At 67.3% G+C, this 57072-nt stretch carries 52 protein-coding genes and 2 tRNA genes (2 of these 54 cut by a window edge); 30 read left to right on the top strand and 24 right to left on the bottom strand.

Going from position 1 to position 57072, the window contains the following annotated elements; all coding sequences use genetic code 11:
- On the top strand, positions 1-260 hold the final stretch of the coding sequence (locus PQI23_RS08400; protein WP_339973473.1) for a nucleobase:cation symporter-2 family protein. It extends 1114 nt beyond the left edge of the window; the window shows 260 of its 1374 coding nt (coding positions 1115-1374); its start codon lies beyond the left edge, outside the window; the stop codon is at positions 258-260.
- A 3-nt stretch (positions 261-263) separates the two neighbouring features.
- Here PQI23_RS08400 and PQI23_RS08395 read toward each other — a convergent pair whose 3' ends face one another.
- Positions 264-1280, bottom strand: a complete 1017-nt coding sequence (locus tag PQI23_RS08395; RefSeq protein ID WP_339973455.1) for an SIS domain-containing protein — start codon at positions 1278-1280, stop codon at positions 264-266.
- A 162-nt stretch (positions 1281-1442) separates the two neighbouring features.
- On the opposite strand from PQI23_RS08395, the gene PQI23_RS08390 reads away from it, so the two are divergent.
- Positions 1443-2192, top strand: coding sequence for a GntR family transcriptional regulator (locus PQI23_RS08390; protein ID WP_339973453.1), 750 nt, complete (start codon positions 1443-1445; stop codon positions 2190-2192).
- Positions 2193-2242: 50 nt separating this feature from the next.
- Here the strand turns inward: PQI23_RS08390 and PQI23_RS08385 are convergent, their stop codons facing one another.
- The 3 genes from PQI23_RS08385 to PQI23_RS08375 form a co-directional block, all read right to left on the bottom strand.
- Complete coding sequence (locus tag PQI23_RS08385) at positions 2243-3343, bottom strand: LacI family DNA-binding transcriptional regulator (protein ID WP_339973451.1); 1101 nt, start codon at positions 3341-3343, stop codon at positions 2243-2245.
- A 31-nt stretch (positions 3344-3374) separates the two neighbouring features.
- Entirely contained in the window at positions 3375-4295 is a 921-nt protein-coding gene (locus PQI23_RS08380; RefSeq protein WP_339973449.1) for a PfkB family carbohydrate kinase, read from the bottom strand.
- Between the two features lie 113 nt (positions 4296-4408).
- Entirely contained in the window at positions 4409-5404 is a 996-nt protein-coding gene (locus PQI23_RS08375; RefSeq protein ID WP_339973446.1) for an SIS domain-containing protein, read from the bottom strand.
- Positions 5405-5704: 300 nt separating this feature from the next.
- On the opposite strand from PQI23_RS08375, the gene PQI23_RS08370 reads away from it, so the two are divergent.
- The 4 genes from PQI23_RS08370 to PQI23_RS08355 all read left to right on the top strand — a co-directional run bounded on the left by PQI23_RS08370 (position 5705) and on the right by PQI23_RS08355 (position 9720).
- On the top strand, positions 5705-7024 hold the full coding sequence (locus PQI23_RS08370; RefSeq protein ID WP_339973444.1) for an ABC transporter substrate-binding protein: 1320 nt from the start codon (positions 5705-5707) through the stop codon (positions 7022-7024).
- A 71-nt stretch (positions 7025-7095) separates the two neighbouring features.
- A complete protein-coding gene (locus PQI23_RS08365) occupies positions 7096-7983 on the top strand; it encodes a carbohydrate ABC transporter permease (RefSeq protein WP_339973441.1) in 888 nt (295 codons plus the stop codon).
- Complete coding sequence (locus tag PQI23_RS08360; RefSeq protein ID WP_339973439.1) at positions 7980-8864, top strand: carbohydrate ABC transporter permease; 885 nt, start codon at positions 7980-7982, stop codon at positions 8862-8864. The genes PQI23_RS08365 and PQI23_RS08360 overlap by 4 nt, the downstream gene beginning before the upstream one ends.
- A gap of 10 nt (positions 8865-8874) precedes the next feature.
- Complete coding sequence (locus PQI23_RS08355) at positions 8875-9720, top strand: sugar phosphate isomerase/epimerase family protein (protein ID WP_339973437.1); 846 nt, start codon at positions 8875-8877, stop codon at positions 9718-9720.
- On the opposite strand, the gene PQI23_RS08350 is transcribed toward PQI23_RS08355, so the two are convergent.
- A complete protein-coding gene (locus tag PQI23_RS08350) occupies positions 9642-10190 on the bottom strand; it encodes a hypothetical protein (RefSeq protein ID WP_339973435.1) in 549 nt (182 codons plus the stop codon). The two genes, PQI23_RS08355 and PQI23_RS08350, sit on opposite strands and share 79 nt — an antisense overlap.
- Positions 10191-10320: 130 nt before the next feature.
- Between PQI23_RS08350 and PQI23_RS08345 the strand changes: the two genes are divergently transcribed.
- A tRNA-Thr gene (locus PQI23_RS08345) sits at positions 10321-10392 on the top strand.
- Positions 10393-10421: 29 nt separating this feature from the next.
- Positions 10422-10498 (top strand) — tRNA-Met (locus PQI23_RS08340).
- A 42-nt stretch (positions 10499-10540) separates the two neighbouring features.
- Here the strand turns inward: PQI23_RS08340 and PQI23_RS08335 are convergent.
- The 6 genes from PQI23_RS08335 to PQI23_RS08315 all read right to left on the bottom strand — a co-directional run bounded on the left by PQI23_RS08335 (position 10541) and on the right by PQI23_RS08315 (position 16344).
- Positions 10541-11080, bottom strand: coding sequence for a hypothetical protein (locus PQI23_RS08335; RefSeq protein ID WP_339973432.1), 540 nt, complete (start codon positions 11078-11080; stop codon positions 10541-10543).
- A gap of 206 nt (positions 11081-11286) precedes the next feature.
- A complete protein-coding gene (locus PQI23_RS13975; RefSeq protein ID WP_445238416.1) occupies positions 11287-11583 on the bottom strand; it encodes a DUF7882 family protein in 297 nt (98 codons plus the stop codon).
- An 81-nt stretch (positions 11584-11664) separates the two neighbouring features.
- Positions 11665-11838 carry a hypothetical protein gene (locus PQI23_RS08330; protein ID WP_339973430.1) on the bottom strand — a complete coding sequence of 58 codons (174 nt, stop codon included), beginning with the start codon at positions 11836-11838 and terminating at the stop codon, positions 11665-11667.
- On the bottom strand, positions 11835-12683 hold the full coding sequence (locus PQI23_RS08325) for a class C sortase (RefSeq protein WP_339973429.1): 849 nt from the start codon (positions 12681-12683) through the stop codon (positions 11835-11837). Before PQI23_RS08325 ends, PQI23_RS08330 begins: the two co-directional genes overlap by 4 nt.
- A 170-nt stretch (positions 12684-12853) precedes the next feature.
- Entirely contained in the window at positions 12854-14302 is a 1449-nt protein-coding gene (locus tag PQI23_RS08320; protein ID WP_339973427.1) for a SpaH/EbpB family LPXTG-anchored major pilin, read from the bottom strand.
- Positions 14303-14355: 53 nt separating this feature from the next.
- A complete protein-coding gene (locus PQI23_RS08315; protein ID WP_339973424.1) occupies positions 14356-16344 on the bottom strand; it encodes a DUF7507 domain-containing protein in 1989 nt (662 codons plus the stop codon).
- Positions 16345-17034: 690 nt separating this feature from the next.
- Here PQI23_RS08315 and PQI23_RS08310 point away from each other — a divergent pair.
- The 5 genes from PQI23_RS08310 (at position 17035) to PQI23_RS08290 (ending at position 25436) form a co-directional block, all read left to right on the top strand.
- Entirely contained in the window at positions 17035-22374 is a 5340-nt protein-coding gene (locus PQI23_RS08310) for a DUF7927 domain-containing protein (protein ID WP_339973421.1), read from the top strand.
- A gap of 238 nt (positions 22375-22612) precedes the next feature.
- Complete coding sequence (locus PQI23_RS08305; RefSeq protein ID WP_339973419.1) at positions 22613-23470, top strand: hypothetical protein; 858 nt, start codon at positions 22613-22615, stop codon at positions 23468-23470.
- Positions 23467-24096, top strand: coding sequence for a DUF4190 domain-containing protein (locus PQI23_RS08300; protein WP_339973417.1), 630 nt, complete (start codon positions 23467-23469; stop codon positions 24094-24096). The genes PQI23_RS08305 and PQI23_RS08300 overlap by 4 nt, the downstream gene beginning before the upstream one ends.
- Positions 24097-24144: 48 nt before the next feature.
- The gene (locus tag PQI23_RS08295) at positions 24145-24885 is read left to right on the top strand and encodes a hypothetical protein (protein WP_339973415.1); all 741 of its coding nucleotides are present in this window, start codon (positions 24145-24147) and stop codon (positions 24883-24885) included.
- 26 nt (positions 24886-24911) lie between these two features.
- A complete protein-coding gene (locus tag PQI23_RS08290; protein WP_339973413.1) occupies positions 24912-25436 on the top strand; it encodes a DUF4190 domain-containing protein in 525 nt (174 codons plus the stop codon).
- Between the two features lie 12 nt (positions 25437-25448).
- Here the strand turns inward: PQI23_RS08290 and PQI23_RS08285 are convergent, their stop codons facing one another.
- The 3 genes from PQI23_RS08285 to PQI23_RS08275 all read right to left on the bottom strand — a co-directional run bounded on the left by PQI23_RS08285 (position 25449) and on the right by PQI23_RS08275 (position 26853).
- Complete coding sequence (locus PQI23_RS08285; RefSeq protein WP_339973411.1) at positions 25449-25913, bottom strand: SRPBCC family protein; 465 nt, start codon at positions 25911-25913, stop codon at positions 25449-25451.
- A 70-nt stretch (positions 25914-25983) separates the two neighbouring features.
- Positions 25984-26649: a DUF6766 family protein gene (locus PQI23_RS08280; RefSeq protein WP_339973409.1), complete on the bottom strand. Its 666-nt coding sequence runs from the start codon at positions 26647-26649 to the stop codon at positions 25984-25986.
- Positions 26650-26667: 18 nt separating this feature from the next.
- Positions 26668-26853 carry a hypothetical protein gene (locus PQI23_RS08275; protein WP_339973407.1) on the bottom strand — a complete coding sequence of 62 codons (186 nt, stop codon included), beginning with the start codon at positions 26851-26853 and terminating at the stop codon, positions 26668-26670.
- 161 nt (positions 26854-27014) lie between these two features.
- On the opposite strand from PQI23_RS08275, the gene PQI23_RS08270 reads away from it, so the two are divergent.
- On the top strand, positions 27015-27971 hold the full coding sequence (locus tag PQI23_RS08270) for a TIGR03885 family FMN-dependent LLM class oxidoreductase (RefSeq protein ID WP_339973471.1): 957 nt from the start codon (positions 27015-27017) through the stop codon (positions 27969-27971).
- Positions 27968-30346, top strand: coding sequence for a glycoside hydrolase family 65 protein (locus tag PQI23_RS08265; protein WP_339973405.1), 2379 nt, complete (start codon positions 27968-27970; stop codon positions 30344-30346). The genes PQI23_RS08270 and PQI23_RS08265 overlap by 4 nt, the downstream gene beginning before the upstream one ends.
- Before the next feature lie 43 nt (positions 30347-30389).
- On the opposite strand, the gene PQI23_RS08260 is transcribed toward PQI23_RS08265, so the two are convergent.
- Positions 30390-30584, bottom strand: coding sequence for a hypothetical protein (locus PQI23_RS08260; RefSeq protein ID WP_339973403.1), 195 nt, complete (start codon positions 30582-30584; stop codon positions 30390-30392).
- A gap of 175 nt (positions 30585-30759) precedes the next feature.
- Between PQI23_RS08260 and PQI23_RS08255 the strand changes: the two genes are divergently transcribed.
- The 3 genes from PQI23_RS08255 (at position 30760) to PQI23_RS08245 (ending at position 35263) form a co-directional block, all read left to right on the top strand.
- On the top strand, positions 30760-31893 hold the full coding sequence (locus PQI23_RS08255) for a baeRF2 domain-containing protein (RefSeq protein ID WP_339973401.1): 1134 nt from the start codon (positions 30760-30762) through the stop codon (positions 31891-31893).
- 48 nt (positions 31894-31941) lie between these two features.
- Positions 31942-33744: a thiamine pyrophosphate-requiring protein gene (locus tag PQI23_RS08250; protein WP_339973400.1), complete on the top strand. Its 1803-nt coding sequence runs from the start codon at positions 31942-31944 to the stop codon at positions 33742-33744.
- Positions 33745-33874: 130 nt separating this feature from the next.
- A complete protein-coding gene (locus PQI23_RS08245; protein ID WP_339973398.1) occupies positions 33875-35263 on the top strand; it encodes an aldehyde dehydrogenase family protein in 1389 nt (462 codons plus the stop codon).
- A 106-nt stretch (positions 35264-35369) separates the two neighbouring features.
- On the opposite strand, the gene PQI23_RS08240 is transcribed toward PQI23_RS08245, so the two are convergent.
- Entirely contained in the window at positions 35370-35540 is a 171-nt protein-coding gene (locus PQI23_RS08240) for a CsbD family protein (protein WP_339973396.1), read from the bottom strand.
- Between the two features lie 222 nt (positions 35541-35762).
- Between PQI23_RS08240 and PQI23_RS08235 the strand changes: the two genes are divergently transcribed.
- Both PQI23_RS08235 and PQI23_RS08230 read left to right on the top strand, forming a co-directional pair.
- On the top strand, positions 35763-37022 hold the full coding sequence (locus PQI23_RS08235) for a ferrochelatase (RefSeq protein WP_339973393.1): 1260 nt from the start codon (positions 35763-35765) through the stop codon (positions 37020-37022).
- Between the two features lie 286 nt (positions 37023-37308).
- Positions 37309-37527 carry a hypothetical protein gene (locus PQI23_RS08230; protein WP_029608055.1) on the top strand — a complete coding sequence of 73 codons (219 nt, stop codon included), beginning with the start codon at positions 37309-37311 and terminating at the stop codon, positions 37525-37527.
- A gap of 36 nt (positions 37528-37563) precedes the next feature.
- Here the strand turns inward: PQI23_RS08230 and PQI23_RS08225 are convergent, their stop codons facing one another.
- The 3 genes from PQI23_RS08225 to PQI23_RS08215 form a co-directional block, all read right to left on the bottom strand.
- Positions 37564-38058 (bottom strand): MarR family winged helix-turn-helix transcriptional regulator, encoded by a 495-nt coding sequence (locus PQI23_RS08225; RefSeq protein ID WP_339973389.1) that lies wholly within the window; start codon positions 38056-38058, stop codon positions 37564-37566.
- A 128-nt stretch (positions 38059-38186) separates the two neighbouring features.
- Positions 38187-38663 carry a BLUF domain-containing protein gene (locus tag PQI23_RS08220; protein WP_339973387.1) on the bottom strand — a complete coding sequence of 159 codons (477 nt, stop codon included), beginning with the start codon at positions 38661-38663 and terminating at the stop codon, positions 38187-38189.
- A gap of 1 nt (position 38664) precedes the next feature.
- Positions 38665-38904 carry a hypothetical protein gene (locus PQI23_RS08215; protein WP_339973385.1) on the bottom strand — a complete coding sequence of 80 codons (240 nt, stop codon included), beginning with the start codon at positions 38902-38904 and terminating at the stop codon, positions 38665-38667.
- Between the two features lie 1030 nt (positions 38905-39934).
- Here PQI23_RS08215 and PQI23_RS08210 point away from each other — a divergent pair.
- From PQI23_RS08210 to PQI23_RS08190, 5 genes are all read left to right on the top strand, one after another.
- Positions 39935-41539 carry an SDR family oxidoreductase gene (locus tag PQI23_RS08210; protein WP_339973469.1) on the top strand — a complete coding sequence of 535 codons (1605 nt, stop codon included), beginning with the start codon at positions 39935-39937 and terminating at the stop codon, positions 41537-41539.
- Between the two features lie 60 nt (positions 41540-41599).
- Positions 41600-42106, top strand: coding sequence for a MarR family winged helix-turn-helix transcriptional regulator (locus PQI23_RS08205; RefSeq protein WP_339973383.1), 507 nt, complete (start codon positions 41600-41602; stop codon positions 42104-42106).
- A 100-nt stretch (positions 42107-42206) separates the two neighbouring features.
- Positions 42207-43772 carry an MFS transporter gene (locus PQI23_RS08200; RefSeq protein ID WP_339973381.1) on the top strand — a complete coding sequence of 522 codons (1566 nt, stop codon included), beginning with the start codon at positions 42207-42209 and terminating at the stop codon, positions 43770-43772.
- On the top strand, positions 43772-44074 hold the full coding sequence (locus PQI23_RS08195) for a biopolymer transporter Tol (protein WP_339973379.1): 303 nt from the start codon (positions 43772-43774) through the stop codon (positions 44072-44074). The genes PQI23_RS08200 and PQI23_RS08195 overlap by 1 nt, the downstream gene beginning before the upstream one ends.
- A 122-nt stretch (positions 44075-44196) precedes the next feature.
- Positions 44197-45279, top strand: coding sequence for an aromatic acid exporter family protein (locus PQI23_RS08190; RefSeq protein ID WP_339973377.1), 1083 nt, complete (start codon positions 44197-44199; stop codon positions 45277-45279).
- Between the two features lie 265 nt (positions 45280-45544).
- On the opposite strand, the gene PQI23_RS08185 is transcribed toward PQI23_RS08190, so the two are convergent.
- On the bottom strand, positions 45545-46531 hold the full coding sequence (locus tag PQI23_RS08185; protein WP_339973375.1) for an LLM class flavin-dependent oxidoreductase: 987 nt from the start codon (positions 46529-46531) through the stop codon (positions 45545-45547).
- A 70-nt stretch (positions 46532-46601) separates the two neighbouring features.
- On the bottom strand, positions 46602-48368 hold the full coding sequence (locus tag PQI23_RS08180; RefSeq protein ID WP_339973373.1) for an acetyl/propionyl/methylcrotonyl-CoA carboxylase subunit alpha: 1767 nt from the start codon (positions 48366-48368) through the stop codon (positions 46602-46604).
- A gap of 121 nt (positions 48369-48489) precedes the next feature.
- Between PQI23_RS08180 and PQI23_RS08175 the strand changes: the two genes are divergently transcribed.
- The 5 genes from PQI23_RS08175 to panB are packed head-to-tail and all read left to right on the top strand — an operon-like array spanning position 48490 to position 52337.
- Positions 48490-48945, top strand: a complete 456-nt coding sequence (locus PQI23_RS08175; protein ID WP_339973371.1) for an FAS1-like dehydratase domain-containing protein — start codon at positions 48490-48492, stop codon at positions 48943-48945.
- The gene (locus PQI23_RS08170; protein ID WP_339973369.1) at positions 48942-49367 is read left to right on the top strand and encodes a MaoC/PaaZ C-terminal domain-containing protein; all 426 of its coding nucleotides are present in this window, start codon (positions 48942-48944) and stop codon (positions 49365-49367) included. The genes PQI23_RS08175 and PQI23_RS08170 overlap by 4 nt, the downstream gene beginning before the upstream one ends.
- The gene (locus PQI23_RS08165) at positions 49367-50557 is read left to right on the top strand and encodes a UDP-N-acetylmuramate dehydrogenase (protein WP_339973366.1); all 1191 of its coding nucleotides are present in this window, start codon (positions 49367-49369) and stop codon (positions 50555-50557) included. Before PQI23_RS08170 ends, PQI23_RS08165 begins: the two co-directional genes overlap by 1 nt.
- 30 nt (positions 50558-50587) lie before the next feature.
- Entirely contained in the window at positions 50588-51460 is an 873-nt protein-coding gene (gene panC, locus PQI23_RS08160) for a pantoate--beta-alanine ligase (protein ID WP_339973363.1), read from the top strand.
- Between the two features lies 1 nt (position 51461).
- Positions 51462-52337 carry a 3-methyl-2-oxobutanoate hydroxymethyltransferase gene (gene panB, locus PQI23_RS08155; protein ID WP_339973361.1) on the top strand — a complete coding sequence of 292 codons (876 nt, stop codon included), beginning with the start codon at positions 51462-51464 and terminating at the stop codon, positions 52335-52337.
- Between the two features lie 27 nt (positions 52338-52364).
- Here panB and PQI23_RS08150 read toward each other — a convergent pair whose 3' ends face one another.
- The 3 genes from PQI23_RS08150 to PQI23_RS08140 form a co-directional block, all read right to left on the bottom strand.
- The gene (locus PQI23_RS08150) at positions 52365-53756 is read right to left on the bottom strand and encodes an O-acetylhomoserine aminocarboxypropyltransferase/cysteine synthase family protein (protein WP_339973359.1); all 1392 of its coding nucleotides are present in this window, start codon (positions 53754-53756) and stop codon (positions 52365-52367) included.
- On the bottom strand, positions 53753-55042 hold the full coding sequence (locus tag PQI23_RS08145; protein WP_339973357.1) for a MalY/PatB family protein: 1290 nt from the start codon (positions 55040-55042) through the stop codon (positions 53753-53755). Before PQI23_RS08145 ends, PQI23_RS08150 begins: the two co-directional genes overlap by 4 nt.
- 272 nt (positions 55043-55314) lie before the next feature.
- Positions 55315-57072, bottom strand: the 3' portion of a protein-coding gene (locus tag PQI23_RS08140) for a trypsin-like serine protease (RefSeq protein WP_339973355.1). It continues 393 nt past the right edge of the window; the window shows 1758 of its 2151 coding nt (coding positions 394-2151); its start codon lies off the right edge, out of view — the gene reads right to left on this strand; its stop codon occupies positions 55315-55317.

The raw sequence follows: 57072 nt of genomic DNA, 5'->3' as shown, positions 1-57072 counted from the left end.
TTCGCACGCTGAGCAAGGTGCACTACGAGAACAACTTCAACCTCCTGATCGTCGCCGCATCGCTCGCCGTCGGGTGCATTCCCGTCGTCGCGCCCGACTTCTTCGATCAGTTCCCCACGTGGTTCAGCACCATCTTCCACTCGGGCATCAGCTCGGCGGCGATCACCGCTGTCGTGCTCAACCTGCTCTTCAACGAGATCGGGCGACGGCGTCGGCACGCCGATACGGGCACCGGTGACTCGCACCTCCGCCGAGGCTGAGGGTCAGAAGTCGCCCTTCTTGTAGTACCTGCGGAGGGTGAGGTCGTGGCCGCGCACCCGCTCGAGGTGCGTGCTGAGCCGCTCGAGCACCGCGGCCAGCACGATCGGCGAGATGAGGGCGCGCACGCGGGCGCTCAGCCCGGCGAGTGCGAAGTCGCGGGTGTCGATGATCCTGACCTTGCGAGTCACTGTTCGAGCGAAGCGCTCGACTCGGTCGGTGAGCGGTCGCTGCTCATCCTCGCCCGCGAAGATGAAGACGCTCGTGTCGGCTTCGAGCAGTTCGAGGGTGCCGTGGAAGAAGTCGGAGGCGTGCACGGGGCGCGTCCAGATCCACTGCATCTCTTCGAGAATGCACATGCCGTAGTACATCGCCTCGTACCAGGAGCCGCCCGCGCTCGTGATGATGTGGTGCTGCTCATCGGCGATTTCGGCGGCGAGCTCTTCGGCGCGCGGTTCGAACGTGCGCTTCGCGTCGACCAGCAGCTCGGGCAGTGCGTGCAACTCGGCGATGACGGCCTCGTAGTCGTCGATCTCGCCTCGCGCGTCCATGAGGGCGAGCGCGAGCAGGAGCGATTGCAGGGAGAAGTTCTCGCTTGACGTCGGGTCGGCGCACGGATTGGTGAGCGAGATATCGGCGAGCTCGGCGATGGGGGTCGCGGCATCCGCGGTGAGGCTCAGTACGGTCGCGCCTCGCGACTTCGCGAAACGAAGCGCCTCGACAGCTTCTTTCGTCGTGCCGGATACCGAGGGGAAGACAGCGAGCGACCCCGGCCCGAGGTGCTCGCTCCCGGAGTGCACGATCTCGGCGCTCATCTCGATGTGCACCGGAAGGGAGGATCGGGTCTGCAGCAGGCGCGCCGCGGGAAGCATGAGGAAGTTCACTCCGCCTGCGCCCATGAAGAAGACGTTCGTACCTCCGTCGTCGAGCCAGCGCCGTGCAGCCTCGCGGATCGGGCGCGCGAGAGCTACCGCTCCGCGCTGCACGGTGAGGTAGGCATCCGGATCGAATTTCAGCATCATTGCTCCTGTCTGTGTGCAGACCTATTTGTCTGACAACTATCGTAAAGGGTGAACAAGCGGTAGCGCAATGCTCCTCCGGCGCGGACGCGCACCGACCTCGCTAAGCTGAGCGGCGGAAGGACGGCGCGCGCGGGCGCGCCGTCCGCATCAGTCGAAGGAGGCGTGGCCCTGTCTGACACATCGGGGAAGGCCGGATCGCGGGAGAGTGCGGTGGACCGGACGCGCGCGCAGATCACGGCGCTCATCGACGAACTCGGCGTGCGCCCCGGCGACCGCCTGCCGACGGAGGCAGCGCTCACCGAGCGGCTGCGCACGTCGCGCTCAACGGTTCGCGAGGCCTTCCGGCAGCTCGAGCAGAGCGGTCTCGTCGTCGCCGTGCAGGGCCAGGGGCGCTTCCTCTCAGTTTCGGGCGGGCTGCGCGTTGAGCGTCCCGTGACGAAGTACGAGAGCATCACCGAGGTGCTGACCGCACGCGGGTACCGGGTGTCGAGCGCAGTGCTCAGCGTCACCGAGACAGGGGCGGATGCCGAGGTCGCCGCCGCGCTCGAGATCGAGGTCGGCGCGCCCGTGATCCGACTCGTGAGGATCCGCTTCGGCGACGACCGCCCGCTCGTGGTGAGCGAGAACACGGTGCCGCGCCACCTGCTTCCCGGCCCGATCGAGCATCGGGACTGGGGCGGATCGTTGACCGCGGCGCTGACCGCTCATGGTGAGCACGTGCAGACCGCGCTCGCCACGGTGTCAGCGGTGGATCTGCCCTCCGACTGGGAGCAGCAGTACAACCTCGCCGGGATGGGGCCGTGGTTGCTGGTCACGGAGGTGGGTCTCAGCATCTCCGGCCGCCGCGTGCTGCACGCGAAGGACTACCACCGCGGCAGTGAGATCTCGTTCACCGTACTGCGTCAGCGGTGACTGTGCTGCGTCAGCGGTGACCGTGCTGCGTCAGCGGTGACCGTGCTGCGTCAGCGGTGATCGTGCGCGGGAGCGACCGATGCGCGCTCGATGAACTCCGCCCCGAGTTCGCGCTGCATCGGCGGTGTGGCGTCATCCGCCGCGGCGTCGATCCGGCTGAGGAGCAGTTCGGCCGCCTGGCGGCCGAGTTCCAGCATCGGCTGACGCACCATCGTGAGCGGCGGGTTCATCACGGCCGCCCATGAGCTGTCGTCGAAGCCGATGATGGAGACCTGATCCGGAATCGAGCGCCCCGCATCGCGCAGAGCGTGCAGTGTTCCGGTCAGCGCGTCGGTCTCGGTGCAGAAGAACGCCGTCGGTGCGGAATCGAGCGCGATCATGCGTGTGACCGCCTCGTAGGCGCGCTCTTCGGTCTTCGCACCGAGCATGATGTGGTCGAGGTCGAGGGGAAGTGCGGCATCGTCCAGCGCATCCAAGTAGCCGGTGAGGCGCTCGCCGTCCGTCCAGAGATTTCGCCCCGCGGCCTCGACGAGCTCGCGACGGTACTCGATCCGGCCCGCCACCGGCGGCCCCCAGATGAACCCGATGCGCGAGTGGCCGGCCTTGATGAGCTCGGTCGTCGCGCGTCGGGCCGCCGCGCGGTTGTCGATCACGACGGCGTCCAGGTCGAGACCCGGGATCAAGCGGTCGAGGAGCACGAGCGGAATGCCCTGCTCATTCGGGAGCTGCAGGTGGGCGGTCGAGTTGGCAGCGCACGCCGCGGAGGAGAGGATGATGCCATCGACGCGCTTGTCGACGAGCACGTTGACCGCATTGATCTCCTCGTCGAGGTGCTCCGCGGTGCTCAGCACCAGGGCGTCGAATCCGCGCGCGCTCGCGACCTCCGAGATGCCGAGCGCCACTCCGCCGAAGAACGGGTTCGAGATATCGGCGACGACCACGCCGATGGTGTGGCTGACTCCGGTCGACACGCTTCGCGCGAGCTGATTCGTGCGGTACCCGAGCTCGTCGGCAGCGGCGAGCACGCGATCCCGCATCTCAGCGCTGACGTAGCCGTACCCTCCGAGCGTTCGCGCGGCAGTGGCTCGCCCGACGCCGGCGGCCGCGGCGACCTCCGAGATGGTCGGGGCGGAAGGGCGAGGCTTGCCCACGGTCTACCTCCTCGATGCCGGAGCCTCCAGTTTAGGGCCCGCGGTGCACCGCGGGCTCGGGCGACGTGTAGCGCTGCAACTCCTCGTCGGGAATCGCTCGGCCGCCGCCGAAGGCGGATTCGACGAAGCACTGATCGCGTGATGACGCGTTGCCGGCAGCGAGCCCTGCGAGCAGGTCGTCTCGCGAGGGAACCTGCTGCCGGGTCCACCCGCGGCGCAGCAGTTCGACGGCGAATCCGGCGACGAAGGCGTCGCCGCAGCCCATCGTGTCGACGATCGAGGCGGGGTCGTCGATGACGAGCGTCTCCGCCGATACTCGGTTCGTTCCATCGGTGACGATCGCGCCGTCGGTGCCGCGCGTCGCGAGCGCGATGCCGGCTCCGGCCGCGATCAGCGCGTCGAGCAGTCGGTGCGTCTCGTCGACGCTCTGATCCGAGCACGAGATGAGTGCGAGGTCGATGTGCGGCGCGACGCGGTTCAGGTAGGCGTCGGTGCGAAACTCGGGTTCCGACGAGAAGTCGAAGCTCACGAGGGCGTCCGTCTTGCGCAGGAGCGGCAGTTCGGGCTCGGTATGCGAGTACACGCTCGAATGCACCAGGTCGAAGCTCGACGCGTAGGTCAAGCGCCCGTCGCGCAGGTCGATGGGTGCTCGAACGGTGATGCCGCCGTCGTTCCAGCCGAGGAAGACGCGTTCGCCGTCGACGACGTTCAGCGTCGAGATGCCGGTCTCGCCGTGGCGTACGACGGAGTGCGCGTGGTCCACTCCGGCCGCGGTCAGCGCTGCGCGGAGGAACTGCGCGAGGCGATCGTCGCCGAAGACCCCGAGGTACTCCGCGGTCGCGCCGAGGCGCCGAGCATAGACGGCGACGTTGACCGCGTTCCCGCCGGGGTAGTCGAGACGACGGTCGAGAAAGCGGTCGACGATGTTGTCGCCGAATCCGAGGATCTTCACGGGGCGCTCCTCTCAAGCGCGAAGTGCGTGCGCGACGGGCGTCGCGCACGGAGGGGTGGAGGCGGTCGGGTCTTCGCGGGGCTGCGCTCCGCGAAGACCCGACCGAACCGGAATCAGTAATCCATCACCCGGTAGTAGCGGCGGAGATCGAGCGAGTGGTTGCGCACGCGCTCGAGGTGCTTGCTGAACCGCCCGACCGCGATGTCGAGCACGATGGGCGCGATGAGCGCACGGTTCTCGGGGCTGAAGCCCGCGAGCTCGTAATCGCGATTGTCGAGTACCGTGACGTCCTTCGAGATCCGCTTCGCGAAGGCCTCCGCGCGGTCGGTGAGCGGTCGGGTCTCGTCCTCGCCCTGGAAGATGAGTACCGGGGTGTCCTCCTCGAGCAGCTCGAGCGAGCCGTGGAAGAACTCGGCCGCGTTGACGCGCGTCGTGCGAAGCCACTGCATCTCTTCGAGCACGCACATCGAGTAGAGGTAGGTGAGGCCCCACAGTGGCCCGCCGCCGATGAGGAAGTAGTAGTCGGAATCCTTGTGCGCCTCGGCGAACGCGCTGGCCTTGTCCTCAGTCGCCTTCGCCGCCTCGATCACGGCGTCGGGCAGATGCACCAGTTCGTCGGCGAGCGATGCGTATCCGTCGAACTCGCCGCGAACGTTCATGATGCGCCCGACCAGCAGCAGCAGCTGAGGGTCGAATGGCCAGGTCTTGGGTGCGCACACGAGCGCGTGGTCGACGTTCTGGGCGATGGGGGAGTCGCCGATGCCGGTGAAGGCGACGGTGGTGGCTCCCTTGCTCTTGACGTAGTCGATCGCCATGAGCACGTCCTCCGTGGTGCCGGAGGCCGAGGCGAAGACCGCAAGCGTGCCGGTTCCGAGCCAGGCATCACCCGATTCGATGAGCTCGCGGGAGATCGCAGCGCGCACGGGGAGCTTCGAATGGCGTCGAGCGAGGTACTCGTAGGGCCACATCTGCGCGTAGGTGCCCCCTGAGCCGATGAGCAGCACGTTGTCGATGTTCTGGAGCTGATCGACGAGAGATTCGATCTGCGGGCGCAGCGCGACCGCACTGCTGAGCTGCTCGCGGAGTTCTTCCTCGTTGAAACCGAGCATGGTGACATTCCTTTCGTGGCGGTCGAGTGAACCGAGTCTGATACCGGTATCACGTTTGAGTATCGTGCCACGGCCGTCGGAGCGGCGTCAACCAGAAAAACCGTGAAGCCCGTGCCGAAGCACGTCAACACTGTGAACATGCGGTCCGGGTCTTGCGGTGGTGGCAGCGTTCGGTCACAATACTTGGCAGGCAGGTGGGACCGGTATCAGATATCCCGGAATCACGACCTGCCGGCGCCATTATCACGACCTGGCGGACCGTCGCGCACCTGCGGCGCTCTCGAAGAGGAGGGCATGAATATGCATCGGAAGACAAGATCGGTCATCGTGCTGGCCGCTGCGGCGACTATTGCGCTGAGCGGATGCGCGGGCGGGGGCGGTGGCGGTGAGGCCGTCGACGTCACCGCGGAGCCCGAGTACTCGGGCACGCTCAGCGTGCTCACCAAGTTCGCCGGCGAACCGCTCGAACCCTACTTCCTCAACGTCGCGGAGGAGTACCAGAAGCTCCACCCCGAGGTCGAGATCGAGTTCATCCAAGAGACGGACCAGTCGGTGAAGGACAAGACGAAGACGCTGACCGCCTCGGGTGCGCTGCCCGACGTCTATTTCACCTGGGCCGGCACGTGGGCGCAGAACTTCGTCGAGGGCGGCCTCGCCGCCGATCTCACCGAGGTGATCGCCCCCGACACCGAGTGGGGCGGAACCTTCGGCGAGGCCTCGCTCGACGCCTTCAAGTTCGACGACAAGTACTACGGCGTTCCGCTCTACAACAACGGCAAGTTCATGGGGTACAACACCGCGGCGTTCGCGGAGGCCGGCGTCGAGGTGCCGACCACGTTCGAGGAGCTCATCGCCACCTGCGGCCCGCTGCGCGACGCCGGGTACGAGCCGATCGCGTTCGGAAACAAGGACGGCTGGCCCGCCCTCCATTACCTGCAGCAGCTGTTCGGGTACAACGTGCCCTCCGACACGCTGCACGCCGACTTCGACCCGGCGACCGCTGAGTGGAGCGACCCCGGGTACATCGAGTCCCTCGAGCAGTTCGGCGAACTGGTGACGGAGTGCACCGACACCGGCCGGGGCACCAATGGCGTGCTCTACACGACCGCGCAGGAGGCCCTCTCGGGCGGGCGCGCAGCGATGTACTACCAGGAGATCCTCGAGTTCGACACGGTGACCGCGGAAGGAGCGGAGCTCACTCCCGAGAACTTCGGCATCTTCAAGCTGCCGGTGCCCGAGGGCGCGAAGGGCGACGCCGACGCGATCCAGGGCTCGCCCGAGGGGTACCTCATCAACGCGAAGTCGCCGCGCGCCCCGCTCGCCGTGGACTTCATGAAGTTCGTCACCGAGCAGGCCAACGCGACCACCCTCTCCTCGCCGCCCTACGGGCAGCCGAGCACGGTGGTCGGCGCGGTGACCGAGGATACGTCGAGCGCAGCGGTCTTCAGCGGCATCGAGCAGGTCAACGATGCGTCGCAGCTCGTCGTGTGGCTCGACACCGTCACGGTCCCCGAAGTGGCGGACGCCTGGCTCGCGGGCGGTGAGGCGCTCATCAGCGGCGACTCGACTCCCGAGGAGATCCTCGAGAGCGTGCAGAGCGCGAACTCGATGGCGCAGTGATCCGATCCCGGGGTGGCCGCACGTCTGCGCGAGCGGCCACCCCGCCGGATCCCGAACGAACAGGACCTGATATGCATTCGCGCATCGCCTCGCTCAAGGGGCTGCTGTGGTTGGCCCCGGCGATCCTCATTCTGATCGCATTCGTCTATCTCCCGCTCGTGCAGAACTTCGGGTTCGCGACGAGCGAGTGGGATATCTATTCGGGCACGCAGGAGTTCGTCGGAGCGAAGAACTTCGAGAAGCTGCTGCACGACCCGATCTTCTGGCGCTCGCTCGGCAACAATCTGCTCTACGCGGTCATGTCGATCGTCTTCCAGGTCGGCGCCGCACTCGTCATCGCCGCGATGGTGGAGAGCGTCAGAAACGCCCGCGTGCGGAACTCGCTGCGCGTGATCTACTTCATTCCCTCCGCGATCTCGATCACCGTCTCGGGTCTGCTCTTCTACTTCATCTACGAACCGAACATCGGCATGCTCAACAGTGCGCTCGACTTCTTCGGCCTCGGCGCCCTCGCGCAGCCCTGGCTCGGGCAGGAGAGCACCGCGATGCTGGGGATCATCGCGATGAGCCAGTGGCAGGGATTCGGCTATTCCGCCTTGCTCTTCACGGTCGCCATCCAGCGCATCCCATCGGAGCTCTACGAGGCGGCGCAGATCGACGGCGTCGGCCCCTTCCGCAGGTTCTTCACGATCACGCTTCCCCTCGTTCGCGAGATGTCGGGCCTCATGATGATCGTCACGATCTCGGGGGCGTTCCAGGTCTTCAACGAGGTGATGGTGATGACGAGCGGCGGGCCGAACAATTCGACGCAGGTGCTCGGCACCTGGCTCTACCGCAACGGGTTCGTGCGAAACGACTTCGGGTACGCCGCGGCCATCGCCGTCGTCATCTTCGTGCTCTCGCTCGGCATCGGTCTTGCGCAGTTGTGGTACACACGGAAACGGAGGGTCGAGGTATGAGTACCGAGACGGCAGTACTGCTGACGGTGCGCCCGCAGCGACCGCGCATCGGCAAGGCGGGGTTTCTCGGGATCATCGGCCGTATATTCGCCTGGTCGTTCTTGATCGGGCTCGCCGTGATCGTCATCTACCCGCTGCTGTGGATGATCTTCAACGGATTCAAGACGAACACCGAGCTGTTCGGCAATCCGTTCGCGCTGCCCCAGCAGTGGAGCTGGGAGAACTACGCGAACGCGTGGAACCGCGGGGTGAGCGACTTCCTCACGACGAGCCTGCTCGTCACGGTCGTGTCGACGATCACCACCGTGCTCGTGAGCGCGTGGGCCGCCTACGGGCTGACCCGCGTGAAGATCCCCTTCAGCGCCTTCTGGTCGGGCATCATCCTCGGCGGACTCATGCTCGCCCCCGCGGTCGCGCTGGTGCCGCTGGTCAAGATGTTCCAGGCGCTGGGGCTCTACAACACCTTCTGGGCGCTCATGGTGCTGTACACCGCTTTCCGCATTCCGTTCACCACGTTCCTAATCCGTTCGTACATGATCGACTTGCCGATGGAGGTCGACGAGGCTGCCCAGATCGATGGAGCGAGTCGCTGGAAGACCTTCTGGCGGATCATCCTGCCCATGTGCAAGCCGATCCTCGTCTCGACCGTGCTGCTGCATGTGCTCTTCGCGTGGAACGAGTACCTCTTCGCAATGGTGTTCACCAGCAGCGTCGGCGCGCAAACCCTCCCGGTGGGGCTGACGAGTCTGATGAGCAAGCACGGCACCGACTACCCCGTCGTGTTCGCGGGGATGGTGATCGCGGCGGTGCCGGTCGTCGTGCTGTTCCTCGTCTGCCAGAGGTACTTCGTCAAAGGCCTCGCCGACGGCGTCGGAAAGTAAGGAGGAGCCCGTGGCGCTCGCGCTCGCCCAGATCAGCGGATCCAATTTCTCGTATCAGCACCACTCGCTCGAGCAGTGCTTCGACGATCTCGCGGGTTCAGGCCGCACCGCCGTCGAGCTCTGGGGCATCGCGCCGCAGCTGCACGTCCCCTGGATGAGCGATGACGACGCCCGGCGGGTGCGCCGCGCAGCGGCGGCTCGCGGACTCGATGTCATCTGCTTCACGCCCGAGCAGGTGATGTACCCGGTCAACATCGCGTCGCCCGACCGGCGGCTGCGCGCGGAGAGCGTTGCGATGTTCCGCCGCGCGGCCGAGCTCGCCGTGGAACTCGGGGCTCCGAAACTGTTCGTGACGCCCGGCCGCGGGTTCGAGAGCGAGTCTCGCGAGGCGGCGTGGAATCGGTCGGTCGACGCGATCGGCGAGATCACCGCCTACGCGGATGCTCTCGGGCTCGAGTGCCTGCTCGAGCCGCTGCAGCGGGTGGAGTCGAATCTCGTCAACACGGCGGACGACGCGCGTCGGGCGCTCGGGGACATCGGCGCATCGAACCTCGGCGTGGCACTCGACACTGTTGCGATGTCGGTGGCCGGGGAGAGCGTCGACGACTACTTCGCTCTCCTCGGCGACCGCGTGCGTCACGTGCACCTCATCGACGGAACGCCGGCCGGGCACCTTGCGTGGGGCGACGGATCCCTCGCACTCGATGGCATCCTCGCCGCGCTCGATCGCCATGAGTACTCGGGATGGATGACCGTCGAACTCTTCGGCGACGGGAGCTACGCGCTCGATCCCCGCCCCGCACTCGCGCGGTCGCTTGCAGCGATCGAGGCGGCGCTGCCGTCGCTCGCGCGCTGAGGGCCTCGCGGCCCGTCTGTGTGCTCGGCGAGGAGCTCGTCCTCCTCGGGCTTCGGATCGCGCGCGTCGGCATAGGTGAATGCGAGCGATGCGATCGCGAGGGCGAACGCCAGAATGCCGAGGGGATTGCAGAGCGCGAGCGACATCTCGACGGAGAAGTCGGAACCCGACGCGAGGCTCAGAATGGAGATGAGGTCGTCGCCCACGCGATCCGGAACCGTCAACCCGAAGCCGACCGCGCAGAGCCAGGCGAGGATCAGCGAGACCGTCGTGCTGCGACTGGTGCGACGCCCGCGAGACGCCGTCACCCCGAGCCTGTGCGCCTGCCACACCTGCAGCCCGATGAAGACGAGCCCGATGGTCGGCAGGTACCACCATGTGAGGTCGCCGCCGATGCCGAACAGCCAGCGGCCGGCCGCCATCCACAGCGCCAGCACCACTCCGACGACGACTACGATCGGACTCCGCACACCTGCTCCTCATCTGCCTCAGGCGCGCCCGGCGGAAGACCCGCCCGAGCGCACGGTACCAGCCAACCAGATTTCACTTTCGGCTGCGAACAGTGCTATTCTCTAACGGTTGTCATCGCAAGGTGGCCGCGCCCCGATAGCTCAGTGGTAGAGCACTTCCATGGTAAGGAAGGGGTCGCCAGTTCAATCCTGGCTCGGGGCTCTGACTCTGCTGGTCTTCCGATCAGGTTTGGCTGAGTAGCTCAGCTGGTTAGAGCGCACGACTCATAATCGTGAGGTCGCGGGATCGAGCCCCGCCTCAGCTACCAGAGTCTCTGAGAAACCCCCTCCCGCCGAGGGGGTTTCTCAGTTCAGCGAGGGCGTTTCCTGCGGTAGGTGCGTTTCGCCGGGGCTTGCTGTACGAAGTGGTCGAAGCCGGTCGCCGCGATGCACTCGGGGCGCGATGTGGCGACGCCCAGCTTGGGGAGGTCGGGGACGCGTGCGTGCAGCAGACGATGGAGTGCGAGGTCGAACTCGGTGCAGAGCGGCAGCATCACCGGCTCGAGGTCGATGAAGACGAAACGGTTGCCGAGATCGGAGCTTCGACCGTCGGCGAGTGAGTCGAGCAACTCCATCGCGGCCGAGCCGTACACCGTTTCGTGCTGGCTCTCGTAGTGGTCGAGTTGGATGTCGTCGGGCAGGAGGACCAGGGGCTCATAGCCGAGCTGATTGACGACGTCTTCGAGGATCGACAGGCATCGCTGTTCCCAGAGTTGATCGAAGGCGCCCTGGAAGAGAATGCGCGAGCCGGTCACCCAGTCGGGTGCATCTCGGTCGCTGAAGGAAGCGCAGTCGGTCTCGATCTCGCCTGCGGCCCCCTGGCTGCGGGGGTGGTCTAGCAGCATGTGCATGCGCGCTCTCCCGCAGGCATCGCTGAATGCAGCGAGTGCGGCGAAGAGTGTCGAGCGGTCTTTCTCATGCGGAACGTTCCTTTGCGAACGAAGGCCCGGCGCATCGTCTCCGAAGTTCGCAGCGGCGAGAACGACGGCGGGCAGCGGGTCATAGTCGAAGAGAAGTTCAGCACCTACTGATGTTGAGGTGAGGCGACCGCGAGAATTTACGGGTCGCTGAGGTGAGAATCCGTAGTGGGCCGCGAGTCTTTAGGTGCAATTCGGGGACGATTCCGCGTCCGCGCGTGACGGACGGCCCTCCGAGGAGTGCGCCACCTCTGGCATCGGAGGCCCTCGGAGGGGAGCCACACCGAGACCAGCGTGGGGCCGGATGCACGCTGCACTTCCCAGCTGAGGAAGAAGCACTCCTGCTTCTTGAACTTCTGACCGATGACGAATTTCAAGAGGAAGAGCAAGCGGTCTTCGAAATCGTACTCGTTGCCTGCGAGTAGCAGTTTTCCCATTGGTATGGAGTCCTTTCGGCGATATCTCCACCCCCGTTGAGAGGATACAAGTCTGCGGGGCCTGCGTCAGCCGACGTTCCGTCACCGTTTGGAGCGGCGGATGAGCCACCACAGCACGACCGAGCCCACGAGAACGAGCGTGCCGAGTGCGGTGAACACGTACGCGGGAAGCCCCGCGCCGGCACCGCGCTCGACGAGGTCGGGGGTGTCTTGCAGGTGCGCTACGAGCGTCAGCCATACGGGATAAGAGTTCATGCGAGTGTCTCCTGTGCGTCGGGTACGAGTGCTTCTGCGAGTTCACGCCGTCGTGCTTTCACGCCGAGTGCGATGTACGTGCCGCTCGCCAGCGTGGTCGCGCCGACGATGGCGGCCCACCATGGGAATCCGGGGAGCTCGGGGCTCTTCGCGGGATCTGCCGCGGGAGGGGCAGGGGAGAGCCGTTCGGCGTGCACGAGAAGCCGGTGCGAGTTGATGCCGACAGGTGTGCACGTGACGAGGGTGACGAGGTCTTTGCCCTGCTCGAGTGCCAGTGAATCGGTTTCGGTGGGGAGCACCGACTCAGTGCTCGTGACCTGATAGGCCAGAGTTTCGCCGTACACGTCGATGTAGAACTGGTCACCCGCATCGAGCTTGTGGAGGTCGGTGAAGAGTGCGGCGTTCGCGAGGCCGGAGTGGCCGGTGAGCACGCTGTGCGTGCTCGGCCCGCCGACGGGAAGTGCAGTGCCGAAGAGGTGACCGACGCCGTGCAGCAGTACGGCATCGGTCGTGCCGTGGAGCACGGGCAGGTCGATGCCGGCTTCGGGGATTCGGATCCGAGCCATCACGTCGGAGGGGGAGCCTCCGAGTTGCTCGAGGTATTCCCGATAGGCCTCGGATTCGATGTCATCGACCGACATGGTGAAGGGATCGTATCCGCCGCCGTACCCCAGATGCTCGTTGTACTCTCGCGCCGATCGGAGGGCGTCTGATCTGAGCTGCTCGGGCAAGCCTGCGACGGTGTGGGAGTAGTCGCTGCCGACAGCGGACTGGTTTCCCTGCGCGAACCAGTCGGCGATCTGCGGATACAGCAGCAGGAGGAGCCCCAGGTGAACGAGAACCACCAGGATGACACGCGATCGGGTCGGCACTGGAGAGGGTCGCCGTTTCGGGAGGTTGTGGGTGGAGGTGTGCGGCTGGCGCATTGCGGTGCTCCGTGATTCGTGAGGTGCGCACACGTCAGTGGGCGACCGAAAGCCTGGCTTCCGATCGCCCACTGACGAGAGGCGCGTGGTTACGCGGTCGCGCGGCGCTTCATGCGCGTGGCCATGAAGACTGCGCCGCCCAGTACGAGCAGGCCGGCGACGGTGAGCATCGCGGTTCCGACTCCACCGGTGATGGGCAGGTTGGGAAGGATCGTCTTCTGGTTCTCCACCACCTGAACGGTCGGGGTCGCGGTGCCCGCCGTTTTCACGGTCACCTTGACGGGATCCGCGAGCAGCACGTAGCCCGCAGGCGCTTCGATCTCAGCGATCCAGTAGTCGCGCTGATGGGTGGCCGAATCGGTGGCGAGGCTCGGGATGAGCGTCGATCCGTTGTCGTCGGTGACGAAGACGGTCTCGCCGGCATCGTTCGCGAGGGCGTTCGTCTTCGCGCGTGCATCGGCCTCGCTCGCGTAGACGCTGAACTTGGCACCGGCGAGCGCCTTCTGATTCGAGCCGTCGGCCTTGTCGATGCGGATGCTGCCGAATTCGCTGACTGCGGGGTCGGAGTCGATCTGGTTCTCGATGTCGTTCAAATTGGTGAAGTACTGCACATCGTTCGAGATGACGCCGTCGTCTCCGAGATCGTTGACCTTGGTGTGAATGACGTAGGAGAGCTGCCGACCCGAGTCGCCGGCGACCCGTGCGATTCCGGTAGCGGTGAGCGAGAGCGCGACCGTCTGACCCTGCACCTCGACGGTGTAGTCGGTGCCTTCGACGAGGGCGGCGCCGGCGTATGTTACGTCGGCGATCGATTCGAACGTCAGTCGCGAGTCCAGTGTGTCGGAGAGCCGCAGCGCCTTGAGCGTATCGCCCGCGCCGAGCTTCGGTGCAGTCGCGGTGATGCTCCACGCCCGGTGCGTCTTGCTGTAGTCAGGGGTGCCGGGCTCGACGACCTGCTTCTCGACGGCGTTGACCGAGTTCTTCGGGTAGGTGTGCACGTCGTACACCCATTCGTCGTCGATCACCGTCGGGATGGTGACCAGATAGGGGGCTCCGGGCGCGGTGATGTTGGCGGGCTCGCCGTTGATCATTCCGTTCGCGATGTTCGTCTCTTCGACGATGTAGAGGCCGACGGGGAGGCCGGAGAATGCGGCGGACCCGTCGGTTGCGGTGGTGGCCGTGGTCGCGGTTCCCGTGCCGAGGGCGCGAGCGGCGTCGACCGTCATCGAGCCGAGCCCGTCCCAGTACGCAGGCGTGCTGAGATCGAGACCGGTGACCGGGGTCACCGTGAACTCGACGCCCGCAATGGGCTTCGCGCCCGCCGGAAGCGTGTCGAGCTTGCTTCCGTCGCCCGGCACGGAGCCGGGGTTATCGGGCTGGGTGAACTTGTTCACCGTGATCGAGCCGGTGCGATCGGGGTCGACGTTGCCCGGGGCAGCGTTCGCCGTAGCGGCGCCGAGGCCCAGGGTGGAGACTGCGACCAGCGCAGCAGCGACGCCGAGCAGGCTTCGCTTGAGGTGTGATCCTCGAGTGGTCATGGGTACCTTTCCTTCTTCGTTGGGCATATGGAGGGGGTCTGGGATCGGCGGGTTCACTCGCCGCGTCGCCTGGTGCGAGTCATCCACCAGGCGGCGGTGAGCAGGCCGACCACCGCGGTCGCGCCGATGATGAGCACGGCGGTCTCTGCGCTCGCTCCGGTCATCGGAAGCTCCGGCTGGAATGAGGAGGTGTTCGGCGGAACCTCGAATTCGGCCGAGTCTTCAGGCGACGTCACCTCTGGCGGCCCGGAGGGACTCGTCGACGCGTCGGCGATCGCCGTGTTGGTCACGCGGCCGTTGAACGCATCCTCCATAGTGACCGTGTAGGTCGCGGTGCAGCGCACCGATTCCCCCGGCCAGAAGCCGCCGGGCGGACAGTTGACTGCGCTCATCTCGCCGCTCCCGGTGAAGTCCGTTTCAGTGATCTGGGTTCGCCACAGCGGGACGTTGCCGGTGTTCGTCACGGTGAACGTGTAGTTCACGGTGTCGCCGACTGCAGCGACTGACTGATCGACCTCTTTCGTGAGTTCGATCGCCGGTTGAGGGGCAGTCAGTGGGGTATTGGTGCTGTCCTCGTTCGACTCGATAGTCTCCGGAACGCCGTCAGGCGTGGCCGTCGCAATTGCTTTGTTGATGACTTGCCCTGCGGCCTGGTCACTAGCGGTGACCGTGTATCCCGTCGTGGCATTGCAGGAGGTCTCCTGGCCGGGGACGAGGACGGTTGCATTGCACCTGACCGTGATGCCGTTCTTCGTGAGCAGCGGATCATCGACGCTGACTTTGCTGACCGGAATCTGACCGGTGTTCTTGACCTTGAACCTGTAGAAGATCAGGTCACCTGCATCGTGAATTCCGTTCTCATTCACATCGGTCACATTGCTGACGGACTTCTCGAGCGCAATGCTGGCGGGCTTGACCGTGTTCGTGATCGTGCACGACACCAGGTCCCCGAGGCCGACGTGGATCGTCTGCCCGTACCCGGCGGAGGTGCCGGTGGGCAGGGTGGCATCTTCCATTCCGTTCCGCGTGCACGCCCACGAAGCGGTGTAGTTCTCCAGGCGACCGGTGCTGCCTTCGAGGAACACGGCGGGCGAACCTTCGAGCTTCACCGGGATGTTCTGGCGCCCGGTCGTCGCGAAGGTTCCCGTCGGCCCCGTTTCGGCGGAGGCAGGAATGGCGCTGCCCTCCGCGTTACTGACGTTGATCGTGAAGTTGTCCTCGCCATAGCGGGAGTCGACCTGCTTGCTCAGTTCGACCTGTGAGATCAGGAACCCGAAGGCGCCGGCCTCAACGCCGCGCTCCGCGTAGAAGGTCTGCGTCATCCGCTCGGAGGCGGCAGAGGCGACGATCGCGGCGCCGGTGCGCAGCTCGACCTCCGTGTCTCCGCCATCGCAGACCACCTTGTACGCGTCATACCAGTCGAGTGCGCCGCCGCACGCATTCCCCAGCGCGTCGCCGTCGCCCGAGATCGCGTAGATGGGATCACTCGACTCCCAGGTGATCGTCTCCTTCTTGCCCGTGTCAGGTTGCTGGTCGGTGGTCTCCGCATCCGCACTCACCAGCGAATAGCCCTGCACTGGCGTGCCCGAGGCGTCGTTCACCACCACGTTCTCGATCGCGATGGTGGACTCGATGGTTCTCAGCGGCACGGGATCGTCCTGCAGCAGCGCCGCTGCGCCGGCGACTCCGGTGTAGTTCTCATTTCCGAAGTAGGCGTTGATGTCGGTCGGGAACGGGGTCGCGTGCAGAGGATGCCCCGTCGTCTTCAGAACGAAGGACGCGCTCCATCCGCCGGGCAGGGGGAGGCTCATCTTCTGCCCCTCGGAGCTCGTCGCCTGGTAGTGGTCGTACTTCGCGAAGTCGATCCAGCACAACGTCTGGGCGTACTTGCCGGAGCCGGGGTCCGCGGTCGAGCACGTGGTCGTGGTCTCCGCAGCGTTGGCGGGAGTCGGTGTCGACGAGAACGGGAGGGTGACGGCGGCCAGCAGCACGACCATCGTGAACTGCAGCAGGCGTCTCCCGCGTGAGCGGATCCCGAGCATCGACGGCTTCCGCCTGGAAACAGCAGACTGTCTGAGTACGTCGTCGGAGATCATCGTATGCACAGCTCTCAATAGTGCTGTGACGGATCGTCCACATCAGACGTTTGCGCTCGATCCGGGTCGGGTTCAGTGGTGGGCCGTGAATGCATGCGGTAGAACTCGACACTTTTGGGTACGGTTCCGACCCATCTGGCTCAGTTCAGTCCGCTCCTGCTTCTCTCGAAGAAAGAGACTGCCATCGCCCATACCTGCACACAGTGCGCGGATCAATACTTCAAGTGACACCGGTAGATACTGAAAAACGCCTTGCCCGCGATTCGCCTGCTTATGGTGGCTCCGTGAAATTCGCCCTGGTAACGGGTGAGATCGAAATCTACACTGGGCGCTACACGGTGTCGGGAAGCCCGAATCGCACGACGCGCCGGTAAGCGCCTCGGGCCCCGACGGCTCGGCACCCCCAGTCGAGATTGGGCGGTACTCCATGGTCGGAACTTCTGAACCCGGAGGGCTGCGCTCGAAGTCAGACGAGATCTCACACCCGCCACGGACGATCTCCTCACGAGCGCGTATCGACGGTGACCGACGACGTCTCACACGCTTCGTGCGAGCGGGGCGTCGCCCTGCAGATGTCTCTGCGTCGTCAACGCGCGTCCCCTTTCACGAACACCCTATGAAACGGAGTACCGCGACATGTCGGAGCGGCGAACCCCACCTACCCATGCCCGCCCAGCTGCACTGACCGCGGCGATCGCGGCAATCGCGCTCGCCCTGATCGGCATCGGCACCGCACCGGCGACCGCGCTCGGGAGCCCGGGCGACGAGCCCGTCACAGAAGCACCGACTACGGAAACGCCGGCGGACGAAGCATCCGAATCGAACGCCGAGGAGCCGCGGGAGCCGGAGGATCCGCACAAGCCCGAGGCCCTTACACCTCTGGACGACGTCGCACCGCTCGTCGGGGAGACCCTCGAGATCGGGCTGGAGAGCAAAACGGGCGTCGACGACGCGGTGAACGATCCTCTCGACGGGAGCACCACGAACGACCTCATCCGCACGAACGACATCTGGACGCTGACCGTCAATGCCGGGCAGCGCGGTACCGAAGCGCAGACCAACGTCGTCGTCGAGATCGACGCGCCGCAGGGCGCGGAGTTCGTCTCCCTGCCGCAGTACTGCGATGCTTCGGGCAGCTCGCTCGACCCTCAGGCGCTCCCCGAGCCGGCGGCGCCCATCACCGATTCGTCGTGGGAATCCCTGCCCACCCAGACGCTCACCTGCAAGCTCACCGCCGAGTACGTCGGTCCAGAATTGGTCTTCGACTTCCCGTTCGAGCTTCGGGTGCGACCCGAAGTGCCCGCCGGCACCTCACTCACGGCCGTCGCCGCGATCCGCTCCGACCAGGTCGCCGCGGTTACGGCGCAAGCGACGGCCAGTGTTGTCGCCGCGCCTCGCTACGACGTCTCGAAGAACGCCTATCGCGCCGAGCCCAACACGAGCACCGTATCGGCCGGGCCGGCAGCATGCTCCTGGGACGAGACCATCGGGTGCCGGCTGTTCGCATTCCCGGTCAATGTGTCTCTTCCGTTCGCAGGCATGGGTTCGAGCCCCGTGACGCAGATCTCGCTGATCGACGACGTCTCCCCGGAAAGCCTCTACGGCGTCGCCGTCGACGACCTCGAGAAGTACGGCGCGCGCCTGCGCGACTGCTACACGACGACCATCGGCTACACCGATACGCCCTGGTCGAAGATCGGACCGGGTTCACGCGAAGGGGAGCCCTACAATTCGGTGCGCGACAGCGGAGCGATGAGATGCGCGCAACCTGACGGGCCCGGAACCGATATCGCGGTCGTCTTCGACAACCCGGACACGACCGCGTGGACCTATCCATCCGAAGGTGTCGGGGGGATCGCCATTCCCGCAGACCGAGCCGCCGTCGCCTCCGGCGTGCTCCGCTTCGAGGTGCCGAACTCGGTGATCACCGACTTCGGCGAACAGTACGCGGCGAGCGCGTGGCGCATGAACGTCAGCAACACGTTCACCGATCTCACCGTTCAAGACATCATCGGCAATGGAAACGATCCCGCATGGGACGACGCGACGAACGATACGCGCGACGTGCAGGTCACCATCACCGCCGGCGTCGGGCAGGAGAAGTATTTCGTCGGCATCCCGGGTGCCGAAGGCAATATGCCCGCTTTCGACTTCCGCCCCTACTTCTTCCAGGGTCCGCCCGGAACCACGGGTCGCGGCAATGGAGACGGCCAGCTCTTCCCCGGTGGCGACGCGATCAGCATCAACCTGTACTCACCGGCGCAGATCGCGGGGGGCGAGACCCAACGGCTCATGGCCGGGTGCGATTACTGGGACGGAACGAAGCTCCATCTCAAAGCCCGCGACTGGCCCGGGAGCCAGATGACCACCGCGGGCGGATACGCTCAAACCACTCCCTCGAACGGCGAGGCAGTATGGGTCAGCGGCGCGAACGTCGGCGACGCGTGGCTCCTGCCGGGAGACACCGCGATTCCAGAGCTCACCGCGCAGTACTCCAACGGCTCGACCGGCACGGCGGGAGGAAACTGCGGTGCGGGGGAGTGGTTCGACGACCCCGCTGACGTGCCGGGTAACGACCCCGAGAAAGCCGCCGATGGCGTGTACACCGCCGTTGATCAGGTGCGCTGGATGGCGGTCATGCCGCTCGACCGCACGGTCACCACTCGGTACGCCGTCTCCATCGGGCTCACCGCCGCCGACGAGATCGAACCCGGCGAAGTCGTCCCGAACTTCATCGACTGGTACACGACGCTCACCGTTACCGGCGACGAGACCCTCGATCAGATCTCGCAGCGTTCGTGGACAACGAGTACCTACGATCCTGCGACGAATACCGGCTTGCGCGGCGACCGGCTCATCGTCTCGAGCCTGAACTCGTCGATCAACAAGGAGATTCTCGGCAACGACGGTGATTGGACCTCGGGCAACACGGAGACGACGGCGGGGCAGGAACGGCGATTCCGGATCCAGCCGTACATTCTCGCGGGCGAGACCACCGGGAGCACGAGCAACCTCCGCATCGAGGACTGCATGCCGGACTCCCAGATTCTGCTCGACTCCAATTACTCCTACACCACCACGCCCGCCGACGGGGCCCTGGAGTGCGCCCCCGAGGAGAACTACGTGCGCTGGGATCTCGGCCCCCGCAGCACCGACGAGACGATCGAGCCCGTCGAGTACACGGTGCGCATCAGCAGTCTCTCCGTACCCGGGGAGTACGTGAACCGAGCACGAGTCTCCGCCGTTGGAGACAATTCCGATGAGAGCCTCCGCACCGACAGCCAGACCATTCGCATCGTCAACCCGGCGGGCGTGAAGATCGAGAAGACCCCCGCGACTCCGCAGGTGCAGGTCAACGATTCCGGAGCGACGAATACCGAGGACATCTCGTGGACCGTCGGCGGAGCCAACATCGGGCCCGAGGCCAATGTGCACAATCTCGATCTCGTCGACATCCTGCCCGCCAACGGCGTCGACACCGATCCCGAGGACGGTCAGCCCGCGTCCGACTTCGCCGGCACGCTCGACCTCAGGTCCGTCGAGATCCCCTCGGGGGTGGCGGTCTACTACTCGACCACCCCGGCGAATGAACTCTCCATCGACCCGGAACACGCGAGCAACTCGGTCGGCGGCACGAACCCCGACGGCACCCCGCACGTCGTGAACCCCGAGAACTGGACGGCGTGGGGTGACAGTGGACCCGCCGATCTGAGCGCCGTCACCGCACTCAGGTGGAAGGTCGACGGCGTCTTCACCGGTGCATCGAACTTCTCCTCGACCGTCGTCATGACCCCGATCGGCAACGCTCCGGGCGACCGCTACATCAATGTGCTGCGCGGCGAGGCCGTGCTCAAGACCGACGACGGGGCGGTCGGGTCGGTGCGCGAGCTCGGCCCGATCTACGCGACGACCAACGTCATCGGATCCAGCATCGGCGACTCCTTCTGGTTCGATGCGAATGCAAACGGAATCCAGGACGAAGGCGAGGCCGGTGTTCCCGGAGCGGAGGTCTCGCTGAGCGGAACCGATGATCTTGGCAATCCCGTCAGCACGACGACCACGACTGACGCCGACGGGTGGTACGAGTTCGACGGTCTCCGCGCATCAGACGTCGACGGGTACGCGTTGAGCTTCGACATTCCCGAGGCTCTCGAAGAGACCGGGTACGAGTTCACGATCACCGAAGCGGGCGACGACCCCGCGCTCGACTCGAACGCGAACGGCGACGGCGTGACGGCGCCCGTGGTCATCAGCCCGGGTCTGTCCGATACGACCATCGATGCGGGAATCTCCCGCTCCGATATCGAACTGGTGAAGACCGCGGACCCGCAGAACGGTGTCGACGCCGACGAGATCGTCACATACACGTTCACAGCGACGAACACCGGGGAGACCACGCTCGACGGAATCGCGCTGCAGGAGAACTCCTTCACAAACCCGCAGGGCGACGACATCGAACTCGACGAACCTCCGGTCATCGATGAGGATCAGTCCACCGGCACCGTCGACGCCCTCGAGCCCGGCCAGCGCGTGGTGTGGACCGCACCGTACACCGTCACCGCTGCAGATCTCAGCGATGACGGCGGACTCATCGCGAACACGGCGAGCGTCAGCGGCGAGAGCCCGCGGGGCAGCGTCGTCACCGACGATGACTCGGAGAACGTGGCACCCGTGGGCGTCGGCGCCTTCTCGTATTCGAAGACCTCGGACCCCGCGTCGGGCTCGGATGTTCGGGTCGGCGACACCGTCACCTATACGCTCACGGTTCGACACAACGGAGCCGGTGATGTGCGGAACGCCACGATCACCGACGACCTCTCCGACGTGCTCGACGATGCCGAGTACAACGAGGACGTGCTCCCTTCGCAGGGCAGTGCGACTTACGAAGACGGGGTACTCACCTGGGTCGGCACCATCAGAGACGGGGCGGAGGTCACGATCACCTATTCGGTGACGATCACGGGCGAGGGCGATCTCTCCGTGCGCAATGCGGCGACCTCGGACGACGAGCGAGGTCAGTGCTATGACAGTGTCGGGTGCGAGACCGAGCTCGACATCCGTCCCGGCGCGTACACGTTCTCGAAGACCAGCGACCCCGGCTCGGGAGCCGAGGTCGCGGTGGGCGACCGCATCGCCTACACGCTGACGCTGCAGCACAACGGCGGCGGAGTGGTCGAGAGCGCCGGCATCGTCGACGACCTTGCGGCTGTGCTCGACGATGCGGAGTACAACGGTGATGCCGTCGCAACCGCTGGAGACGTGAGCGTCGACGATGGTGTGCTCAGGTGGGACGGCGATCTCGCGAACGGTGAACGGGTGGACATCACGTATTCCGTCACCGTTACCGGCGGCGGTGATGACGTCGTGCGGAACGCCGTTACCGCCACCGACGAACGGGGCGCATGCGCAACGGACGTCGGCTGCCAGACGGTGCTCACACTGGGGCCCGGAATGTTCGTCTACTCCAAAGCGTCGGACCCCGCATCCGGCACAGAGATCCAACCGGGAGCGCCCGTCACGTACACGCTCACCATCGAACATCGAGGTGAGGGGCGCGTGCGAGACGCTGCTGTGAGCGATGATCTTGCGGATGTGCTCGACGACGCGGTGTACAACGACGACGCAACCGCGAGCAGCGGAACCGTCGTCGTCAGGGACGGCGTGCTGCACTGGAACGGTGACCTTGCAGCTGAGGATCGCGTCACCGTGACCTACAGTGTCACCGCTCACGGGCGGGGTGACGGCACGCTGGTCAACGCGGTGACGAGTGTCGATGCCCGAGCGGCCTGCGATGCTGATCGCACATGCTCGACCGCGCACCCCGTCGCAGCCGCCGGTGAGGAACCGGGGGACGATCCCTGGCTCTCGATCACGGGCGGGTCGCTGCCGTGGATCGGTCTTGCACTCGCGGCGGCGTTCGTCATCGGCGGCGGCGTGACGCTCGCCGTTCGTCGGAAGCTCCAGCGCGCGGAATGAGCGTTGATTCGAGGCCCGGTGCGATACCACGTCGTGCCGGGCCTCGAGTGCTGTATTCGGCGCCCGCCATCGCGTGAAGAGGTGCACCGACTACTGCACTCGCGCCTGCGCCTGCGCATTCTTCGCTGAACGGCGCGGGCGGGCAATGGGGTCGAGTTAGCGTAATGCGGTCGCGAACGGGGGTTTTCCGCACGCTCGCGTGACGAATGATTCCCGAACGACGAACAGGGCGTGTCGAATGACAGAGTCTTCTCTGCCGCAACCCGAAACCGAAACCGCGCACGCGAGTGCCGCTCCGAAACCGACCGGTCGAGTTCTGCCGTATGTGGTGCTGATCGCGCTTCTCGCATGCGCGATCTACTCCGTTGTGGCAATCCTCATCGACGGGGAGCCGGGGTTCGGGCGAGCGCTCGACTCGGTGCTCGCGGTTGCCGTGTTCACCGGATTGATCTGGATCGATACGCTCATCGCAAGACGCCGCCCGAAGTGGTTCGCGGCCGTGTCGTACTGCGGCAGCGTCTATCTGCTCGCCTTCTGGGTCTCGAATATCTGGGCTGAGGACATCGGCGGTCACCTCATCCTCGGCTTCGCGCACCCCGCGACCCTGATCATCGTCAGGCTCACGCTGCTGCACGTCGATCTGATTCGTGTGATGGTCCGGAAAGGGAGCGGCCCACTATCCGTCTTCATCGGTGCTCTGACCGGTGTCGCTGCAAGCGCGACGGCGATCCTTCTGACGCTTTCCCTGCACGTCTGGGGTGCCCCGCTGCTCGAGCTCGAACCGTACTCGCGGGTCTGGGCAGCCACCGCAATGCTGGCCGCGTTCGGCACGATCGCGCTGCTCATCACCGGCGTTCTCACCGGTGCTCGAGTGACGCGAACGGCCGCGCCGGAACCTGCGACGCTCATGTGGCCGCGGCTGCACGATGGAACGCCCGTGCCCGCGACGCCGAGCGGAGCGCCCGACTTCTCTGCTCTCCCCCCAAACGCGGTGCTCGCCTGGCCGAGGTACCTCGATGGCACGCCGGTTCCCGCTCGCGCAACCGGTGGCCGGCACCTCTCACCTCCCACGACATCCGAAAGAGATTCCGAATGAGCAGCACGTCAACCGAGGCAGAACCAACCCCGCAGGCCTACGACCGGTCGTTCAACCCTCTGGCGATCGTCGCATTCGTCGGCTCGTTCTTCATCGGGCTGGTCGGCATCGTCTGCGGACACATCGCGCTTCGGCAGCTGAAGCGCCAGCCCGGGCGCGGTCGAGGATTCGCCCTCGCCGGGACGATCATCGGCTACGTCAATGTGGCCTGCATCATCACTTCGACCATTGTGCTGACTACCCTGGTGCTCAACGGCGGGTTCGAGAAGAGCTACGACATTCAGCGCGATTTCGATCCGCTGCCCGGTGAGACTGTGGAGATCGACCCGCCCGACGAATTCGAGACCGATTCCGCGGCGGCGAACTTCGAGAACGTCTGCGACGCGGTCGATGACCTCCTCGAGATCGACGTCGTTGCCGCTGGCGCCGATCGGGAAGCACTCGCGGCGCTCCACTATCTCAGCGAGTCCGAGAGCTCGAATGCTGCAACGTACGCCGACGCAGCGCGTCTTCTCGAATCAGGAGCCGCAGGTGCTGACATCGACGATCAGCTCGCCGATGACCTCACCCTCGCGTTGACGGACGAGTACGTCATGTGCACCGCCTACGGCGACGACGTGCTGTAGCAAGCGCACTCCTCACCCCTTCCGCGCTCTCGCAACAAAGGAACCAGAATGATCAGTCGCAGTATCAGCTCACTCACCCTCGTGCTCGCCGCGTGCGGTCTCAGCCTCGCGTGCGCGCTCACCGGATGCGCGCCCGGCCCGGCACAGGACGCCGCGGCGGAGAAGGACACGGCCACGCAGTCGAAGGAGGCCGAGCAGAAGCAGGCCGAGCCGAAGGCTCCCGAACCCGTCGAGACCGAGGAGACCGACTCCGACGTCACTCCGGCGGGATGGTCGAAGCCCATCAACACTGACGGCGACATCGTCGCAACGTACGAGAACGACAGCGTGCGCGTCGACGTGCACGCGACCGCCTTCGGCGAGGCTCCCGAGGACGAAGGCATCGAGCATCCCGACACCGGCGAGTCGCTGGTGCCCGCAGGCTCTCCGGTCGTCGTGCTCAATGCGGTCATCACGAACATCACGGACGAGACCCTCCCAATCGGCGAATCGGCGCTCCGCCTGTCGATCGGCAACGAAGGCTGGCCGTTCATGAGCTTGCACGAGGTCGAGAGCGCCGTCGATTGGCGCGACAGCCTCGGAGCCTTCTACAGCTCCATCGATTGGAACTCCGACTCCGACATCACGACGCTGGAGGCGGGTCACTCCTTCTCCAACGCGCGCGTGGTGCCCTACCTCGAAACGTCCTACGAGGTGGAGGTCACTCTGACGCCGGAAACGGATGACGGACTCGATCACGACAACCCCGTTCTCGCCGAATCGCAGACCTTCACCATCACGCGCCCGTGAGCGATTCCGCCCGATCAGGAGAGTCCATGACCCATCCAGTCTCACCACCGAGCACGAACGCATACGAGCACGAGCTGCGGTACGCTCCGCCTCCGGTGCACGCATACCCACCGCCGCGGACGAACACCCTCTCGATCATCGCCTTCATCGGTTCGTTCCTGCTGTCGTTCACTGGGATCATTCTCGGCGCGATCTCCCTCAGCCAGATCAAACGAACACGCGAGAGCGGGCGCGGGCTCGCTATCGCCGCGATCATCATCGGGTCGGTCGGCACTGCGATCGCGCTGCTGTGGGGCGCGTTCATCGTGTTCGCGATGTACTTCGCCTCACTGTACCCAACTGGGTATGCGACTCCGTACGATCCAGAACCGCGGAGCAGCAGCCACGCGCACACCTATGGTGACGACGCGCATCTCGACCGGCTCTGGGATGCGTGCGATGCCGGAGATGACGACGCGTGCTCGGATCTCTACTGGGAGTCGCCCCTGGGGTCGGAGTACGAGGAGTTCGGGCAGAACGACGGGCGCCTCGACTCCGGCCTCACATCCTGAACAGCGGCCGGTCTACTGCTCGATGATGCGCTTGAGCGCGGCGAGCGTCGCGGGGATGTCCTCGCGCGCCGCCGCGCTCCGCACCGTCACCTGATCTGCGGCATGCTCGCCGAAGCGCTCCACGAAGTAGGCCTGCCCCTCGGATGTGAACTCCCACGATTCAGTGAGGCGCGTGCCGCTCCCCGACGGCTCCATGCGGTAGGTCCACACGACGCGGCCCGGTCCGACGCTCCAGCCGAACGCGACTCCCGGTTCGGCGACGACGACCTGGCTGCGGGTCTTCCACTCCCGATCAGGCGTGGCGTTGAGCCCGGTGAACCAGGCGCCCGGGCGCGGGCCGTGATCCTCATCCCACCAGCACTCCCGGCAGGTCGGCGACCACTCGCCGGTGCGCGTCACGTCGGAGACGACCGCGTACACAGCGGAAGGCTCTGCCTCGACGTGAATGGAATCCTCGAACGTCAGTGAAGCAGGCATGCCCGTCAGTATAGAAGCGACTGCATGCCCGGCGGGGTCGGACCCCAGCCCGCGCCCGGGCGGCCGCCCTCTACTGGGACTCCTCGCTGCTGGTGCGGTGCGGCATGCCGACCGGCTTCGACTCACTCGACCCTCGTTGGCGGAGATAGATGGAGAACGCCACCATCGCACCGACCGCGAGAAACTCGGACTGCCAGTTCTGCAGCGTGCGATTCCAGAACTCCGCCGAAATCACGTACGAGCACCAAGTCTCAGCGGGCAGGCCGTGCTGCGCATTCTCGTCATTGCTCACGATGCGGCCCGCTAGGGACTGCGCGAACCAGGAGAGCACGAAGATCGCACCCATCGTGATGAGCAGCGAGTTCGAGTAGATCCACAGTCTCACGCCGCGTACCTTCGCCCAGCGCGGGGAGTCGGGGCGCGCGTATCTGCCTACGAACTGGTCTGCGTCAGAGCCGACGCCCTCGTCTCCGGGTTTCTTCGACTCGGGAGACCCTTTCTGCACGAACCAGATCGTCGCCAGGATGAAGAGGAAGAACTGCAGGAACTCCGACTGCCAGTTCTCGGCGACGTCCACGATGAAGGCGGACGTCGTCACGAAGTCGAGGTAGCCGATGCCGGGTTGCCCGTGCTGTGCGAGTTCTTCGTTGTTGTAGAGGAATCCGACGATCGATTGACCCACGAGGGTCGCGAGGAAGATGACGATGAAGACGAGGCTGAGTCGCGTGCTGCGCATGAACTCTCTCACGCCGCGTCACCGCCCCATGAGCGGCAGGGCGATCATCAGGACGAGCCCCACCGCAACGATCGTCATCCACGCCCAGAACGGCACCGCCTGAGTGCTCCTCCTGCTCTGCTTCTTCTCCACACCGCCTCCGATCCTGTCCTTCAGAGCTTGGCGCTGCTGCCCCTCCGCGGCACGGGGATTGACGCGACGCACGTCTCCTGGCAGGGCTCACCCGCCTCGCATACGAAACGGGGGCCGTCGAGCGCAAGCCAGTGGTTCTGCGCAGCAGGCGTCAGTACCCTCGTCTCCAGGCACTGCACGCGCGCGACTCTCGCGGCGCGTGTTCGGCGAATGAGAGGAGTGAACCGTTGGCGGTGATCGGGTACCACGCGTCTCATGAGCAGCACGCTCCGAGCGAGCTGCTGGAGGCGGTTCAGCTCGCCGAGCAGGCCGGTTTCGAAGCCGCGATGTGCTCGGATCATCTTGCGCCCTGGACGAGGCAGCAGGGTGAATCCGGTTTCGCGTGGAGCTGGTTGGGTGCAGCGCTGGCGACGACGAGCATGAGCTTCGGCGTGGTGAACGCGCCCGGCCAGCGCTACCATCCCGTCATCATCGCGCAGGCGATCGCGACTCTGGCCGAGATGTTCCCGAACCGGTTCTGGGCGGCGCTGGGCAGCGGCGAGGCGCTCAATGAGCACGTCACCGGCGACCCGTGGCCCGAGAAGCCCGTGCGCCAGGAGCGGCTGCACGAGAGCTTCGACGTGATCCGCCGACTGCTCGACGGGGAGCAGGTGAGTGTGCGAAACGACCTGACGCACGTGCACAACGCGCGCGTGTGGAGTCTCCCGGCCGAGCACGTGCCGCTGCTCGGTGCCGCCGCGAGCGAGGAGACCGCAGAATGGGTCGCAGGCTGGGCCGACGGTCTGATCACGGTCGCTTCGACACCCGATGCGACGCAGCGGATCCTCGAGCGATATCGGGCCGGCAGCGGCAGAGGGAGCGCGCGATTGCAGGTGCACCTCAGCCTCGGCGCGTCGCGGGAAGAGGCGGTTCGAGAGGCAGAGGATCAGTGGGCGCACAGCACCGTGCCCGAAGAGCTCTTGTGGGAACTCGAGGGTCCCGAGGACTACGAAGCGCTGGCGCGGCTGTCAGACGGCGCGATCGAGGAGTCGGTGGTGGTGTCTGATTCGGCCATCGACATGGCGGAGCGCATCGCCGAGCTCGCTGCGGGATTCGACCACGTGTACCTGCATCACGTGGGACCCGACCAGAAGACGTTTCTGCGGCGGTGCGAGACCGAACTGCTGCCCGAACTGCGGAGGATTCTATGACGGCGCCGAAGTTCGACGTGGACCCGTGGGGTCTCAGCACGGGCAGCTTGGACGCCGAGTGCCTCGCGCACGAAGAATCGGTGTTCGGGCTCTCCAACGGTCACGTCGGGTGGCGCGGCAACCTCGATGAGGGGGATCCGCGCGGCCTGGCGGGCAGCTACCTCAACGGCGTCTTCGAAGAGCATCCGATGCCGTACGCCGAAGACGGCTACGGATACCCGGAGACGGGTCAGAGCGTCATCAATGTGCCGAACGGGCAGATCATCCGGCTCGCCGTGAACGACGAACCCTTCACCGTTCGGCACGGAACCGTCGAGGATCACGCGCGTCGACTCGATTTCCGTGACGGAACGCTGAGCCGCGCGCTCACCTGGACCACGCCGGCCGGAGACGCGGTCGAGATCCGCTCCACCCGACTGGTGTCGTTCGAGCACCGCGCGGTCGCGGCGGTGCGCTACTCCGTTCGCGCCCTGACATCGCCCGTGGAGATCACCATCGAGTCGGAGGTGCTCGCGAATGAGCCGCTCCCCACGGAGCACGGCGACCCGCGAGTGAAAGATCTTCTCGCGCAGCCGCTCGTCGGTCTCGCCAGCACCGTCTCCGGATCCTCCGCCACGGTCGTGCACCGCACCAGGGAGAGCGGCTTGACGGTCGCGACCGGCATGGAGCACGTGATCGCGGACCGCTCGGAGGCCGGAGAACCGAGCGCGGTCGTGCAGACGCATGCCGAGGGCGATGTCGCGCGCACGACGATACGAGCATCGCTGCGAGCCGGGGAGTCGCTCGACTTCGTGAAGTTCGTGGGGCACGAGTGGTCGGCGCGCACATCCGTCGCTGCGCTGCAGGAGCAGGTCGGGACAGCCGTGTCAGAGGCCGTGCGCGAGGGGTGGGACGGCATGCTCGACGCGCAGCGACGCCACCTCGACGCGTTCTGGAGCGGAGCTGACATCCGCATCGACGGCGAGCCCCGCCTGCAGCAGGCCGTGCGGTTCGCACTCTTCCAGATGCATCAGGCATCTGCGCGGTTGGAGATGCGCTCGATACCGGGGAAGGGGCTGACCGGCTCCGGGTACGAGGGGCACACGTTCTGGGACTTCGAGGCATTCGTGCTGCCCGTGCTCATCTCGACGACGCCGCGCGCCGCAGAGCAGGCGCTGCGCTGGCGACACGCGACGCTGGGGCACGCCCGCGATCGGGCGAAGCTGCTGCATCTCGAGGGTGCCGCCTTCGCCTGGCGCACGATCGACGGGCGCGAGAGCTCGGGGTATTGGCCGGCGAGCACAGCGGCGTTCCATATCAACGCCGATATCGCGGTCGCCGTTGTGCAGTACGTGCGCGCCACCGGAGATGTCGCCTTCGAGCGCGAGTGCGGCGTCGAGATGCTCATGGAGACCGCGCGCCTTTGGCTCTCCCTCGGGCGGCGAGACGATGAGGGCGCTTTCCACATCGACGGGGTCACCGGGCCCGACGAGTACTCCGCCATCATGAACGACAACGTGTACACGAATGTCATGGTGCAGCTGAATCTGCGGGGTGCGGCCGCGGCCGCCCGGGCTCACGCCGATGTCGCCCGCGATCTCGGCATCAGCGACGAGGAGATCTCTGCGTGGGAGACCACCGCCGACGCCGTGCACATCCCATTCGACGCGAAACGCGACGTGCACCCTCAGGCGGCCGGCTTCACCGAGCTCGCACGGTGGGACTTCGATTCGACGCACCCGGAGCAGTACCTGCTGCACGATCACTTCCCCTACTTCGACCTGTACCGCAAGCAGGTCGTCAAGCAGGCGGACCTCGTGCTCGCGCTCCTGTTCGCACACGAGGCGTTCTCGTACGAGGCGAAGGATCGCGCCTTCTCCTACTACGAGGGCATCACCGTCCGCGATTCCTCGCTCTCGGCCGCGGCGCAGGCGGTGATCGCCGCTGAGCTCGGTCATCTCGATCTCGCCTACGACTATCTCGCGGAGGTCGCCACGCTCGACCTCGATGATCTGCACGGCAACACGGAAGAGGGGTTGCACATCGCGGCTCTCGGGGGAGTGTGGATGGCGATCGTCTGCGGATTCGGGGGCCTCCGCGACGGCGCTTCAGGGCCGACGTTCTCTCCGCGGTTGCCCCCGCGCGTGAGCCGCCTGGAGTTCGGAGTGCGCCTGCACGGGTCGGTGATCGATCTCGACGTCACTCCGAGTCACACGACGTATCGCATTCGCGAGGGCTCGGCTCTTCGCATCCAGCACTGCGGCGAGGAGATCCTGGTGGGGCCGGATGGCGAAGTCCGCATGCCGAACTCGCCTCTTCAGTCGGCGGGTTCACCCCCGGCGCAGCCCCGCGGGCGCTCGCCTCGACCGGCGGGTCGAGCGTTCTCCGAGCGGTGAGGGGAGGGTCTCGCCCTTCGACCTCAACGGCCGGTTCGAGCAGTCACGCGAGGTCGGTCTCCGGAAGCACCTGCTCGCCGCCGGAGCCTTCCGCCCCTTCCGAGCTGGATGTTTCGGCCTCCGAGGCCGCTGAATCGTCGGCATCGGAGTCGGAGTCGCGACCCTGCTCGACGTTCTCGACGTCGTCCTGAGCATCCTCAGCGCTCTCGCGAACGACTTCCGGGTTCTGGTCTTCCATGACAGCACCTTTCTCTCTGACATCATTCGTTGGCGACGAGTGTAGGTGGCCGTACGACTTGCTTCAAGGCCGTCGCGAAGTCGATCGAAACCTCGCAGATTGGAGGTGCAGCTCCGTTTCAGGAGCTCGGCTTCACTGCAGGAGCTTTCGGACGACCGAGGGGAGAGCACACGCGATGACCATAGGAAAAGACCTCCGGAACGCAGTACAGACTCCTGGTTCTTGGACCACGGCGTACACCGATGGGACCAGCGACGAGCCTCAGACCGTCGAGGAAGCGCGGGAGGGACGCACGCTGCGCCAGCTCGCCGACAGGGGTGCTCCGGAGGGAGACGTCGACGCGATCCGCGACGTCCTGCAGGAGCGCACTGGAGGAGCGAACCCGACCACACTCTTCCTCCTGGCGCACAACGGAGAAATCGTCGTTCGCGAGGAGTTCGTCGGGCCGCGCCACGGCCCGGAAGTGTTCGAGCACGGGCCGCTACCCGTGCTCGTGCCGCTGCTCCGGCACCGGGGAAAGATGCTTCGCTATCTCGTGGTGGAGACCTCTCGTGACGGAGCCGACGTCTGCCTCGAGATCGCCGGCCAGCGCGACGGCACCACCTCCGAGCGCGTGGAAGGACGCACCGATTCGCTGCCGAAAGTGCAGGCGGGCGGATGGTCGCAGCCGCGCTGGCAGCGACACTCCGAGGAGATCTGGAAGCACACGCAGTCAGAGGTCGCAGAAGTGGTCGAGCGCCTGACCCGAGAAGCGTCGCCGGCCTTCATCGCGCTGGCCGGCGACGTGCGTGCGCGACAGCTGCTCCGCGATCAGCTCTCGCCCGAGAGCGCGAAGCTCGTGGTCGAGGTCGACGCGAACACTCGGGCCGACGGATCCGATGACTCCGCCCTGCGAGAGGCCATCGAGCACGCGCTCGACGACGTGTTCGCGCGCGAAATGTCGGGAGCGATCGATGCGACCCAGGCCGAGGGCGGTCGGCTGCGGGCCGAGGGCGTCGATGCGGTCGTCGCCGCGCTGCAGCAGGCCCAGGTGTCTCAGCTCTTCCTCGACGCGCGCATGATCGCGGCGCCCTCCGACGACGACGTCGCGACGCTCGGAGCGCTCGACGCGGAGCCCTGGGTCGCTGCCGACGGCGCCGCATTCGAAGCCGCCACCGAGATCGCGCGGCAGCCGGTCGCCGAGGCGCTGGCTCGCGCCGCGGTGCTGACCGACGCGCATGTGCGCATCTGCGAAGACGAGCCCGAAGCGGATGATGCGGTGCGCGAGGAGCGCGACGCGCGCCCGCCGTTCGCGCTCCTGCGCTGGTAGCAGTGCGAGTTCGCGGACGTGCACGGAGAACGGACGAGGGGGAGATCAGTGGGAGATTCGAACGAGCAGGGCACCGTCGCGGACGCGATCGTCAGGCGGCTCTCGGCGTGGGGCGTCGATCGGTTGTACGGGTACTCGGGTGACGGGAACAACCCGCTGCTCGGGGCGGTGCGCCGCGGCGGGGGAGCCCCGAGGTTCATTCAGGCGCGGCACGAGGAGAGTGCGGCGTTCATGGCCGTCGGAGACGCGAAGTACTCCGGTGGTGTCGGCGTCGTCACCTCGACGCAGGGCCCCGGTGCCATCCACCTGCTCAACGGGCTCTACGACGCGAAGCTCGACAGCGTTCCGGTCGTCGCGCTCGTCGCGCAGCAGCACCGCAGTGTGCTCGGCTCCGACTACCAGCAGGAGGTCGACCTGCAGACGCTCTTCCACGACGTCGCGGCCCCCTTCGTGCAGCTCGTCAGCGCACCCGAGCAGATCTATCTGGCGATCGACCGCGCCTTCCGCTCCGCTTTAGCACGAAAGCAGCCGACCGTGGTGATCCTGCCGCACGACGTGCAGGAGGCGCCGGCGCCCGACCTCGGGCAGGAGCACGGCCACGTGGTCACGGCGCCGCTCTCAGCGCGGGGCGTGCCCCGTCCGCTCGCGGAGGATCTCGACGCCGCCGTGGACGTGCTCGCGGCCGGAGAGCGCATCACGATCCTCGCCGGTCGCGGCGTCGCGCACGCGCAATCCGAGGTCCACCGCCTCGCCGATCACCTGGGAGCCGCCCTGACGACCAGTCTGCTCGGCAAACCCTATATCGACGAGCGACTGCCGCTCTCGGCCGGGACGATGGGCCATCTCGGCACCGACGCCGCCGAGTTCGCGCTGCAGGAGTGCGACACCCTGCTGATCGTCGGGTCGAACGACCCGTGGACGGAGTTCTACCCCGCGCCCGGCCAGGCCCGTGCGGTGCAGATCGACATCGATGCCGCGGTGATCGCGAACCGGTACCCCGTGGAGGTGGGGCTGGTCGGCGACGCTCGCGACACGCTCGAAGCGCTCCTCGCTCGCCTGGAGCCGCGCGGGGCGACGCCGTGGCGCGAGAGCGTCGAGCGCGCCGTGCAGGAGTGGCATGACACGGCGCGGTTGCGTTCCGAGGTGTCGGCGCCGCCGCTCAACCCGGAACTCGCCGTGCGAGAGTTCGGCGCGAAGCTCACGCACGATACGCGCCTCGCGAGCGATGTCGGGAGCTGCGTCTACCACTACGCACGCCAGATCCGCCTGCCCGGTTCGATGCAGGCGCACCTGTCGAGCACGCTGGCGAGCATGGGGTGCGGCGTCCCGTACGGACTCGCCGCGAAGGAGTCGGACTCGGCTCGTCCCGTCGCCGTGCTGGCCGGCGATGGCGCGATGCAGATGCTCGGAAACGCCGAGCTCATCACCGTCGCGCAGCGGTGGAGCACGTGGGAGAACCCGCAGTTCGTCGTGCTGGTGCTGCAGAATCACGATCTCGCCGAGGTGAGTTGGGAGCAGCGCGAGATGGGAGCGCAGCCGCGGTTCGTTCCCTCGCAGGAACTGCCCGAGTTCGCCTACGCCGAGTATGCGAAGATGCTCGGCTTGCACGGGATCCGGGTGGACGCCGCCGAGCAGCTGCCCGCGGCGCTGACGGAGGCCTTCGCGGCGGAGCGCCCCGTCGTCATCGACGCGATCGTGTCGCAGCATGTGCCGCTCATGCCGCCGTTCCCCGGTGCGCGGGAGAAGCTGCGCCCCATGCGCGAGGGCCTGCATGCCGAGGGCGAGCGGGGGAAGGAAGCGCTTCGGCTGCTCGAGGCGTACGAGCGGATCGCGGACCAGCCTCGCGCGTAGTGCGGACTGGCCGCGAGGGCCGGGAGGGGTGACGCGGCCCATTGCATCGAACGTGTTCGGGCGCAACCCTCCTGCGCCGAGGGCGCGCGCACCGATAGACAAGCAGCATCGGACGACGGAAGGGACCTGCGTGCACCAGAGCGAAATCACCGCGACCACCGAGAGCGAGCTGCACATCACCAACCCCGGCGACGGGACGACCGTCGGACGCATCACCGTATCGAGCGAGTCCGAGATCCGACAGGCGATTCGGAGTGCGCGTGAGGCGCTCCCCGCCTGGCGGCGGACTCCTCCGGCGCAGCGGGGGCACGCGCTGCGGGCGGCGGCACATGCCCTGGCCGAGCGCGAAGCGGAGGTCGCCGACCTCCATCACCGCGAGACCGGTCGGGACGTGGAGGGGGCACTCGGAGGGGTGCGAGCCGCAGTCGATACGCTGCTGCAGTACTCCGAGCTGGCGCCGGTGCACCGGGGGCGCAGTCTGCTGGGCGCGGGTACGGCGCTCGACGTCATGCGACCGGAGCCGCGAGGCGTCGCGGCGATCGTGACGCCGTGGAACGATCCCGTCGCCGTGAGCGCGGGTCTGATCGGCGCCGCGCTGGGCATGGGCAACGCGGTCGTGCACAAGCCGAGCGAGCGCTGCCCGCACCTGGGAGTGCTGCTGGGAGATATTCTGAGCGAGCACCTGCCGGCCGGCGTGCTGGCGACGGTGACGGGAGGCGCTCGAGAGGGCGAGATGCTCGTCGGCACTTCGGAGGTCGACCTCGTCGCACACGTCGGTTCCACGCACGCCGGAGAGCGGATCGCCCGCAGCGTCGCGCTGACAGGAGCGCACCTCGTGCGCGAGAACGGCGGCAACGACGCACTGATCGTGGATTCGGATGTGCCCGTGCAGTGGGCCGCGGAGCAGGCGGCGATCGGGGCCTTCACCAACAGCGGCCAGATCTGCACCGCGGTCGAACGGATCTTCGTGCACCGCGACATCGCCGAGCAGTTCATCGACGCGCTCGCCGCGGAGGCGGAGCGCTGGACCGCGGAGGGGCGCATCGTGCCGCTCGTGGATGAGCGCATGCGGCAGTCCGTTCACGAGCAGGTGCAGGCCGCGGTGGATCGCGGTGCCGGGGTGCGCTTCGGGGGCGTCGTGCCCGAGGGGGCGGGCAGCGCATACCCCGCGACCGTGCTCGAAGCCTGCACACCCGACATGACGGTGATGCGCGAGGAGACGTTCGGTCCGGTCGCTCCGGTCATGGTGGTAGCCGACTTTTCGGAGGGGCTGGAGCGCGCTGCGGCCGACGAGTACGGGCTCTCCGCATCGGTGCTCACGCGGAGTCTGAGTCATGCGCACGAGGCGATCGACCGCCTCGCCGTGGGCACCGTCAAGATCAATAACGTATTCGGGGGTGCGCCTGGAGGCGCCGCGCAGCCGCGCGGTCGCAGTGGTGCGGGGTTCGGGTACGGTCCGGAGCTGCTCGACGAGATGTCGACCATGAAAGTCGTGCACCTCGAAGAGATTCCCGGGTAGGACCCGTCTACGTGCCCCGCCCGCACGCCGAGCCCCTGCCGACGCCGCCTCCGCATGGGAGGCCGCGCTGGCAGGGGCTCGGCAGGTGATGGCGCCGCGGAAGCGACTACTTCAGCGCGTCCTTCCCCTTCTCTGCAGCCTGCTTGAGGTCCGCCTTCGCCTGATCGGCACGGCCCTCGGCCTCGAGCTTCTCGTTATCCGTCGCCTTGCCAACGGTCTCCTTCGCCTTGCCGGCGAGGTTTTCGGCTGCATTCTTGATCTTGTCGTCGAGTCCCATGACGTTCACCTTTCGTCGGTTGGATCGGGCGCCCGCCCGAGGGTGATGGGGTCATCACGTTCCAACACTCAATTTGTAACACAATATCTTTGTAATTCACAGAGTGTGTCGACGGGCGGTCGTGAGTCGACGAATGGGTGGATAGTGGCACGGGTGCCTGACAAGCGCGTTCATAGATCAGATCTATGCTGAATGGAGCAGGTTTGACGGGAGGACACCCATATGGAACGTAGCGACGCATCGCCGAGCGGAACCGCCTCGGCCGCACCCGGGTACCGGCTCACGGGCCGTCGGGAGGCGAAGCCGCCCGCGGCGACGTCGGTGCACTTCGCCCCGGGGGCGCGCGTGCCCAGTGCCACCACGGCGACGATGGACGGGCCCGAGCACGCCTCCGAGCCCTTCGCATACGACGCGATCCTGCTCTCGGGGTTCGGTGGGCCGGAAGGCCAGGAGGATGTGCTGCCGTTCCTGCGCAACGTCACCCGCGGGCGCGGCATTCCCGACGAGCGGCTGGAGGAGGTCGCTCATCACTACCGCCACTTCGGCGGCGTGAGTCCGATCAACGATCACAATCGCGAGCTGCTCTCGGCCCTCCGCGACGCGCTGCAGTCGGCCGGCGTCGAGATTCCGGTCTACTGGGGCAATCGCAACTGGGCGCCGTACCTCGACGAAGCCCTCGAGCGGGCGGCGGCGGACGGGGTGCGCACCATGCTCGCGATCCCGACGAGCGCGTACTCGTCGTACTCCTCATGCCGTCAGTACCGGGAGGATTGGGCCGACGCGCTCGAGAGCGCCGGCCTGCAGCAAACCCTCAGCATCGACAAAGTGCGACAGTTCTTCTCCCACCCCGGGTTCTTGCAGCCGTTCATCGAGGGCGTGCGCGCGGGCGTCGAGCAGGCGCTCGCGGCGGGCAACAGCGCTGATCAGATCGAGATCATGTTCGCCACCCACAGCATCCCGACCGCGGATGCCGAGTTGTCGGGTGCCGGGCTCTTCACCGACACCGACGGCGGCGGCTACGCCGCGCAGCACCTGGCCGCAGCTGCCGAGATCATCGCGCAGGCGGCCCCCGAGATCTCGTGGCAGTTGGTCTACCAGTCGCGGTCGGGCCCGCCCTCGCAGCCCTGGCTCGAACCCGACATCAATGATGCGATCACCGAACTCGACGGGCGCACCGCCGTCGTGATCGTGCCGCTCGGGTTCGTCAGCGATCACATGGAGGTCATGTGGGACCTCGATGAGGAGGCGACGGAAACGGCGACGGATCGCGGACTCTGGGTGACGCGAGTGCCGACTCCCGGCGTGCATCCCGCCTTCGTGGGGGCGCTCGTGGATCTGGTGCAGGAGCGTCTCGAGGGCCGCCCGGTCGGGGAGCGAGCGAACCTCACGACGATCGGTCCCTGGTTCGACGTGTGCAGGCCGGGGTGCTGCGAGAATCCGAGGCTGGGCTTCAAGCCCGCGATCGCGGGCCTGCAGCCCTGATCCGACCGCCGCTCAGCGCCGCCGTGCTCGTGCTCACGAGTGCGGCGGCGCTGCTGCGTTCACGAGAACATTGGACTTGGTTTAAGAAAGAATTAAAGTCAACTTCTTACATTTACCGGCGCGCCGCTCGACGTGCGGCGCGACACCTGGCACGCTACGGGGGGAGTCGGTGACGGCGACTTTGATCCGCGGACCCGAAAAGCGGGCCGCGGCGACCAATCAATGGCGCACCGGCAGACCCTCAGCGAGCCGTGCGCCCGAGGGGAGACCAGCGTTGCAGTACCCGATGAGTCCCAGCGAGCTCGCCGAAGAACTCGGCCACAACCCCGGCGTGCACCCGGGGCATCGGGTGCGCAAGTTCCTGCGACTGCGCTACCCGGATCACCCGAGCCATCAGCCGTGGTTGCTCGACAAGGAGATGGCCGATGCTGTGCGCGCCCACTTCGAGGTTCGCAATCACTTCGACCGCCGAGCGGGCAGGCGGCCGCGCCTGCTCGATCGGTAGCGCAAGCTCACCTCGCCCGGCCCCTGCGGGGCGGAGTCACGCCACCTCGTTGAGCGCCGCGGTCAGGTTGCCGAGCACGCGAATCGTGGTCTCCGCGTCCTGCTTCGGGATGCCATTGGCGGCCGCGATCAGCGCGGCGTGATGCTCTTCGAACGCCGCGTCGACCTCATTGATCGCGACGCCGGTGGGCTTCAGAAAGCGCGCGCGGCGATCGGTCGGATGGGGATCCCGCGTCACCAACGACTTCTTCACGAGGCGATCGATCACGTTCGTCACGTTCGCGCTCGACGTGTTGAGCATGGTGATGAGATCTTTGGGGCTGATCGGCTGGTCGTTGCGGTCGGCCTGCACGATGTAACGCAGGGCGCGCAGATCCTGACTGTGCAATCCCGAGTGATCGAGCGAGCGGGCCTCCTGCCGCTGCTGGGCGCCTCGCAACTGCTGCATCGCAGTGATGAGCGAGCGCGCGGAGTCCGTGATGGGCTCAGTGGAGTACAGGTGCTCCTCTTCGCTGCTGATGATGCTCTTCACGACACTTCCTTACCGCGCGTAATCTTGGTCCCCTGACCATTTTAGGACAGATTTTAATACAGATCGCGACTAGTACAGGACGCGCACGCGTTCGTTCGTGCACTGCGCACGGGGCACGGTGCCGGCCGTCAGCTCGTGGATCGCACCTTGAACCAGAGGGCGAGTTCGCGCGCGGCGCGAGCCGTCGTCGCATCGTCGGCACCCTGCTCGAGGTCGGTGAAGGTATCGCGGAACCCGATCGGCACCGGCTTCCCGCTGGTGCGCATGCGCTGATACCCCATGGTCCAACTGGAGAACTGCCGCTCCGCGATCGGCTCATCGATGAGCACGCGCACGTCGGTGTGACGCGAGTCGGCGGAGATGTCGGTCATCAGCTCGGCGAGGTGCTCCTCCGAGCCCTCGAGAAACTGCACGAAGCTGCCATTGCGGTACGACAGCATGCCCGTGACCTGCAGTGCGGCGTTGCGAGATCTGGCCTGTTCGAGCAGCGCGTCGAGTTCCGCGTCGCTGAAGGGTCGGGTGGCGACGCTCGTGTAGACGAGCGATCTCACCATCTCGGAAGACGTTCGGATACCCGCCTCGGGCGACGTGACGTTGCGCTCCATCTCACGCGACTCCGCTCTCATCGAATGCGGCGTTCGACGCGTCTCTCAGTGCGGCCATAGCGCCGTCGAGTTCGGAGTACTGCCCGATCGGGCGCGAGAACTGGTCGCACACGACGTACAGGCCCGACTCCTCGACATCGATGAATCCGAGAAACTCGCCGTCGCGGCTCCCGACGAAGAAGTCATCCTCGATCCTCGCCCAGGTGATCGCACCCGCGAGACGGTTCGTACTGACACTCATTGCATACCTTCCATAAATGCCATCGACAAGAAGTCGCACAGAACACGATGGGCAGTGAGGAGACGACGGAGCGCGTCCGCCGCAATCCTATCGGCGAGCACGCGTGGAGCCGAGGGTGTGCAACGGCTTGTGACGCGGCGGGGAGCGCGATACCGTCGCTGACGAGCACGACAACGCTGCCGCCGAAAGCCGCGGAGCAGCGCAGGACATGTCACGGCACCGCGTGACTGAGAGGTCGGGGGATACGACGAACGGGAACGCCACATCCGCAGGGAAGCTCCCGACATCGTCGAGGGACGCAGCGCGAGACGGCACGGGCATGGCGCGCCGACTGGCGTGGTGGGCCGCCGACTACGTCTACGCACTCCGGTGGCAGGCCCGCGCGATCTGGGATCGCTCCGGGCCCCGCGACTTCCTGAGCGGCTCCGGATCGCCCATCGTGGTGCTCCCCGGCGTGTACGAGCCGTGGAGGTTCATGCTGCCGCTGATCCGCCGACTGCATCGGGACGGCCACCCCGTGCACGTGCTGGACCCGCTTCGCAACAACCGGGTGCCGGTGGCCGAGGGTGCACGGATCGTCGACGAATATCTCGCAGTGGCCGGGCTCGCCGATGTGGTGCTCGTCGCCCACAGCAAGGGCGGACTCATCGGGAAGCACGTCATGGCATTCGGCCGGCACGCCGATCGCGTGCGCTCGATGGTGGCCATCGCGTCACCCTTCGGCGGATCGCGATACGCGCGCTACCTGCTCGGCCGCACGCTGCGCGCCTTCTCGCCGGTCGACCCCACGATCGTGCTCCTCGCCGAGGCGCCTCAGGTCAACGCCCGCATCGTCTCCGTCTACGCGCGCTTCGACCCGCACATTCCCGAGGGCAGCGAGCTCGACGGAGCGCGGAACGTGCCGGTCGACACCGGCGGTCACTTCCGCATTCTCGATGCTGTCAAGACCGTCGCGACCGTGCGAGAAACGGCGAATGATGGTGACGAGCAGCGGAGGCGCAGCGCCTCCGCGGAGGAGACGGGGGTGCGAATGAATCGTAGCGCAGAACATCAGGCTGACAGCACCGAGGGGCTCAGTGCGCCGACGGGGGAGGAGGCAGCGCTTCGCGCGATCCCTCGCGAAGACGGCGAGGCGCCGCGCGTGCTCGTGCTGGGCGCCACCGGGTACCTCGGGGGCCGGCTCGTGCCGCGACTGCTGAACGCCGGGTACCGGGTGCGCACGCTCTCGCGTTCCGAAGAGCGGATTCGCGCGTATCCGTGGTCGGACGAGATCGAGATCCAGGTGGGCGACGCCGGGGATCGCGACGCCATGTCGCGGGCCGTTCGCGATGTCGACATCATCGTGTACCTCGTGCATTCGATGTCGAGCGGTGCGAAATTCGCCGAGAAGGATCGCGAGATCGCCGAGAACGTCGCCGCTCGAGCGCACGATGCCGGTGTGTCGCGCATCGTCTACCTCGGCGGCCTGCACCCGAACGGGGTGAAGCTCTCTCCGCACCTCGCCTCGCGCAAGGAGGTGGGGGAGATCCTGCTCGCATCCGGAGTGCCGACACTCGACTTGCAGGCGGGGGTCGTGATCGGATCGGGCTCCGCCTCCTTCGAGATGGTGCGGCACCTCACCGAGGTGCTACCCTACATGCCCGCGCCGAAATGGGTGCGCAACTTCATCCAGCCGATCGCCGTGCGCGACGTGCTGCACTATCTGCTCGCGGCGGCGCGCGTCGATCACGACGTCAATCGAGCGCTCGACATCGGCGGCCCCGACGTGCTGCGGTACGGGCAGATGATGAACGGGTACGCGGTCGAGGCCGGTCTGCCGCAACGGGGCATCGCTTCCCTGCCGGTGCTGACGCCCCGCCTGGCGTCGCACTGGGTCGGCCTGGTGACCCCCGTGCCGACCTCGATCGCGCGCCCGCTCGTCGAATCGCTCCAGCACCGATGCGTGATGCAGAATCACGATGTCGACGCGATCCTGCCGCAGCCGGAGCACGGTCTGACGCCGTATCGCGAAGCCGTGCGACTCGCGCTCGGGCGCATCGAGCTCGATCGCGTCGAGACGAGCTGGGTCGACGCCCGGGTGACCGCCCCGAGCGAGCCCCTGCCCAGCGACCCCGAGTGGGCCGGCCGCACCGTCTTCACCGATCGGCGCGAGCGCGAATCGACGGCGTCGCCAGAGGCCGTGTGGGCGGTGATCACGCAGATCGGGGGCGAAACCGGCTGGTACTCGTCACCGCGACTCTGGGCCCTGCGCGGTTGGTACGACCGCATCACCGGCGGCGTGGGATTGCAGCGCGGGCGGCGCTCGCGAACCCGGCTCGTCGTCGGCGATGCGGTGGACGTGTGGCGCGTCGAGTCGATCGAGCCGGGTCGCATGCTCCGATTCCGAGCGGAGATGCGCGTGCCCGGACTCGCCTGGCTCGAACTGTCGGTCGACCCGACGGCCCACGGGTCCATCTACCGGCAGCGCGCCGTGTTCTTCCCCCGCGGGCTCAAGGGGCGACTGTACTGGCTCGCGATGCTGCCCTTCCACGGCCTCATCTTCAGTGGAATGGTCGCGCGCATCGTCGGTCTCGCCGAAGGGGAGCGGCGCGGTGATGTCACGAGCGAGCGGGTGGGTGAATCGTCAAGCGAATAGATTGCACACGACTTGTGTAAAATATCGTGTAGTGCGTCGCCGGGACCGGAGGGGGGAGCCATGCCGCAGAGGATCATCGCGAACGAGTCGGAGCATCTGTATGCGCCGGGGCCCGCCACCGAGGCCGGGCAGGCCCTTTCCGCCGCGCTGCTGCGCATGCGTCGCGCCGAGCAGCGGCAGGAGGCGCGGTCGCTCGGCCGCTCCGGGCTCTCCGGGCTCGATCTGCGCGCCCTGCGCTACCTGGTTCAGGCGGAGCGCGACGGCCGCAACCTCGGGCCGAAAGATCTGGTCGGCATGCTCGGCACCTCGAGCGCCAATGTGACCAATGTCGTCGATCGTCTCGTGAAGCGGCAGCTGGTCACGCGCACCGAGCATCCCACCGATCGTCGCGCCCACCATCTCCGTCCGACGGAGGCGGCATTCACCGATGTCGACTCGATCTTCATGCGGCACCACGCCGCCCTCGTCTCCGAGATCGACACGATCGACGCGGACGACGCCGCGGCGGCCGCGCGCGTGCTCGGGCGTCTGACTCGCGCCCTCGACGATCTCGACGACCTCGATTGAACCCGCCCCCACACCCTCATTCCCGTCCGATTTTCCGGACTCACCGAACCAGCGGTCTCGCATTCGCCTTCGAGAGATGCGGAATCCGAAGGAGCATCGAATGTCCTCACCCCTCGAACCGAAAGGCGCCGGAGCATTCTGGCGCGGATGGCTCTCGCGCTTCCAGCCGAAGCGGCGCGAGCCCCGGCGGCTGACCGTCGACGACGTCCACGTGGTCGATCGCCCCATGCTCAAGCGAGCCATCGCGGGAACCGTCGTCGGCAACCTCATGGAGTGGTACGACATCGGCATCTACGGGTACCTCGCCGTCATCATCGGGCGTGTCTTCCTCCCCGACGCCTCTGATGGCGCTCAGGCGCTCTTCTCGCTGGGCGTCTTCGCCGTCACGTTCGTCGCCCGACCGCTCGGGGGCATCGTGCTCGGCCAGCTCGGCGACCGTATGGGCCGTCAGAAGGTGCTCGCCCTCACGCTGATCATGATGGCGACCGCCACGTTCCTGATCGGCGTGCTGCCCGACTTCTCCGTCTTCGGCGTCTTCGCACCGATACTGCTCATCGTGCTGAAGCTGGCGCAGGGCTTCTCGACGGGGGGCGAGTACGCGGGTGCCACGACCTTCATCACCGAGTACGCACCGGACCGCAAGCGCGGCTTCTACGCCTCCCTGCTCGACATGGGCTCGTACCTGGGGTTCGCCCTGGGCGCCGCCTTCGTCTCGATCCTGCAGCTCACCCTGTCCGAGGAGGTGATGGAGGGCTTCGCGTGGCGCATCCCCTTCCTCGTCGCACTCCCGCTCGGTCTCGTCGCCATCTACTTCCGGCTCAAGATCGAAGACACGCCCGCGTTCCAGGAGGCCCGCGATGCGGCGGAGCGCGCGACCGAAGCGGCGGAGGCGTCGGCCGATGCACCGAAGGGCGTCATCGCCCTCGTGCGCGCCTACTGGAGGGAACTGCTGACGGCGTTCGTGCTCGTCGCGGCTGCGAACACCGTCGGGTACGCGCTCACCTCGTACATGCCGACCTACCTCACCGGCACGCTCGATTACGACCCGGTGCACGGCAATCTGCTGACCCTGCCGGTGCTCGTCGGCATGGCCCTCTGCATCCCCCTGACGGGCAAGCTCTCCGACCGCATCGGGCGCCGCAAGGTGCTGTTCATCGGCGCGATCACCGCGATCGTGCTGGCCGTCCCATCGTTCCTCTTCATGATGCACGGCGAGATCTGGTCGACGCTCCTGGGGCTCGCGCTGCTGGCCGTGCCCGTCACGTTCTACGTCGCGAATCTCGCATCGTCGTTGCCCGCGCTCTTCCCGACCTCGTCGCGGTACGGCGGCATGGGCATCTCGTACAACCTCTCCGTCGCACTCTTCGCGGGCACCGCGCCCGTCATCATGGAGTCGCTCGTGCAGGCCACGGGATCGGCACTCGCGCCGGCCTTCTACGTGATCGGCACGTCGATCGCCGGGTTCGTCGCGGTCGTGCTCCTCAAGGAGTCGGCCCGGCGACCGCTCCCAGGCGCCATGCCGAGCGTGGAGACGGAAGCGGAGGCCGAGGAGCTCGTGCTGGGGCAGGACACGAACCCGGATCTCGATCTCGACGAGCTGTTCCCCGAGAGAATCCGCGAGCGGGGCGGAGACGAGCGCACCGAACGCGATCCTGCATCGAACTGATGACCGCGCCCGAACGCACCGCCGACGGCCGCTACATCATCGTGAACGGCCGACGGTGGCGCGCGACCGACCCCGAGCTGCCCGACCGCCTCGTCGCGCCCCTGAAGTCCGAGCTCGGGAGCGCGCGCTCCCGCATCCGATCCGCCCCCGACGATGCTGCTCGCGAGGCCCTCAGGGATCGCGTCCAGCTCGCGAAAGAGGGCCTCGGAGAGCGAGGTACGGCCTGGTGGGAGATGAGCGCGAGCGACCGGATCGCCCGGGCGGAGGATCGGCTGCGGCGTCTGACCGCATCGTCGCCGTGATCCTGCCGCGCTAGCATGTTCGCCGATCGATCCCAAGGGCCTGTGTCGCTCGCGCTCCGCTGCGGCAAGCTCAGAGGGTGCCGAACGGGAAGTCGAACGGGAAGTCGAACCAAACGTCACCAGTGACGGTCGTGGTCAGACGCGGTCTGAATCGCGCCAAACCGATCTTCACGCGGTATCGTCTGCTGCTTGCGCTGAAGGCCGCGATCGGGGTGACGGTCGCCTGGCTCGTCGGGCGGCTCCTGCCGGGCGAGCTGAACGACTACGCCTACTACGCCCCGCTGGGTGCGCTGCTCGGCGTCGCGCCCACGATCGTGAGTTCGGTGCGCACGAGCGTCGAGCTCATCGTGAGCATCTCGATCGGGCTGGGCATCGGATGGGTGCTCGTCGCGAGCGGACTGCCCTGGTACGTGCGCGCCCCGCTCGCCGCCGGTGCCGGAATGCTTATCGCCGGCATCCGCAAGCTCGGCGAGGGCAGCGTGTACGTGCCCATCGCCGCGGTCTTCGTGGTCATCATCGGCGCCGGCGATCCCGACTCCTACGTCGCGGGGTACATCGCGCAGTTCGCGATCGGTCTGCTGGTCGGCACGGTCGTGAATCTCGTGTTCATCCCGCCGCTGATGTACGGCTACGCACGAGGGCGCATCGCCGACCTGAAGAGCGACTTCGCTTCGGCGACCGAGGATCTCGCGACCGTGCTCACCACCGAGTGGCCGCCGGATCGCGCCGACTGGCTCGACGATGCGCGCCGGCGGCAGCGATCCGTCGACGAGGCGGAAGAGATGGTGCGCGAGGCGAAGGAGAGCGGCCGGGGCAATCCGCGTGCGATGTGGAGGCGGTACGACGCGTCGAGCGATGACGCCGACATCGAAGCGCTGCGGTACGTCGGCCTGCGACTCGCGGATATCTCCGACGCGCTCGGTGGAGCGATCTGGCATCAACCTGTCGCGGTGACAATCCCCGACGAGTCGATCGAGTCGCTCGGCACGGCGCTCGGCGAGATCGCCGAGTACATTCGCGCCTGGAACACGGGGGTCGACATCGATGAGACACGGGAGCGCAGCGCGAACGCCGTGCAGGAGGTCGGCGAGGTCTTCGAGCGATCCGCGACGGAGTCAGGCTTCGGCACCATCGTCTTCGCGCTGCGCAGCATGCTCGGCCGTATCGACGAGCGCATCGAGGACGCCCGCTCCGCCGAAGCCTGAAGGGCGTCGGGGCGACTGCCGCTCCTGCCGCTCCTGCCGCTGCCGCCACTCCGACCGCTCCGGCCGCTGCCGCTTCCGCCGCTCCGGCCGCTGCCGCTTCCGCCGCTCCTCACTCAGCGGGGTCACTTCGGGAGGGTGTTGCAACGCGTTCGCCGCGCAACACCCTCCCGAAGTGACCCCGCTCGCGGGGGTGGGTGGGCGGGCGGTTGTGCGGCTGGAGAGAGTGCGGCGGCGGCAGCTGCTGCACGGTAAGGCTTCGGGCGGATCAGTCGGCGTGGATCGCCGCGATCCTCACCGACTCGAGCTGTTCGGCCCGCGTGGGCGCGATGTGCACGGTGACGAGCTCGTCGACGTCGGCGAACTTCGCGAACGCCTCGAGCTCGTCGTGCACCCGCTGGGCCCCGCCGATGGCGGTGTACTGCATCATGCCGCGGATCTCCCGGCCGGCCGGAGTGTCGATCAGCTGCGTCGCCTCATCGGCGGTGAGCTCCCGCTCGCGGCCGCGCGACAGGAAGCGGCGCACGCGGTCGACTTCGGCGCGCGCGAAGAGCGACTCCGCTTCGCCATCCGTCTCGGCCGCGACCACATTGATCCCCGCACTCGCGTAGGGCTCGGGGTGCGCCTCGCTCGGCACGTAGTGCGAGCGGTAGTGCTCGATCGCCGCCTTCAGCGCCTGCGGCGCGAAGTGCGAGGCGAAGGAATAGGGGAGGCCGTACTGGGCTGCGAGGCTCGCGCCGAACAGACTCGAGCCGAGGATCGTCAGCGGCACCCGCGTACCTCGCCCCGGGTACGCGTTCACCGCATTGCGGGGCAGTTCGTCCGAGAGGTAGCGCTGCAGCTCGGCGACGTCGTTCGGGAACGCCTCGGCCGCCTCGTAGGTTCGGCGCAGCGCCCGGAATGTGGCGCCGTCGGTGCCGGGCGCGCGGCCGAGTCCGAGGTGAATGCGGCCGGGATGCAGTTCGGCGAGCGTGCCGAACTGCTCCGCGATGACGAGCGGCGAGTGGTTCGGCAGCATGACGCCGCCGGCCCCGAGGCCGATCGACGTCGTCTGCGATGCGATGTGGGCGATGAGCACCGACGTGGCACTCGACGCGATCGACGGCATGTTGTGGTGCTCGGCGTACCAGATGCGCCGGTACCCGCTCATCTCGGCCAGCTGCGCGACATCGACGGAGTGACGGAACGCGTCGGCGATGGTGCCATCCGCTTCGACGGTTGCCAGATCCAGAATCGAAAGCGGGGTTGCAGTCATAGAGAGTGCAACCCCGTTCGATCAGCGCCTATTCCTCAGCGCAGGCGGCCCGAGTCCGCCCTCGGCTGAATCAGGCGGGGTCGATGATCGAGAGCAGCATGTGGCCGTTCGCAACGGTCTGCCCGACCGGCGCGTCGACTCCCGCCACGACCCCCGAGCGGTGCGCATAGATCGACTGCTCCATCTTCATGGCCTCGAGCACGAGGAGCAGGTCGCCCTCTGCGACCTCCTGCCCGTCGCCGACGGACACCTTGACCACGGTGGCCTGCATCGGAGCGGTGACGCCGTCTCCGGCGGCCGCGGCGATGCCGGCGCCCTTCGCGCGGCGCGGCGCAGGCCCGCGAGTGACCTCCTGGTCCACGAGCGGCAGCAGTGTGGCGGGCATGGTCACCTCGACGCGGCGTCCCTCGACCTCCACGGTCACGCTGCGGCGCTTGTCGTCCTGCCCGATCGGCGGCACCTCACCCTCCCAGGGCTCGATGTCGTTGACGAACTCGCGCTCGATCCACAGGGTGTAGACGCCGAACGCGCCGTCGGCGGCCGTGAACGCGGGATCGCGCACGATCTTGCGGTGGAACGGGAGCACGGTGGGGAGGCCCTGGATCTCGAACTCGTCGAGTGCGCGCCGTGAGCGCTCGAGCGCCTCCTCGCGGGTCGATCCCGTGACGATCAACTTGCCGAGCATCGAGTCGAACGCGCCCGAGACGACGTCGCCCGAGGCGACACCGGTATCGATGCGCACGCCGGGGCCGGCGGCGGGCTTGAACAGCGTCACCGGGCCGGGGGCGGGGAGGAACCCGTGACCGGGATCCTCGCCGTTGAGACGGAACTCGAAGGAGTGCCCCCGGGGCTCGGGGTCGGCGTAGTCGATCGTGCCGCCCTCGGCGATGCGGAACTGCTCGCGCACGAGGTCGATCCCGGTGACCTCCTCCGACACCGGGTGCTCGACCTGGAGACGCGTGTTGACCTCGAGGAAGGAGACCGTGCCGTCCTTCGCGACGAGGAACTCGCAGGTGCCCGCTCCGACGTACCCGACCTCCGCGAGGATCGCCTTCGAGGCGGCGTACAGCTGCGCGTTCTGCTCGTCCGTGAGGAACGGCGCGGGCGCCTCTTCGACGAGTTTCTGGTGACGGCGCTGCAGCGAGCAGTCGCGGGTGGAGACGACGACGACGTTGCCGTGCTGGTCGGCGAGGCACTGGGTCTCGACGTGGCGGGGCTTCTCCAGGTACTTCTCGACGAAGCACTCGCCGCGGCCGAACGCGGCGACCGCCTCGCGCGTCGCCGATTCGAAGAGCTCGGCGACCTCGTCGCGCTCGTAGGCGACCTTGAGCCCGCGACCGCCGCCGCCGAATGCCGCCTTGATGGCGATCGGCAGCCCGACCTCGTCGGCGAAGGCGAGCACCTCCTCGGCGTTCTGCACCGGATCGCTCGTACCGGCGGCGAGCGGTGCTCCCACCTTCTCCGCCACGTGACGGGCCGACACCTTGTCGCCGAGCCGTTCGATCGCGTCGGGCCCCGGCCCGATCCAGGTCATCCCGGCGTCCATGACGGCGCGGGCGAAGTCGGCGTTCTCGGCGAGGAAGCCGTAGCCCGGGTGCACCGCGTCGGCTCCCGAGCGGCGCGCGACTCCGAGGAGCTTCTCGATGACGAGGTAGGTCTCGCTGCTGGTCGTGCCGCCGAGCGCGTAGGCCTCGTCCGCGAGCTGGGCGTGCATCGCGTCTCGATCTTGATCTGCGTAGACGGCCACCGAAGCGATTCCGCTGTCTGCAGCAGCTCGGATGATACGGACGGCGATCTCACCGCGGTTGGCGATGAGCACTTTACGGATGCGCGACATGAGGTACAGCCTATTCGAGGGCCGCGGCGGAGCCTTGGATATATGGCACAAACCTTTTCGCGAATCGTTACCGGAATCAGACTGTATTCCGGCCGTCGGAGCCGCTCGGTACACTTGCAGCGTGGTGAATCCAGAGATCCAAGGCAGGGTGTATCCGTCGACCGCTCCGTATCTCGTGGGGCGCGAGAAGGTGCGCGAATTCGCGCGCGCTGTGCTCAGCGCGTCTCCGCTGCATCACGATGTGGAGGCGGCCCGCGCCGCGGGGTTCGCCGATGTCGTCGCCCCGCCGACGTTCGCCGTCGTGGTGCAGGAGGCGACCCTCGCCCAGCTGCTCGCCGACGATGAGGCGGGCGTCGACTTCTCCCGCGTCGTGCACGGGGACCAGCGGTTCACGTACACGCGCCCCATCGTCGCGGGAGACGAGCTCACCGCGACGCTCACGATCACCGCGGTCAAGCAGCTCGGCGGCCACTCGATGGTGACCGCGTCGAGCAACATCGTCGATGGCGCAGGCGAGCACGTGGTCACGGCCGTTTCGACACTCGTGGTGCGCGCCGCCGAGGAGGAGAACGCATGACCACCCCAGATTTCGCATCCCTCTCGACAGGCGATGTCGTCGCCGAGCGCGAGCTCGAGTTCACCCGCGATCGTCTCGTGCGGTACGCGGGCGCCTCGGGCGACTTCAACCCGATCCACTACCGCGACGACATCGCGGTCTCGGTCGGTCTCCCGGGTGTGCTCGCGCACGGCATGCTGACGATGGGGGTTGCGGGATCCGTCGCGACCGACTGGCTCGGCACCGCCGGAAGCGTGCGCGACTTCCAGTCCCGATTCACGCGCCCCGTGCCCGTTGATGCCGTGGAGGGCGCGCGCATCACCGTCACTGCCACGGTCGGCGCGATCGACGCCGATGCCCGCACGGCGCGCATCGATCTGAAGGTGACGTTCGACGGCGCGACCGTGCTGGGCAAGGCGCAACTCGTGGCGGCGTTCGCCTGATGATTCCCGAGATCGAACCCGAACCCGCGGGTGACGGCACCCCGTTCTCGGAGCTCACGACGATGCGCGTGGGCGGGCCGGCGGAGCGAGTGCTCGTCGCCCACGCCACCGATGAGCTCGTGGCGTACGCGCAGGGCCTCTGGGATACCGACGAGCCCTGGATGCTGCTCGGCGGCGGCTCGAACACGGTGATGAACGACGCCGGCTTTCCCGGTACGGTGCTGCTCGTGCGCACCACCGGCATCTCCCCGGTCGAGGACGATGCGCTGCCCGAAGGCAGGATCCGGCTCCGCGTGCAGGCGGGTCACGACTGGGATCACCTGGTCGCCACCTGCGTCGAGAACGGGTGGTCGGGCGTCGAGGCGCTCTCGGGGATCCCGGGGCTCGCCGGGGCGGCCCCGGTGCAGAACATCGGAGCCTACGGCCAGGAGCTGTCGGATGTGCTCCACTCCATCGAGTTCCTCGATCGCGAGCGGGGTCACGCGCGCCGGATCCCTGCCGACGCGCTCGGCCTGGCGTACCGCGACTCGGCGATCAAGCAGGGGCTCGAGGGCGTCGTGCTGTCGATCGACATCGTGCTGGGCGTCGGCGAAACCTCCCCGGGACGGCACGCGGATGCAGCACCCGAGGTGCTCTCCGAGCCGATCGCCTACGGGCAGCTCGCGAACGCGCTCGGCGTCGAGCTGGGGGATCGGGTGCCGATCCGCGATCTGCGCGATTCCGTGCTGCGGCTGCGTGCGTCCAAGGGGATGGTGCTCGATGCCGAGGATCGCGACAGTTGGAGCTGCGGATCCTTCTTCACGAACCCGATCGTGTCAGAGCGGTTCGCGCGCGATCTGCCGGAGAACGCGCCCAAGTTCCCGCAGCCCGTGCCGGAGCCGGAGGACGCCGTCACCACGTTCGCCGAGCTCGAGGCAGGCCTCCCGGTGCGCGTGCCCGAACCGACGCCGGAGCGAATGGTGAAGCTCTCGGCGGCCTGGCTCATCGATCAGGCCGGAGTGCGGCGCGGCTTCCGGCTGCCCGGCTCGGGTGCGGCCATCTCGTCGAAGCACACGCTCGCGATCACGAACCAGGGCGGTGCCACCGCCGACGACGTGGCAGAACTCGCGCGCTTCGTCGTGCAGCGCGTGCAGCAGGAGTTCGGCGTGATCCTCGTCCCGGAACCCAATCTGTACGGCATCGAACTGTAGCCGCGGCGATGCGGTGACCGAGGGAGACGCATGAAGACCATCCGGACTGCGCAGGGCCTTCGCGATGCAGTGCGAGGAGCTCGTGAGCGCGGCTCGGCTCGGGTCGGGCTCGTGCCCACGATGGGTGCGCTCCACGAGGGGCACCTCTCTCTCGTTCGCGCCGCCCGGCGCGACTGCGATCTCATCGTGATGTCGATCTTCGTGAACCCCAAGCAGTTCACCGAGGCGGTGGATCTCGAGGGGTACCCGCGTCAGGAGGCAGCCGACGCGGCACTCGCCGCAGCCGCCGGAGTCGACGTGCTCTTCGCGCCCGAGGCCTCGGAGCTCTACCCCGAGGGTTTCGCGACGACCGTGCACGTGGCCGGCCCCGTGACGGAGACGCTCGAAGGCGCCGGGCGGGGGCCCGCGCACTTCGACGGCGTCGCCACGGTGGTGTCGAAGCTGCTGCTCGTCTCGGGCGCCGACCGTGCCTATTTCGGGCAGAAGGACGCGCAGCAGCTGATGGTCGTGCGCCGCATGGTCGCGGACCTCGGGATCCGCACCGACATCGTCGCCTGCACGACGGTGCGCGACAGTGACGGGCTCGCGATGTCGAGCCGCAACGTGCGCCTGAACGGTGAGGATCGGGCGCGCGCCACCGCGATCCCGCGCGCTCTGGAGGCAGTTGAAGCGGCACTCGCGCTCGGCGAGACCGATGTTGAAGCTCTGCACGCGCGCGCCGGAGCCGTGCTCGCAGCCGCGGGCATCACGCCCGAGTACGTGGCGTTCGTCGACGCTCACTCGTTTCTTCCCGCGCATGAGATCGGCGAGCCGGTGCTGTGCGCGATCGCGGCGCGGGTCGGATCGGTGCGGCTCATCGACAACACCGTACTGACCCTGCCCGAACCGAGCGAGGAGCGCTGACATGCCGCGCGTGACGATTCCCATGCTGGTGCGGAAGCACGAGAGCGGTGAACCGATCGTGATGGTCACCGCCTACGACTTCCCGGGGGCCCGGGTGGCCGATCGAGCGGGCGTCGATATGGTACTGGTGGGCGATTCCGCCGCGCAGGTGGTGCTCGGGTACGACTCGACGGTTCCCGTGTCGACGGACGAGATGCTCGTGCTCGCCCGCGCCGCCCGCCGCGGCACCGAAAGCGCCTTTCTCGTGTGCGACGTGCCGTTCGGCTCCACCGAGATCTCCGACGCCCAGGCGATCGAGACCGCGGTGCGGTTCGTGAAGGAGGCGGGGGCGGACGCGGTCAAGCTCGAGGGCGGGTCGGAACCGCGGCTGAGCCGCATTCGCGCGATCGTCTCGGCGGGTATCCCCGTCGTCGCCCACCTGGGCCTGACTCCGCAAACCGCTACGGCGCTGGGCGGCCTGCGGGCGCAGGGTCGCACCGAAGCGACCGCGACGCGACTCGTGCGCGAGGCGCGCGGTGTGCAGGAGGCCGGCGCGTTCTGCCTGGTCGTCGAAGCGGTGCCCGCGGAGATCACCGCGCTGCTGCGGGACGAACTGCGGATCCCGATCATCGGGATCGGAGCCGGGGAGGCGGACGGGCAGGTGCTCGTCGCTCACGATCTGCTCGGAATCACCGAGGGTCGCACCGCGAAGTTCGTGAAGCGATACGCGCAGGTCGGCGAGGATTCGGCGGCGGCAATCGCAGCGTACGCGGCAGAGGTGCGTTCCGGCGCGTTCCCGGCGCCCGAGCACTGCTACACCGCGACAGCCGAGGCGCTGGCCGCCGCCCGGGCCGAACTCGACCGCGGGCGAGCCGAGCGGCTCGACCGGGGGAGCTGAGCCCGCTCAAACTCGGCCCGCTACAGCTCAGCCCGCGAGTGAGACTGCCGGCGCGGTGAGCGCCGCCACGCGATCCAGCCCGGCGCGGAGGTCGCGCGTCAGATCGTCGACCGCCTCGAGGCCGATGGAGAGCCGCAGCAGGCCCGGGGTGATGCCCAGCCGGTCGTTGATCTCATCGGCAAACGTCGCATGCGTCGAGGTCAGCGGATGGATCACCATGGATCGCGTGTCCCCGATGCCCGTCATGCGCGAGAACACGCGCAGGCCGTTGACGAAGGCGCGGGCTCCGTCGAGGCCCCCGCGCACGGTGACGCCGAAGACCGACCCGGTGCGCCCCGCGTAGTCGCGCAACGCGATGCCGTGCAGAGCGTTCGAGGGGAGCCCCGCGTAGTCGACCGACTCCACCTCGGGCTGCTGCTCGAGCCAGGCCGCGATGGTCAGCGACGAGTCGACGTGCCGCTCCATGCGCAGCGAGAGCGTCTCCATGCCCTGATGCAGCAGGAAGCCGTTGAACGGGGAGAGGGATGGGCCGATGTCGTTGACGACCGCCTCGCGAACCGCGCGCGCGTATGCTCCCGTGCCGAAACGGTCGAGCATGGAGCCGAGGCCGGGCCGGGGCGACGCCGTGACGAGCGGGAAGGATCGCCCGGCGCGCTCCGCCGCCTCCCAGTCGAAGCTGCCGCCGTCGACCACGGCGCCACCCACGGCCGCACCGTGCCCGGTGAGGAACTTCGTGGTCGAGTGCACGACGATGTCGGCTCCGTGCTCGAACGGGCGGATGAGCGCGGGCGTGCCCACGGTGTTGTCGACGATGAGCGGCAGATGGTACCGCGCCGCGACTTCTGCGATGCGGCGCAGATCGGTCACGTCGTTGCGCGGATTCGGGATCGTCTCGGTGTAGATCGCCTTGGTGGTCGGCCGGATGGCGCGCTCCCATTCGGCGTCGTCCGCCGCGTCCCAGACGTAGTCGAACTCGATGCCGAACCGCTTGAAGCTGCGTCCGAAGAGGATGCGCGTGCCGCCGTAGATCGAAGCCGTCGAGACGATGTGATCGCCCTGCTGAGCAAGCGCGAAGAGCGCGGAGGAGATCGCCGCCTGCCCGCTCGACACCGCGACCGCCCCGGTGCCCCCCTCGAGCGAGGCGAGCCGCTCCTCGGCGACCGAGTTCGTCGGGTTGCCCTGGCGCGAGTAGATCGGATCGATGGTGCGCCCGGCGAAGCGGTCGACCTGATCGTCGAAGTCATCGAAGACGTACCCCGCCGACATCGCGATGGGCGGAACCCGGAGGCCCGTGTTGAGGTCGGGATACTCGCCGGCGTGCACCTGCCGCGTGTCGAAGCTGAAGCCCTCCCAGTCGGTGATCGGCTGAGCCGTTTCAGTCTGCTGGAGTTCAGGGGGTGCAGCGGACGAATCGCTCATCGGGATGCCTCCGGGTCGGGAACGGGTGCAGTGGTTGGGTGGGGTGCGGGGATCGGGTGGGGTGCGGGCAGGGATTCGGGAAGTATCGACGCGATGCGGGCCACCGCCTCGCGAATGGTCTGCGGCGCGCACGCGACGTTGATGCGCACGTGACCGGAGCCCCCGGAGCCGAACGCGGCCCCGTCGTTCAGGGCGACACGTGCATCGTGCAGGATCCGGCTGTACGGGTCATCGCCGAGACCTGCAGCCCGGAAGTCGAGCCAGACGAGGTAGCCCGCCTGCGGGCGCTGCAGCCGGACGCCGGGCAGGTGCCGTGCGACGAGCTCGGCCAGCAGCTCGACATTCGCTTCGACCTGGGCGATGGCTCGGTCGAGCCAGGCCCGCGCGTTCTCGAAGGCCGCGATGTTCGCGTGCAGGCCGAGGATGCTGACGCGAGTCACCGTCTCGGGAGGGAGTCGGCGGAGCAGCTCGTCGGCTCGCGCGTCGGCGGCGACGAGCACGGCGCACTTCGCGCCGGCCAGGTTCCAGCCCTTGCTGGCGGAGAGCGCGGAGACGGAGAGCGCGCCGGCCTCGGCCGCGATCGGAGCGAACGGCGTGAACTCGACGCCGGAGAAGGTAAGCGGCGCGTGGATCTCGTCGGAGACGACGAAGACGTCGTGAGCGGCGGCGAGTCGAGCCAACTCACTGAGATCTTCGGGGGCGTGCACGAGACCGTGCGGGTTGTGCGGGTTGCAGAGCACGAACGCATCGACGCCCTCGGCGCTCGCGAAGACGCGCTGGATCGCCGCGAGATCGAGCCGCACCTCTGGCGCGGCCTCCGAGAGCGCGAGCGGAATCTCGACGACGTCGAACGGCACCTCCTCGAGCATTTCGAAGAAGCCCGGGTACGTCGGCGTGGAGAGCGCGAGTCGGCCGCCGTTCGGGCGCCCGACGCGGAGCGCCTCCACGACCGCCGTCGCGACGTCGGTGGCGAGGTGCACACGATCGTGCGGCACGTGCCAGCTCCAGCGATCCCGAGCGAAATCGGAGAACGCAGCGGCGAGGCCGCCCGGGCCGTCGATGTAGCCCAGATCTGAGGCCTCCACACGTTCGATCATCGCCCGCCGAATCTCGGGAGCGACGGCGAAGTCCATCTCGGCGACGAAGAGCGGCAGCACGTCTTCGCCGAAGCGGGACCACTTGATGCTCGTGCGCTGCGTACGCAGCAGCTCGGGATCGAGCGCGGCGAACGGCACTCCCGACGGGTCGGCGCTGGCGAGGCGCGGTGCACAGTCGGTGTCGCTCATGCATCCATCGTCTCGCGCAGGTGAAGTGGCGCGCGAACCGTGAAGTAACGGGCCGTCATCTGACGCAATGCGCGTTCGGCAAGCGATCCGCGTTCTGCAATCTCAATGCCGTGGGGCAGGGGTTGCGCAACGCGGATCGCTGTGCAGAACGTCACACGCCTTCCGGCCCGTATCGGCACGCAGATGCGGCGGAGCGCCGGAACACACAACAGCGGGCCCCGATCCGAAGATCGAGGCCCGCTGTGCTGTGCGGCGGTCAGCCGGCGTGCGGATTACTCCGCAGCGCTGGACTGCAGACGACGCTGAGTGAAGACGATCGCGCCGCCACCGAGGATCAGCATGCCGAGTGCTGCGAGCCCGAAGGGCAGCATCGAGAAGCCGGTACCGGTGTTGACGAGCTCGGCTCCGCCGGTGCCACCCTGGCCGGGTGCAGCCGGGTCGGCGGGGTCAACCGGAGCTGCCGGATTGCCCGGGTCGACGGGCTCGACCGGCGGAACCGGTGCAGCGGCGACGTTGAACACGAGGCTCGCAGTGGCCGAGGTCGCTCCGTTGATCGCCTGGGTGGCCTCGACGGTGTATGCACCTGCGCCGAGCTGTGCGCCCAGGTCAAGGGTCCACGTGCCGTCTGCGCCGACGATCGCGGCGTCAGCCGAGATGCCGGACTCCGATGCAGCGCCGCCTGCGGCAGCGGTGCCGACCTCTTCGCCGTTGAGCTTCACGACGACCGTCGCGCCCTCGATGCCGGTGCCGGAGATCGAGGAGGGAGCGTCAGCTGCTTCGAAGGTGCTGCCGGGCTTCACCGAGGTGATCGCCGGTGCTGCGGGAACCACGGAGACCGTGCCGGTGCCGGCGGCCGAGGTCTCACCCTCGAACGTCTGCGTTGCGGAGACGGCGTAGGTGCCGTAGTCCAGCTCGACGGGAGCCGACCAGGTGCCGTCCTCGTTCACCGTTGCGGTGAGCTCGATGGGCTCAGCGCCCTCAGCCGCGGGGGTCAGCGTGATCGCGACCTCGGCGCCGGGGACGCCGGTGCCGGTGAGGGTGACAGCCGACTCCTCGGAGGTGATGTCGTTGACGACGGGTGCGCCGAGGACGACCGAGAAGTTGAGCTCGACCGTCTCCGACTGGCTGTAGCCGTTCACAGCGGTGAGGGTCCAGGTGTAGTCGCCCGGCTGGGAGGGAGCGGGGATCGTCACCTCGGCGCCCTCGACGGGGATGGTGTCGCCCATCTGGCCCATGCCCACGGTGAGCTCTGCGGCGTTACTCGGAACGCTCACGACGATGTCGCTGCCGGCGGCCACGCCCGCGGAGAGGTCGGTCTTCACGACCGGCTCGTCGATGTCGAGTGCGACGGTGTAACCGTCGGTGAACCCGAGAGCCGGCTCGAGCAGCGTGTAAATCGCGTAATCGTCGGTTCCTACGGGAACCTCGTCGGGCCCGCCGCTGACGACGCCGACCGCGGTCTCTCCTTGGAACACGGCGCCGCCGGAGTCACCCGGCCTAGTGGTTGCGCCGCCAAGGAAGCTGTGCACCCAGCGATCGGAGACCTCAAAGTACCCGTCGAGGATTTCGGTGGGGCGAATCTCACCGTCGGTGTACTTGAGGCGCACGGTGGTGCTGCCGGTCGTCAGGCCCGTGGTGCGGCCCGACTTCGAGATGGTGCCGGACTGGGGCATGCCGACAGACTTGATCGGGGTAGTGCTCAGCGACAGGTCGTCCTGTGCAGCCGTCGTCCAGTCAGTGACCTCGGGGAGCAGATCCAGCGACTCGTTGGTGATATCGATTACCGCGATGTCGGTGGAGTTCGGGTCCTTGTCTGCGCCGTTGGTGTTGCCGACGCCGCCGAACTGGCTGAAACCGAACTCACCAGCGATGCCGTTGCCGTCATCTTCGATGAATTCTCCGGCGGCGGCGTCATTAGACGGATCGCTGAACTGGACCTCGGTGACCGCACCGTCGCTCGAGCAATGCCCGGCGGTGATAAGCGCGGGCTCGCCCTCGGGCGAGAAAGCAGTGAAGCCCGTCGAGCAGGT

It is taken from the genome of Leucobacter sp. USCH14, assembly GCF_037619215.1.
Taxonomy (GTDB): Bacteria; Actinomycetota; Actinomycetes; order Actinomycetales; family Microbacteriaceae; genus Leucobacter.
This window is presented reverse-complemented; position numbering and strand designations above follow the sequence as displayed.

What these genes read in the sequence shown, in the direction of transcription:
- PQI23_RS08260 (WP_339973403.1), bottom strand. Translation starts at nt 30,584, where the DNA reads ATGGAAGACCAGAACCCGGAAGTCGTTCGCGAGAGCGCTGAGGATGCT.
- PQI23_RS08285 (WP_339973411.1), bottom strand. Translation starts at nt 25,913, where the DNA reads ATGCCTGCTTCACTGACGTTCGAGGATTCCATTCACGTCGAGGCAGAG.
- PQI23_RS08365 (WP_339973441.1), top strand. Translation starts at nt 7,096, where the DNA reads ATGCATTCGCGCATCGCCTCGCTCAAGGGGCTGCTGTGGTTGGCCCCG.
- PQI23_RS08215 (WP_339973385.1), bottom strand. Translation starts at nt 38,904, where the DNA reads ATGAGTGTCAGTACGAACCGTCTCGCGGGTGCGATCACCTGGGCGAGG.
- PQI23_RS08265 (WP_339973405.1), top strand. Translation starts at nt 27,968, where the DNA reads ATGACGGCGCCGAAGTTCGACGTGGACCCGTGGGGTCTCAGCACGGGC.
- PQI23_RS08310 (WP_339973421.1), top strand. Translation starts at nt 17,035, where the DNA reads ATGTCGGAGCGGCGAACCCCACCTACCCATGCCCGCCCAGCTGCACTG.
- PQI23_RS08370 (WP_339973444.1), top strand. Translation starts at nt 5,705, where the DNA reads ATGCATCGGAAGACAAGATCGGTCATCGTGCTGGCCGCTGCGGCGACT.
- PQI23_RS08330 (WP_339973430.1), bottom strand. Translation starts at nt 11,838, where the DNA reads ATGAACTCTTATCCCGTATGGCTGACGCTCGTAGCGCACCTGCAAGAC.
- panC (WP_339973363.1), top strand. Translation starts at nt 50,588, where the DNA reads ATGAAGACCATCCGGACTGCGCAGGGCCTTCGCGATGCAGTGCGAGGA.
- PQI23_RS08230 (WP_029608055.1), top strand. Translation starts at nt 37,309, where the DNA reads ATGAGTCCCAGCGAGCTCGCCGAAGAACTCGGCCACAACCCCGGCGTG.
- PQI23_RS08205 (WP_339973383.1), top strand. Translation starts at nt 41,600, where the DNA reads ATGCCGCAGAGGATCATCGCGAACGAGTCGGAGCATCTGTATGCGCCG.
- PQI23_RS08165 (WP_339973366.1), top strand. Translation starts at nt 49,367, where the DNA reads ATGATTCCCGAGATCGAACCCGAACCCGCGGGTGACGGCACCCCGTTC.
- PQI23_RS08195 (WP_339973379.1), top strand. Translation starts at nt 43,772, where the DNA reads ATGACCGCGCCCGAACGCACCGCCGACGGCCGCTACATCATCGTGAAC.
- PQI23_RS08185 (WP_339973375.1), bottom strand. Translation starts at nt 46,531, where the DNA reads ATGACTGCAACCCCGCTTTCGATTCTGGATCTGGCAACCGTCGAAGCG.
- PQI23_RS08235 (WP_339973393.1), top strand. Translation starts at nt 35,763, where the DNA reads ATGGAACGTAGCGACGCATCGCCGAGCGGAACCGCCTCGGCCGCACCC.
- PQI23_RS08255 (WP_339973401.1), top strand. Translation starts at nt 30,760, where the DNA reads ATGACCATAGGAAAAGACCTCCGGAACGCAGTACAGACTCCTGGTTCT.
- PQI23_RS08150 (WP_339973359.1), bottom strand. Translation starts at nt 53,756, where the DNA reads ATGAGCGATTCGTCCGCTGCACCCCCTGAACTCCAGCAGACTGAAACG.
- PQI23_RS08145 (WP_339973357.1), bottom strand. Translation starts at nt 55,042, where the DNA reads ATGAGCGACACCGACTGTGCACCGCGCCTCGCCAGCGCCGACCCGTCG.
- PQI23_RS08180 (WP_339973373.1), bottom strand. Translation starts at nt 48,368, where the DNA reads ATGTCGCGCATCCGTAAAGTGCTCATCGCCAACCGCGGTGAGATCGCC.
- PQI23_RS08200 (WP_339973381.1), top strand. Translation starts at nt 42,207, where the DNA reads ATGTCCTCACCCCTCGAACCGAAAGGCGCCGGAGCATTCTGGCGCGGA.
- PQI23_RS08295 (WP_339973415.1), top strand. Translation starts at nt 24,145, where the DNA reads ATGATCAGTCGCAGTATCAGCTCACTCACCCTCGTGCTCGCCGCGTGC.
- PQI23_RS08210 (WP_339973469.1), top strand. Translation starts at nt 39,935, where the DNA reads ATGAATCGTAGCGCAGAACATCAGGCTGACAGCACCGAGGGGCTCAGT.
- PQI23_RS08220 (WP_339973387.1), bottom strand. Translation starts at nt 38,663, where the DNA reads ATGGAGCGCAACGTCACGTCGCCCGAGGCGGGTATCCGAACGTCTTCC.
- PQI23_RS08240 (WP_339973396.1), bottom strand. Translation starts at nt 35,540, where the DNA reads ATGGGACTCGACGACAAGATCAAGAATGCAGCCGAAAACCTCGCCGGC.
- PQI23_RS08280 (WP_339973409.1), bottom strand. Translation starts at nt 26,649, where the DNA reads ATGCGCAGCACGCGACTCAGCCTCGTCTTCATCGTCATCTTCCTCGCG.
- PQI23_RS08300 (WP_339973417.1), top strand. Translation starts at nt 23,467, where the DNA reads ATGAGCAGCACGTCAACCGAGGCAGAACCAACCCCGCAGGCCTACGAC.
- PQI23_RS08335 (WP_339973432.1), bottom strand. Translation starts at nt 11,080, where the DNA reads ATGCACATGCTGCTAGACCACCCCCGCAGCCAGGGGGCCGCAGGCGAG.
- PQI23_RS08320 (WP_339973427.1), bottom strand. Translation starts at nt 14,302, where the DNA reads ATGACCACTCGAGGATCACACCTCAAGCGAAGCCTGCTCGGCGTCGCT.
- PQI23_RS08395 (WP_339973455.1), bottom strand. Translation starts at nt 1,280, where the DNA reads ATGATGCTGAAATTCGATCCGGATGCCTACCTCACCGTGCAGCGCGGA.
- PQI23_RS08375 (WP_339973446.1), bottom strand. Translation starts at nt 5,404, where the DNA reads ATGCTCGGTTTCAACGAGGAAGAACTCCGCGAGCAGCTCAGCAGTGCG.
- PQI23_RS08360 (WP_339973439.1), top strand. Translation starts at nt 7,980, where the DNA reads ATGAGTACCGAGACGGCAGTACTGCTGACGGTGCGCCCGCAGCGACCG.
- PQI23_RS08305 (WP_339973419.1), top strand. Translation starts at nt 22,613, where the DNA reads ATGACAGAGTCTTCTCTGCCGCAACCCGAAACCGAAACCGCGCACGCG.
- PQI23_RS08170 (WP_339973369.1), top strand. Translation starts at nt 48,942, where the DNA reads ATGACCACCCCAGATTTCGCATCCCTCTCGACAGGCGATGTCGTCGCC.
- PQI23_RS08315 (WP_339973424.1), bottom strand. Translation starts at nt 16,344, where the DNA reads ATGCTCGGGATCCGCTCACGCGGGAGACGCCTGCTGCAGTTCACGATG.
- PQI23_RS08290 (WP_339973413.1), top strand. Translation starts at nt 24,912, where the DNA reads ATGACCCATCCAGTCTCACCACCGAGCACGAACGCATACGAGCACGAG.
- panB (WP_339973361.1), top strand. Translation starts at nt 51,462, where the DNA reads ATGCCGCGCGTGACGATTCCCATGCTGGTGCGGAAGCACGAGAGCGGT.
- PQI23_RS13975 (WP_445238416.1), bottom strand. Translation starts at nt 11,583, where the DNA reads ATGGGAAAACTGCTACTCGCAGGCAACGAGTACGATTTCGAAGACCGC.